Source organism: Providencia sp. UF-224 (assembly GCF_058245955.1).
The window spans coordinates 1-57,671 of the sequence record NZ_JBSICC010000013.1; the positions used below are offsets into that span (position 1 = coordinate 1).

Consider the following 57,671-nt stretch of genomic DNA (forward strand, 5'->3'; position numbering starts at 1 on the left):
AGTTCGTTTAGTGATTGGTTTCATTGCACTCTCCAATTTTAAATTGAAAAAGTGTCAACCTTATTCAGGACGGGTCATTAAACTGATTAAAAGCGCTCAATAAATAATTGGGCGCTTTTTTATCCACTAAGATTATCTGCAAACAAAGCAGCCATTAACCCACCTGTAACTCCCTAAACTTTCTTATAAAAATATCTTTCATCATTTTGTCACTCACCTATGCCATACTAAAATCTAATGATATAAAGGCAATATTCCCTTATTTCACCTTAATTTTTGGTGATAAGTGCCTTTTATGTTGTTTAATTATGATTTTGATTGAAATTCACGCTGAAGGTTTTATATTTTTTAGAGAGTTATCTGAAACTGGATTTGAGCTTTATTTATAGCAACAATAACGCTAATACACTGTCTGCCATGCAGTGGTGGTCAATATTCCTGTTTTGCTGTACCGCGAATACGTCACAAATAAAGTTCTCTGAATCCCACTTTGCTAAAAATTGGAGATCAGATGAGTACTGAACATGCTGTTAATCAAAAAACCTCTGTCGACTCTTGGAAGCGCATTGTTAGCGAGCTATTAAGCGAGGCTGGCATTGAAATTAATGGCTCCCAACCTTTTGATATTCACGTCCATAATGACCAATTTTATAAACGAGTCTTGCAACAGGGCTCCATTGGGCTTGGCGAAAGCTATATGGACGGTTGGTGGGATTGCGAGCGTTTAGATATCTTTTTCCACCACGCACTCCGTCATGGGCTCGATAAAAAACTGCCACATAATTTCAGCGATACACTGAAAATTGCCATTGCACGCATTCGTAATTTACAAACACCAAAACGTGCGCGCATGGTTGGTGAAGAACATTACGACCTTGGCAACGACTTATTTTCACGGATGCTTGACCCTTATATGCAATATTCCTGCGGTTATTGGAAAGAGTTAGAAAATACTCCCGAAAACTTACCTTTGGCGCAAGAACAAAAATTAAAACTGATTTGCGAAAAACTGCAATTAAAACCGGGAATGCGCTTACTTGATATCGGTTGCGGTTGGGGAGGCCTTGCGGCTTTTGCTGCAAAACATTATTCAGTGTCAGTAATGGGTGTAACGATTTCCGCTGAGCAGCAAAAGTACGCACAAGCACGATGTGCTGAACTGAACGTACAAATTCGATTAGACGATTACCGTAATCTTAATGACCAATTCGATCGCATTGTTTCCGTTGGCATGTTTGAGCATGTCGGCCCAAAAAACTATGCAACCTATTTTGATGTAGTAAAACGCAATTTAAAACCAAATGGGCTATTTTTATTGCACACCATAGGTTCCAACCGAAATAAGGTCAATGTCGATGCATGGATCAATAAATATATATTTCCAAATGGTTGCCTACCTTCACTGCAAAATATTGGTGAAAGCAGTGAAAATAAATTAGTGATGGAAGATTGGCATAACTTTGGCGCTGACTACGATAAAACGCTGATGGCGTGGCATTCACGTTTCCAAGCCGCTTGGCCTGAACTAGAAGCAAACTATACACCGCGTTTTAAACGAATGTTTTCTTATTACTTAAATGCCTGTGCAGGTGCTTTTCGAGCCCGAGACATCCAGTTATGGCAAATTTTATGGAGCCCGCAAGGTGTCGAAGGTGGCCTACGAGTTGCAAGGTAAATCTTGGTGCAGTGAAGTGACGATGAGATCAAGCCGATTGATTATCTAACCATCGCTCAATCACCTGCACCCCATTTTCGATTTCTTTTCGTAACTCTGTGGGTTGTAAAGGGTCCTTCTCTAAAATAGCACATATCGTCGCTGCTGTTTGCATCCCTAAGCTGGCACAGCTGCTTTTTAACTGGTGTGCCAACCGTTTAATACGCTCGGCATCTTGTTGTTGATAAGCACCCTCAATATCGGCCAATAATGGGAAAGAATGCTGCTTAAAGATAGTTATCCACTCTTGAATTTTAGGATACCCCATCAATTGTGCATCATTTTCCAGTTGAGATAAATTGACCTGTTGTGGACTCTCTGAAGTGGTAGGAGAAAGGTATTCACCACCTGAAATATATTTAGTAATTAATTGATTGAGCGTATCCCGTGGAACGGGTTTTTGAATGATCCCGCGGAAAATTTTATTGGTACGCTGTCGCAACGTTTCATCAATCACATGGGCACTAAAACCTATTAGGATCAACAGCGGATATTGCTCTGATAACTGTTTTGCCAGTGTAATACCATCAATATCAGGCAAGCCAAAATCCACCAGCGCAGCGGTAAAGGAAGGTTGTTGTGAGAGTATCGCTAACGCTTCTGCGGCAGAGCCCGCAATCGTCACCTTCGCCCCGCTCGAAATGAGCATTTCACTGCTAATCTTTTGTGTCAGCGGGTTATCTTCTATCAGCAATAAATTCACGCCGTTCATGTTAACTGGTAAGCCAGAGGGCTTATCAATCGGTTTAGACGCAAGACAAAGGGGCAAGGTTAAGCGAAAACAGCTTCCCATACCCAACTCGCTATTGACCGTAAGCTCCCCGCCCATCGCCTCAGCCAAACTGGCACTAATGGTTAGCCCAAGGCCGGTTCCACCGCGCTGGCTATCGACTTGCACAAACGGTTTAAAAATATCCGCCAAACGCGAGCTTTCTATGCCACACCCTGTGTCTTCAACTTCAATAAACCAATATTTACCAAAACGGCAACTGCGCAGAGTAATTTGCCCTCTCTGTGTAAAGCGCAGCGCATTGCTCAATAAGTTAGTAATAATCTGCCGAATGCGTAACGGGTCACCCTGTAGTGTCGCAGGTAAGTCATCTGCAATATCTGCTATCATCTTGATAGTGCGGTTTTTATTACTCGCATTCATTAAATATAATGTGCTTTCTAATAACGGTTTAGGTTCAAAAGGTTCATCGCTAATAGAAACATTCTGCCCACCCGCTTCGATAGCTGAGTAATCTAAAATATCATTTAAAATAGCCAGTAAAGACTCACCTGAATCTGTTATTGCATGTAAATCTTCACGATATTGCTTGAGTGGTGGCTTTTCTAATAACAACTGAGCTGTCCCTAAAATGCCATATAATGGCGTACGAATTTCATGGCTCATCGCAGCCAAAAAGGCAGATTTGGCTTGGTTGGCTTTCTCCGCTTCCGCGCGTGCTTTTCGGTGTTCTACCACCAATACCCGTAATTCCGCCGTCCGTGCTTTGACTTGGTCGGCGAGTTGTTCACGCTGACTATTCAGCGCATGAACACTTGAGCGAAATGCATCCATTAAACGCCCGATGGTGTCCAATTCCTTCACCCCTGCGGTTTCAGGAAATGCGGAATCAATATCCCCCTCCAGTAGCCGTTGAAGTGCTTGAGTTTGTTGTTCTAACGGTTTAGTCACTAGTCGATAAACCACACGCCATAAAATCAAAACAAATGAAAAAAGTGACGCAATACTGAGTAACAATAACCAGTTTTGCCCCCGCTCACTGGCTTGCTTGAGTTGCGCAAGCGCAGTTTTGTTACGTTGTTCAATGGTATCAACCAGTTGGGTAACTTCACTGCTAAAACGGGCGAATTGGTCAATATTATTTTGCGATAAAATCTGTAAACGCGTGGTGATATCGTTTTCTTGGCGATACAGCGCAATCAGCTCCACATAACGGCTAACAACCTCCAACGCACTCGCCACTTGGTTACGCACAGCGGGATCTTCAATATATTTTTGCCGACGTTGGAGGATTTTCACTGCCTGATTGAGTTGGTTATCTAATTCCGCTGCATTGGGATTTAATGGCAAGGTACTTAAATTTAATACCATCTGCTGAACACGCATTGCACTAAGGCGTAACTCATTCATTTGGCTAACATATTCAAGGTCGATATCAATCAAACGGTCAAGTGCGGCCTGGGCTTGTGAAGTACGTTTCCCTTCAATCAAATCATATAAACTGACTTGCGTTGCCCCCGCAGAGGTCGCGGCATTGTTTGCCTGCCCATGGGCTAGCTGTGCAATTTCCCCTGCCGCTGAAATGATACGCTGCCGCAGTTGTCGTTGTGTATTTCGCAGAGTAAGCCGTTGACCAACTAACTCCCCTTGTTGGCTTAACGATTGAGCGATTTCTTTTTCTTGTTGCTCGATAGCGGAGGTGTCAAAGCCTTGTTGGCGAAGAGTTTTCAATAGGTTAGTAATTTTTAAGCTTTGTGCGGTTAACATTCGCCCTTGCGCAAGCCAGCTGTTTTCATTATCGGCATTGGTCAGGTTTTGCGCAGAAAAAAGCTCCCATGCGCTGGCTTCACTTAATTGACGCGCCATATTCATGGTTGGGATCAAGGCTTGAGTATTATCTTGCTCAACCTGACTCACAAAGCGGAGATTATACCAACCCACAAGGGTACTTATGAACGTCAATGCCGCCATTAAGGCAAAGCCCATCCATAATCGTCGAGTCAGTGATAAGTTCACGGTTTACGTACCTAGCGGTTAATAAAGGTTGAGTTCGTCTTACGAAAGCATTTAGGATAAAGGTTTATGACCAGTGAGGCTATCATGCGCGCATTTATTTTACTGTTCGTCACGTTTTACGCAGTGCTGGGTTATGCTGCGGATAAAGATAAAGCGCTATTACGTTGGCAAGATAACTTATCTTTTGGTCATCAAAAGCACCAAACTTCCCATGCTACTAAGGTCTGGAAGTTATGTGCCCTTTATCCAAGTTTAAAAGATTCCTATTGGTTATCCATCAATTACGGTATGCAAAAAGCGGCTCAAACTTATGGCGTCGATTTAAAAGTTTTAGAAGCTGGCGGCTATAATCAACTCGCCACTCAGCAAAAACAAATCACCCAATGCCAACAATGGGGGGCCGATGCATTGTTGCTCGGGAGCAGCACGACATCATTTCCTAACTTACGCCAACAAGTAGGTGATTTACCTGTGATTGAAGTGGTTAATGCCACGCACGATAACATGGTCAAAACTCGCGTTGGTGTGCCATGGTTCCAAATGGGTTATCAACCTGGTCGTTACCTTGTTCAATGGAGCAAAGGCAACACATTGAAAGTTTTGTTAATGCCCGGCCCGCGTGATGCAGGCGGCAGCCAAGAAATGGAAGATGGTTTTCAACAAGCCATAGCTGGGAGTAATGTGACTATTGTTGATATTGCTCATGGTGATAACGACCTTGAAATCCAACGTAATTTATTGCATGAAATGTTAGAGCGCCACCCAGATATCGATGTCGTGGTCGGCACGGCCATTGCAGCGGAGGCAGCAATGGGAGAAAAACGTAACCTTGCAAAACCACTCAATATTGTGTCTTTTTATTTATCTCACCAAGTCTACCGTGGCTTAAAACGTGGCCGAATTATCATGGCAGCCAGTGACCAAATGGTTTGGCAAGGGGAACTTGTTATTGAGCAAGCGATTAATGTACTCGAAGGTCATGGCGTACCGGATAACATCAGCCCACCGATTTTAGTTTTAACCCAGCAAAATGCGGATAGTGAGCACTTACGTTGTTCACTTTCTCCGGGGGGATTTCGCCCTGTTTATCAATATACATCCGCCGCTAAAAAGTAACCTTCCCCGTGCTGAGTGACCAGTAAATCCGCCTTTAATTTGTGGCGCAAACGGCGGATTAGCACATCGACGGTACGCAAATCGGGGTTATCCACACGGCGGGCTGATAACATGCGTAATAACCGCTCACGACTTAGAATTTCCCTTGGGTTCGTCACAAAGGCGACTAGCATTTCATATTCAGCACGCGTTAATTTAATAGTTTCTTGGTTAAATTCTAATGTGTGCATGGAAACATTGAGGCAATAACCAGCAAATTGGTAGCAATTATCTTGGGAAATAGGTTGCGGGTGTGCTTGGTTTGCTAAGTCGATGCGCCATAACAGGTTTTTCACACGCACGACGAGCTCACGCAATTCCAGCGGTTTCGTCACATAATCATCCGCGCCCATTTCTAAGCCAACAATGCGGTCAATTTGGTCGCTCCGCCCTGTGACTAAAATAATCCCGACAGTAAAACGCTCTCGCAGCGCCCTTGTGAGCATTAAACCGTTTTCATCGGGTAAGTTAATATCCAATAAAATCAAGTCAACAGGCTGAAGCTCCATAATTTCACGTAACCCCGCACCACTACCCGTGACAGAGACACGATACCCTTCTTGCTCAAAATAGGCTTGTAGTCTTGCTTGAGTAACGGGCTCGTCTTCAACAACCACAATGTGATGCGATGTCATCGATTTCGTCTCTTCTGTTCATATCTGTTCATATTTGTTCATATCTTGCCGTAAGTTGTTCATCCTGACCAGTACCGCTATTCATATTTACTGAATAAGATCCTCTGTATTAAACCATATTATTTTAGGGGATATTATGCGGAAACTCTGGAGAGCGTTATTAAGGCCAAGTGCGCGTTGGTCAATGCTCACACTACTTATCGCCGGTATTGTTGTCGGCGTTGCACTCATCGTTGTTCCTCATGTGGGGATGAAAGTCACCAGCACAACGGAATTCTGTGTTAGCTGTCACAGCATGGAAACCGTTTACGAAGAATATAAACAATCTGTTCATTTCCAAAACGCTTCCGGTGTTCGCGCTGAGTGCCACGACTGCCACATACCTAACGATCTCCCCGGCATGATTAAACGTAAACTCGAAGCGAGCAATGATATTTATCAAACATTTATCGCTCACTCGATCGACACCCCAGAAAAATTTGAAGCGAAACGCGCTGAACTTGCAGAACGCGAGTGGGCTCGCATGAAAGAAAATAACTCCGCGACATGCCGCTCCTGCCATGATTACGATTCGATGGATCACGCAAAACAAAACCCAGAAGCCGCGCGCCAAATGCAAATTGCAGCGAAAGACAACCAATCTTGTATCGATTGCCACAAAGGCATTGCCCACCAATTACCGGATATGAGTAGTGGTTTCCGTAAGCAATTTGACGAATTACGTGCCAAAGCAAATGACGATGGCGATACGTTATATTCCCTTGATATCAAACCGCTTTACGCGCAAAAAGGTGATAAAGACCCAGCAGGTTCATTGCTGCCAGCATCTGAAGTGAAAGTGTTAAAGCGCGATGGGGATTGGCTACAAGTGGAAATCACAGGTTGGACAGAAACTGATGGCCGCCGCCGTGTACTTTCTGAATTACCGGGTAAGCGTATTTTCGTTGCCTCTATCCGTGGTGATGTTCAAGAAAACGTAAAAAACCTCGAAAGTACGACCGTCGAGGCAACAGATACCTCATGGAGCAAATTGCAAGCCACTGCGTGGATGCAACAAGGGGATATGGTCAATGATATCAAACCAATTTGGGCTTATGCGGACTCTTTATATAACGGTTCATGCAATCAGTGCCACGGGGCACCTGATATCGCCCACTTCGACGCTAATGGCTGGATAGGCACCTTAAATGGCATGATTGGCTTTACCAGTTTAGATAAACGCGAAGAACGTACCTTATTGAAATACCTGCAAATGAATGCATCTGATACCGGTGGTGCTGCACACGGTGACAACGGAGAAAAATAATGAAAAATAATCCGACATTTCAAGCTTCTCGTCGACGTTTTCTTGCCCAACTGGGCGGGCTAACAGTGGCGGGGATGCTAGGCCCCTCATTACTAACCCCACGAAAAGCCAGTGCAGCAACGGCGACAGAGCAAACCGCCGTGGTACAAGAAGGCATTTTAACGGGGTCGCACTGGGGTGCTATTCGAGCCACCGTTGTCGATGGTCGGTTTATCGAGGCGAAAGCCTTTGAACGTGATAAATTCCCATCCAAAATGATCGCAGGTTTACCTGACCACGTACATGGCACTGCGCGCATTCGCTACCCCATGGTACGGGTTGATTGGCTGCGTAAACGCCATTTAAGCGATACCACCCAACGGGGCGATAACCGTTTTGTACGTGTTTCGTGGGATGAAGCCTTAGATTTATTCTATCAAGAGCTTGAACGTATTCAGACAACTTATGGCCCAAGTGGATTATTAACCGCAAGCGGCTGGCAATCAACAGGCATGTTCCATAATGCGTCGGGGATGCTTGCCCGTGCCATCGCCCTGCATGGTAACAGCGTCAGCACGGGGGGTGACTACTCCACAGGGGCTGCGCAGGTTATTTTACCTCGCGTCGTGGGTTCGATGGAGGTCTACGAGCAGCAAACTTCATGGCCACTGGTATTGGAGAACAGTAAAACCATCGTGTTGTGGGGCTCTGACCTAATTAAAAACCAGCAAGCTAACTGGTGGTGCCCAGACCACGATGTGTACGCCTATTACGAGCAGCTCAAAGAAAAAGCGGCGAGCGGCGAAATAAACGTGATCAGTATTGACCCCATCATCACCTCCACCCATGATTACCTTGGGCGTGATAATGTTCAGCATATTGCGATTAACCCGCAAGCTGACGTGCCATTGCAACTTGCTTTAGCCCACACGCTGTATACGGAAGGATTACACGATAAAAACTTCCTCAAAGATTACTGTGTTGGTTTTGACCTGTTTGTGCCTTATTTACTCGGGGAAAAAGATGGGCAACCCAAAGATGCACAATGGGCAGCCAAAATTTGTGGGATTGATGCCGAAACCATCCGCACGCTTGCACGCCAAATGGCGGCCAACCGCACGCAAATTATTGCGGGCTGGTGCGTACAGCGCATGCAACATGGCGAGCAATGGTCGTGGATGATTGTCGTCTTAGCGGCAATGCTAGGGCAAATTGGTTTGCCGGGAGGCGGGTTTGGCTTCGGTTGGCACTATAACGGCGCAGGCACACCTAGCCGCCAAGGAATTATTTTAAGTGGTTTTTCTGGTTCAACCAAAGTCCCTCCAATTCACGACAGCAATGATTACAAGGGCTATAGCAGTACCATTCCAATCGCGCGTTTTATCGATGCGATTTTAGAACCGGGTAAAACCATTAATTGGAACGGTAAATCCGTCAAACTACCGCCATTAAAAATGTGCGTGTTTGCAGGGACTAACCCGTTCCATCGCCACCAGCAAATTAACCGTATTATTGAGGGGTGGCGTAAGCTTGAAACGGTGGTTTCGATTGATAATCAATGGACATCTACCTGCCGTTTTGCCGATATTGTCTTGCCTGCCACAACGCAATTTGAGCGTAATGACCTCGACCAATATGGTAACCACTCTAATCGCGGCATTATTGCGATGAAACAGTTAGTTGAGCCACAGTTTGAATCGCGCAACGATTTTGATATTTTCCGTGACTTATGCCGTCGTTTTGGACGTGAAGACGCATTCACCGAAGGCTTAGACCAAATGGGCTGGCTCAAACGGATTTGGCAAGAAGGCAGCCAGCAAGGAAAAGGCCGCGGGATCCATTTACCTGCTTTTGATGCATTTTGGGAAAAAGACGGTTATGTGGAATTTGAACATCCGCAAATGTTTGTTCGCCACCAAGCCTTTAGGGAAGATCCTGATTTAGAGCCGCTGGGTACGCCAAGCGGCTTGATTGAGATATACTCAAAAACCATCGCAGATATGCAATATGATGACTGCCAAGGTCACCCGATGTGGTTTGAAAAAGTTGAACGCTCCCACGGTGGTCCAGGTTCAAAGCAATGGCCTCTGCATTTGCAATCTGCCCACCCTGATTTTCGCTTGCACTCGCAATTATGTGAATCGCCTGCGTTACGCCAATATTATTCCGTGAGTGGTAAAGAACCCGTATTCATCAGCCCTCAAGATGCCAAAGCTCGTGGAATTCATAACGGTGATGTTGTTCGAGTCTTTAATGACCGAGGGCAAGTCTTAGCGGGTGCCGTGGTTTCTGACTTGTATACCCAAGGTGTTGCCCGTATTCACGAAGGTGCTTGGTATGACCCCACTAAAGGCGGTGAAATCAATGCGCTGTGTAAATATGGCAACCCTAACGTATTAACGTTAGATATTGGTACATCACAATTAGCCCAAGCCACCAGCGCGCATACGACCTTAGTGGAAATTGAAAAATTCACTGGGCAAATCGATAGCGTCAGTGCATTTGATGGACCAATTGAAATGGTGGCACAATGTGAATATGTGCCTGCATCACAGGTGAACAAATGACCAAGAACAGCAAGTTAACCGCAGAACAGATAGCCTGTATTTATGCATGGCTAGCACAGCTATTCTCACGTGAATTGGCTAGCAGTCAATTGGAACAACTTCAGTCCACCGATATGGTGGGCTGGTTTGCCATTCTTGAGCAAGAACCGTTATTGAGTGCGACAACTCATGAATTAAAAGCAAAAATTGATGCCCTTGCACATCGACCTGATGCCCAATTAGAATTGGCTGCGGATTTTTGCAGCCTATTTTTAATGTCGGACAAACAATCCGCCTTACCTTATGCCTCGGTTTACCCAAGTAATGGGCAAAATAACGCACAAATTACGTGTTTGTTATTAGAAGCAGGAATGGAAACCAGTGATGTATTTAATGAACCATCAGACCATCTTTCCATCTTTTTGGAATTACTCAGTCACCTGCATTTTTCATTAAATGACCCCAGTGTTGATCATGAAAAAGTCAGGCAATTACGCCAGCAAACCTTATCGATTTTATTGTCGTGGCTCCCCACATTTAGCCACAATTGCCAACGTTATGATGAATTCGGTTTTTATGGTGCATTAAGCCAACTGTTGCTTACATTAGTTCAGTTGGATGAGCAAGACAGCTAAACTCAACCAAAAGGCCATTTTATTTGCCTTTCTAAATAAACGGCCTTTTGGTTACTACTAACTACATATCCCGCAAATACCCGCTTAATCGCATTCAAAACTTTATTCAAAATGGCCACCCCTCCTATACTACCTATTCTGTTTTCCGCTTCCCCAAAGGTATTTTATGACTATTCAATACAGGCAATGCCACACTTCACAGCTCACTGATGACGAAAAAGACGCTTTATTCGATATGTTATTTGTCGGGTTTGAAGGGAATTTCACACGAGATGATTTTGAGCACACCTTGGGGGGAATGCACGTGTTTGCCTATGACCAACATCGTATCGTGGGTCACGTAGCGATTATTCAGCGCCATATGGCCATTAATGATAAGCCGATTTCAGTGGGGTATGTCGAAGCGATGGCGGTACTGGAAAGTTATCGCCGTCAAGGTATTGCCCGTGAATTGATGTCTATGACCAATACCATCATCGGCAATTGCTATCAACTTGGCTTACTGTCAGCCTCTGACGAAGGGTTTCACCTGTATCAATCCCTCGGTTGGAAAGTGTGGAAAGGCGGCTTGTTTGAATTACGCCAAGGCGCTTATGTTCGCTCTGAAGGTGAAGAAGGTGGCGTGATGGGCTGGTCTAAAGATAATTCGGTTAAATTTACTGAATCCCTGTACTGCGACTTTCGCGGTGGCGATCAGTGGTAATGGCCTGAATATCAGGCCGTTAACAATAACCTAGACTTATTTACTGATAGTCAGGTCTGGCTGAATAAGGCTAAAAATTTGCTTTTTCAATTCGGGTTGTCTCGCAAGTTGGTAAACCTGCGCAGCAACATCAGCACGCATCACTAACCCATGCGCTTCAATATTTTGCTGCAAAATAGACTTTCCTGTTGCCTTTCCATGAAGTAACCCGCCAGGTCGTACAATGGCAAAATCAAGGGAGCTGGTTTGTAACCATGATTCCGCCAGCGATTTTTCTCTTACGGCTTGGCCGAAAGCGGCTTTTGACCGTAAAGAGAGATACTGCCATGAATCTCCACACCCCAAAGAGGTTACTAATACCATCCGGGAGATCCCCGCTTGCTCTGCACAATCAATAACGGTACGGTTTGCCAAATAGTCTTGCGAGCCCCCCATGGTGGAAATCACTGTAGCACCAGCACCTGCCGCTTCGCACGCCGCAGTCACAACCGCCTCATCGCAAGCATCCCCCACAAATACACGCACACCCTGCAATGACAACTTTTCAACGGCTTCGGTATTGCGTACCACTGCCACCAGTTGCTGCTGATTTGCAATCGCAAGCTGAGCTATCATATTCCCAACCCCTTTCCCACCTGCACCAAAAAGTAGCCACTGAGCCATAAATTCACCTTAGTTATTCACTGAAATTATGCCTCACGCTACCAGACTAATTGAAATATAAAAACCATTCATTGTGGGAATATCTCCAATCCCGTTGAAGTTCGGTAATTTTTATGTAAACAGGAGTACAGCTGGCGCAATAACCACACTTGTTAAAAACAAATAAACATCAGCAACTCTAATGATTAACTCAAACAAATGATTCATTTTAAAATTATTAAAATGTGATCAATTTAACCTTTTCATTAAAAAAACTTTAGCTTAACCATAATAGCCATTAACAAAAGACAATAAAAAACCAACTTAATATCAACAACTAACGCTTCAAATCAAAACACTATCTCATTGATACCCCTAGTTATATTATTGTTAATACGAATAATTATCATTTGCTTTTATATTTTTATTTGATTTAATGATTCGCGAAATGTATAGCCATCATGATGATTTCAAAAACCGTAACATCATTATTTCCTTTAATAAAAATGGAGTATTTAGATGAAAAAGTTAAATGTTATCGCTCTAGCCTTCGTTACCTGCGGAATGTCTTTTGGTGCTTTTGCTGCGCTAGGTTCTGATCAAAGCCAGCCGTTCAAGCCCAATTCGCCTTCCATTAAAGTTGGGCCAACTGAAGGCACCGCAGGTGGTCATGGTGGCGCAGTAGGCGACCCAGGAATCGGTGTCCAATCGGTATACAGTGGAAAAATCATTTCATTCTCAGGCTTGACCAGAATGGCGCCAAAACAACCTGGCAATGAGGCTTATGTTATCTCCATGCCTAACACATCAACCTCACATGACAAAATGGGCGTGTTTAACTTTGCCCAAGTCGCTGATGCTGAAGTCTATTTTGGCGAGTGGTCATCAACGGGCGCAGCAACTGACACAACACATACCACCTATTACTCCGGTAAAGATGTCACCACAAACATGCCAACAGCAGGTACTGCAGAGTATTCGGTTAAAGGAATTAGCCAATATAACGGTGGTGCAATGGCGGCGGGTACCCTTACGGCAAACTTTGGCACCAAATCATTAGCTGGGAATATTGGTGCAACCAACATTGATGCCACAATTAAAAATAATGCCACCTTTGCTGGTGAAGCCACCCTGAATGAAGCGGTAGGTAAAACTCGTGGTCACTTCTTTGGCGATCAGGCCAAACATATTGCGGGTGTGACCGAGTTTAGCGATCACAGTAAAGATATGGCGTTTGGCGGAAGCCGTGGAAATATCGCGCAATAATCCCTAATTCACACTCTGCTATCAACGGCGAAATGGATTTTGCCGTTGATAGCAAACTTTCAACATCGAAACTGACCTATGCGATATTCTTTTTTATTACCGTTCACCCTCGTAACGGCCTCTTTATCTGCATTCTCTGCCAACCTCGATACCGATCGCGAACAATTATTATGGCAAAAAGATAGGCAGAGTTACCGTGATAAAAGCGCAGCGGCCCCCGATGATAGCCAGCCTATGTTACTTGATGGCATGTCCATCAACCTTAATGGGCAAACTTACTCCCTCAAAAATAATGCCCAAGATCTTGGACAAGCCATTTACCTTGCGATAAATCATCGCCAATTTCAGGACGTGCAACGTTTATTACCACGTTATCAAACTTTATCTGATGCGGATCCATTGTTGGTGCTGTTTGCTAAAGCTGAAGTCGCAAAATCACAAAAAAAGTATGCCCAAGCAATTGATTATTACCAGCAAATACTAGAACGTTCCCCACATTTTTTACGTATTAAATTGGAACTGGCTCGCACCTATTATGAAGATAACCAAAACAGTGAGTCTTTGGCTCTATTTACTAACCTAATTAACGACGAAAATTTAGCGTTACCTGCAAGTGTCCAGCAAACAATTCAACAGTTTATTGCTGCCATTGAAAACCGAACTTCATGGACAGGAAGTTTATCCCTTGGTTATAAATACAATAGTAATATCAACCAAGTACCTGATAAAAATAAAGTGTGGGAAACACCAGGAGGCACATGGAAAATGGCCGACCCTATTTCTGCTTCAGGCTTATCCCTTGATGCTAGCTTGAGTAAAATTGTCCCTATCGCAGGCCATCATTCCCTACAAATCAAAGGTACCGCTTATGGAGACCGCTATCCTCATGAGGGGGAATTTAGTGAAAATACAACTTCATTCGCTACCTTATATCGGTTTAATAATGCCAATAGTACCTTTTCTGTAGGCCCACAACTTGAGCTTAAAACCGTGGACGGGAAACGCCGATACCTTGGCACAGGAGGGCGAATCGACGGCGACTACCAATTTACCCCCCAAGTTATTCTCACCGCATCGGCTGATTACCAACAACTTCATTACCAAAAGCCCTATGACAGCGCAGATGGCAGCCGTTCAAGTTTACATCTCACGGGAATTTATGGCGTAACCGCAGAAACCTCCTTGTTTTTAGGCGCTGATGCAACTCGCGTTAGAACAGAAGTTCGTAGCGATGATTATGATCAGTTAGGCGTTCGCGCAGGCTTTTTCAGCATATTAACCCCTGATATCCATTTATTAGGTTTAGCCACCTATCGGGAAAGCCAGTTCCAAGATTTTAACGCCATGTTGAATGTGAAACGCCACGACCGCGAAGCCATGTATTTTGCACGGCTCAACTTCCCTAACTATTCGCTTTTTACATTTACCCCTTATACCAGTTACCGCTTTCGTGATAACCGCAGTTCGGCTGATGGGATCTACTCCTATCACCAGCATGAAATTTCTGTCGGGGTTGAAACCCGATTTTAAGTGTTATGGCATAGAGAAACTAAAATGTATAAATTCCCATTAAACCCAGTGGCAGCAGCAATCATCGCTACACTTACCTTCCCTGCAACCACCTTTGCAGAAAAGCAAGAACACCTTGGTACGATCACCGTCGAAGATGCAGCAAAAACCATCAAAGAACGAGATAGACAAGGCTACGACGACCAATATGATTCCAAAGGATCTAAAGTTTATTTAGGCAAAGATCTTGTCGAACGCTATAAGGGCACCAGTACCGCCGATGTCTTAAATAGCGCCATTGGTGTCTACAGCGGAGATGCCCGTAATAGTGGCGCGTTAGACCCTAATGTTCGCGGAATTCAAGGGCAAGAGCGCGTGCCCGTCACCGTCGATGGTACCGAGCAATCTTTAACTGTCTGGCGAGGTTATAGTGGGGCGAATAACCGTAACTATGTTGACCCCAATTTAATCAGTAGCATTGAGATTGAGAAAAGTGGTTCTTTAACGGGCGATATTAAAACCTCTGTCGGCGGTGGTATTGCTATCCGTACTCTAGGTATTGATGATGTCGTCGCCCCCGATGAAAAATTTGGTGTGAGTTTAAAATTAGAAACCAGCAGCAATTCCACGAGAGAACGTATCTCACACTTTGCTTATGGCGAAGATTACCGCGATCATCCCGAAATTTATAAAAAAAATAACTATGTTTTCTCAGATCCTGCCGTCAATATCATCCCTAAATCCCGTGGTAATGCGCAGTTTTTTAACTTTAAAGATAACGGAGGACGAATTGCCGTTGGAACACGGCAAGAAAAATTTGATGTCATGGCTGCTTATGCATATCGGCGCCAAGGTAATTATTTTGCGGGTAAAAATGGCGCACACCGTTACAAAGAGTCCGTCCAGCTAAATGAACAACAAACCTTACAACAACAACTTGGGCCAGACCCTTACATGCCCTTTGCTGCAAATATCTATCGTCCCGGTAAAGAGGTCACCAATACCTCAAATGAGTTGGAATCGTACTTAATTAAAACCAATTTGTACCTCACTGAAAACCAAACATTGCACGTTGGTTTTCGCCGTAGTGAAAGTACTTACGGTGAAATTATGCCGTCGCGTATTGGTTTTCAAGAACTTGAGGGCAAACACCTTGTTCCTCAATGGCCTTTAGCGCACTTTACTGTGAATGCCTACAATGCAGAATATGCGTGGCAACCTGATGATAACCCTTGGATTGACTTCAATGCTAACCTCTGGATGACTCACTCCGTTGGCGATACCAATACATCAGGTGGCTACCCTAGAGAGCCGAAAGAACGGGATTGGGGATTTGAAGGTGGCTATGGGCCAGGAAAAGACCCTAAAATTGATGGTTCCTTGATCAATACCGCCGCAACGAACTCGGAAAATGACCGTATTGGCTTTAACTTAAACAATACGATGTCATTAACATCGAACCTTGATTTAACCCTACGGGGATCGATGCTAAAGGAAAAATTAGACTCTAATGACGTGGTTCCCTCACAAACTGCCAGCCCATTTATTGCCCTTCCCCGCAAAGGGCACCGTCAAGAAACCAGTGTCGCTTTTAACTTCAACTACCGCCCAACGAGTTGGTTAGAACTGGATGCCGGTGCAAAATACATTGATGGTTGGACTGAGGATGATTACTTAAAAGAGCAAATGCGAAAGCGTGTTAAAGGCTTCCAAAACCCCGATCAACGCCTAGCCCGAAATATCAACTATAAGCGGATATTAACACAAAGTGAGTATGACCAAGCCATTGCAAAGGGTTATAAACCCTTTGCTGGAGGCTATCGTAACGACCTAATTTTAACCTCTGTACTTGGGTTAGATGATGCTAACTATACCGTTTACATTACCAAGAGAGAAAATGGCTCATCACCTGATGAAAATGGCGTTTTAGACGTTAACTTCCAAACAAAATGGAAATCGGATAGCGATGGCCGCTATACCACAAAAACTAATCCTTTCCACAACGGCACATTTGACTCACAAGCTAGGGCAATTGACCCAGCAACAGGCAAAGAAGTGTTTGTCTATAACGATGCCTATGAGCACCCTGCTGATGAAATAACACGGGAACTAACAGAAGAAGAAAAATGGAAATTTACAGGGAAACAAAAAAGCCATGGCTGGGCGCCGGCTTTTGGTGCCAATATCTACCTCACTGATAACGACCGTATTTATGCACGTTATATCGAGACTATCCGCTTACCTAGCATCTTCGAAAATAGCATTGGTTTTGCAGGGGAAAGTGAAGCTAGAAAAGAAAAAATGACCTTTAAGCCTGAGCGCGGCAAAACTATGGAATTTGGTTACTCTCGTAATCTGCAAGATTTACTCGGCGCTGAGCGTTTTGCGGATGTCAAAATTGGCTATTACCATACGGTCATTGAGAATGCCTTTGACCGTGATGGACGTCTAAATTTCATTCAAGTAAAAGAACATAAAACGGCGGGGATTGAACTTCAAGCTCGTTACGATAATGGTAATGCCTTTATGGATGTTGGCGTGGATTATCGCTTAAAAAATGAAGTTTGTGATGATGCCGAACCCGCCAAATTAGATATCGGTAACCAGTACAACGTCTCCCACTGTACCACTGCGGGTTTCCCGGGAGGATTCTTGCGCACGCAACTTCAACCAAAGTATGCCATTAACTCAAACCTTGGCATGCGTTTTATGGATGAAACACTCGAAGTCGGCACTCGCTTACGTTACACCAGCAGTGTACAAAACAAGGACGAAAAGAAATTAATCCAGCGTTATCCGGGCAAGTATTCGATGGCGAATAACAGCCCCATGCATTGGGCACCTAATTTCACCGCGGATGCCTATGCAAGCTATCAGATTGATAAACACGTCAATGTTGAATTTTTAGTGACCAACCTCACCGACCGCTACTATATTGACCCATTAACTCGCAGCATGATGCCAGCCCCAGGAAGAACTTTCCGCCTAGGACTTAATGCACAATTTTAGCTCTTAACCGCAACTAGCCCTACATAACCGCAGGGCTAGTCGCTTTTAATAATATTTTTTCTCTTACGGCTAAACCTAGCACCTCTCATCGAAAATTTATTAAAGTGCTACCCTATTCTTGCTTTCCAATTAACAAATGTTCAATTTTGAGATCTTGATCAAAAACCCCTATCAATGTAGGTATATTTTAAATTATCAAATTTATTTGAGAAAAATAAGCGAAATCACTACCAGTTAATTATCCCAAAAATAACATTCATTTCAGATTTAAATAAAAATTAAAATGCCAAAGGTTTATAATTGGCACTATTTAAAATTCAATTCCCGCCATTATATAAATAATTTATCGATGGTTGTTTTTTCAAAATAAATAGAAAAATAAGAACAAAATCACATTATTCCGTGAATTAACGGTTTTTTACTAAAATTCAGTGAGTATTCAAAAACACTTATGAAACAACATGTTAAAAAATTAAAATAATTTTGTATATTAATGAAAAACAAGAAGATTTCATAAAAAAATAAATTGAGAATGATTCTCTTTATTTCAATTCATTAATGAATATTAATTTATGACTTTTAACCATGCCTTTTAGGCATGGCTGAGACTTTTTCGGAATATTGTCAGGAAAATAGTTTCATGGATAGTATGAATACGCAAATAATGCTTTTTAATTATAAATATATACGAATTACTCTTAAAAACATTTCCAATGAAAGGTAACACTATGGGTATATTAAAAGATAGTAAGTTGCTTTTGGTTAGCTTACTGATCATTCTTCTTTCGGAAGCAATAGGGCAAATTAAAATCAGTCTTGTGATGGTTTTTCCAATGCTTTATTCCATGTTGATGGGTGGTATTGTCAGTTTTCCAAAATTCAAAATTCTTAATGAACAAAACATGGCGCGTGCTAGCTCAATTATGAGTGTCGCGTTAGTTATCTTAATTGCAAAATTAAGCACCTCTGTTGGTGCATCTTGGGAAAAAATTATTCAAGCAGGTGGTGCGCTGATCCTTCAGGAAGTTGGCCACTTTATCGGGACTATTCTGCTCGGTTTACCACTGGCCATCATGTTAGGCATGGGACGTGAAGCCGTCGGGGCAACTTACTCTATTGGTCGTGAACCAAACATCGCCATCATCGAAGCGAAATACGGTTTAAGCTCACCAGAAGGCCGTGGTGTCATGGCAATGTACATCTGCGGTACGTTATACGGTGCTGTTTGGATGGGGATTATTGCCAGCGTTATTGCTGGACTCGATATTATGAGCCCGCTCGCGTTAGCCATGGGTGCTGGTGTTGGTAGTGGTTCGATGTTAGCCGCGTCTGTTGCACCATTACTGGAACTGTACCCACAACATGCTGCGGATATCCAAGCGTTCTCATCATCCGCAAACTTGATGTCTTCCGTTTTAGGTCTGTACATCTACATTTTCTTCTCCTTACCTTTTGCCTCTTTCTTGTACAACAAACTGAAAAGAAAACGTGCAACGGCATCAGCGGATACAGAATAAGGATACGAAATCATGAAAAAGATGGCAGAAATTGCAATAATCATCGTATTAGTTATCATCTTCACCTCACTGGGTGATGCACTAGGCGGTTCAATCTATGGCCGTGGTAGTTTTGGCGCAGTCTTTAGTGACTCGCTGATTGCGATGGCACTGTTAGGCGGTATGTCATTTGCGGCGTACTTAATCGCACAAATTCCACCATTGGGTAAATTACCAGTTATTTTCTGGGTATCCCTAATTGCTGCGGGTCTGTGTTCACCATTATTCCCTTACGATAAAGAAATGATCGCAATGACAGGCAAAATTTCACTTGCCGTCATCAGTACCACAGTGTTGGCATTCGCGGGTCTTTCACTCGGTAAAGATATCGAAAAATTTAAAGCCATCTCTTGGCGGATCATTCCAGTCTCACTGGCGGTATTCACGGGAACGTTCTTATTCGCTGCACTTATTGGTCAAGTGACTCTTTCATGGAGTGGCGTTATCTAAATAGAGGAAATATTAACCATGACAATGACCAAAGACCAATTGAAAGCCAAAGTTTGCGAAGCTATCGCGTCAAACAAAGACGTTATCAAAAAGCTGGCAGATGATATTTGGGCAGAGCCTGAACTGGGTTACAAAGAAACCAAAACGGCAAAAAAAGTTGAAGCTGCGTTTTCAGCGTTAGGTGTCAACTACCGTAATCAACTGGCCTTGACTGGTGTCAAAGCACGATTGAAAGGTGGTAAAGGGAGCAAGCACAGCATTGCTGTGATTGGTGAACTCGATGCCATCATTTGTGCAGAACACCCAGATGCCGATGACCTGACAGGTGCGGCTCACTGCTGCGGTCACAATGCGCAAATTGCCAATATGATGGCAGTGACAATTGGTCTGGTTAAGTCAGGTGCGATGGAATACCTCGCGGGGGACGTGGTTCCCTTCGCGGTTCCCGCAGAGGAGTATGTCGAACTTGCTTACCGTAATAAATTGATTGAGCAAGGAAAAATCAATTATATCGGTGGCAAGCCCGAGCTCATTTCCCTCGGTGAGTTTGATGATGTGGATATGGCAATGCAAATCCACTTAACCAGTGTTAAGCCTGAGCGCGATACTGGTTTTATCGAGATGTCGACAACTACCAACGGGTTTATTGGCAAACTGATTAACTACAAGGGTAAATCTTCCCATGCCGCAGCTGCGCCACATTTGGGTGTGAACGCACTCAATGCTGCCATGATGGGGATTATGGGGGTGAATGCAATTCGCGAAACCTTCCAAGAAAAAGATTATATCCGTTTCCACCCAATCATTACCCAAGGTGGCGATTTGGTGAATGTCACCCCAAGTGATGTGCGTATGGAAAGTTATGTCAGAGCCTCAAATGTCCCAGCGATGATTGATGCTAATGAAAGAATTACTCGTGCGCTAGTTGCAGGGGCAATGTCTGTTGGTGCAGAAGTGGAAGTAAAAGATTTACCGGGTTACTTGCCACTTTATAACAACGACACACTCAATGACTTACTGCAACACAATGCGCATGACTTAATTGGTGAAGACAATGTTTGGGTTGCTGAACATATGACAGGCAGCACAGATACTGGCGATCTTTCTCATATCATGCCAGTGAGCCACCCGTGGATTGGTGCAATACGTGGTGGATTACATGGTAAAGATTACGTGGTATTTGATGATGATATGGCGTATATCCGCCCAGCTCAAATGATGGCGATGACCATTATTGACCTATTGTTTGATGATGCGGCGGGCGCTGATGCCCTTATGGATAATTACAAGCCACTCATGAGCAAAGAGGAATACCTCGCATTTATTAGCTCCTTTAAAAATTAATTCCCTCCCCTAAATATGCTGTTTTTAGCATCGTATTTAGGGGTGTTTCTTATACACATCCACTAGCCTCCCTTTTTATTTATATTTATCACTGCTTATTTTTAAATATATTTAATCTTATTGAAAATTTTATATTTACCAAACCAATTAATTTATTTCAAATAACGCATTAAAATCATAAACCCTTAACACAAATAACTTTAATGAATATAAAAAAATTAATATTCACCTTTCAGCCTAAAAAATTAACACATTGATTTTTAATCATTTTATGAGAATTAAAATTTACTATTTTTATTTCACCCCCTCACCATCCCTATTCTTCATGAGCCATGAAATACTGATATGATATAAATACGATCCCCGTCACGCATACTTTGCGAATATTAACGTTAAAATCTATCCAACCAATAATAATCAACAATAACCACCACAGATATTTTTCTGATAGTCGGCTTATTTTGAAAATAAAATGCAGTTATGTTACGTCAGTGCGATATCGAATCGAACGCGCTTACATCAGGGACCCTTTTAACAGCATGAAAATTGCTTTCTGTATACGGGAAATAATGTAATGACCAATAAGTACAATATTAGCGAAAAGCTCTTTGCGCTTGAGACATTCAGCAAAAAAACGCGCCAAGACTTACATAAAATTCCTGAGTTATCAGGCCAAGAATTCAAAACATCGCAATACTGCCGCGAGCTGATGCAAAGTTTTGGCTACAACATTCGCCTATTTGAAGGTTATACCGGTTTTACCGCAGATCTCATTATTGACCCTTCGAAGCGTTTAATTGCCTATCGTACTGATATCGATGGCCTTGAAATGCCTGATTTAACCTGCAATGAACACAGCTCTGTTCATGAAGGTTGTGCCCATAACTGTGGTCACGATACCCACATGACAATCGCGCTGACCGCGGCAAAATATCTCAGTGAAAACCGTGATGAACTAACCCATAACGTGCGTTTTATCTTCCAAATGGCGGAAGAAGACATGCGTGTACCCGGTGCCAATAAAATGGTTGAAATGGGCTGCATGGACGGCGTTGATGAGGTTTATGGCTTACACAATGATGCGGCATTTGAAACAGGCAATATCAAGTTTAACGCGGGTGTCATGTCCTCTTATGGCTCCGCTTGGACACTGGATGTACACGGTGTTTCTGCGCACGGTTCAACACCGCATAAAGGGTTGGATGCCATTCGCGAAGCCACGCGTATTATCGATTATATGGATTACATCGTTGCGAAAAAAACCGATCCTTTCAGCCCTGCGGTCTTTGGCTGCGGCATGATCAACGGTGGAACCATTCCAAACGCATTAGCTGATCACGTCCAAGCGCGTGGAACCATTCGCTCAATGGATGAAGAAACCGACAAAATCTTAAAAGCGAGCTTTAAAGAGATTGTTGAGCGCAGTGAAGCGGGCGGTTTTAAAACGACACTTGAATGCAGTGGCTACCCTGCGGTTGTTAACCACCCTCAAGCGGCTAAAGTTATTTATGATGCGGCAGCAGCATTCTTACCCGTTGAAAACATTGAGCCAAATGGTAAGCCAATGACAGGAAGTGAAGACTTCAGTTTTATGGTCAATGCCACAAAAGATAAGCTTGGCGCGATGTACTTTTTAGGCAGCGGTAGCCAAGCGAAAGGGATTAATAACTACTTGCATGCAAACCCTTATTTTGTCGACGATGACTGCCTATTAATTGGCGCTCAGATTTTTATTAATATCGCGACACGTTAAAACGAAAATAATACACACAGCAATCTAAAGCCGAATAACCTAAATTATTCGGCTTTTTTTTTAGAGTTCAGGTAGTGAACGATAGAGCTCGTCTCGCTCGTTTTTATCTGTTGGAACCCACTGTGCGGATTGGTGAATATAATTTAAATCAAGGTGGGGAGCATAACTGGAAATAAAGTCATACATATAGTCTTTCAGGTGCATATGTCGACTGATACACACATGGGTATAGCTCGGCTTCACTAAATTACTGATATCAATGCAGCGTAATGTCTCGCTGTCTTCTTCAGGGTCAAAGGCGACTGTCGAAATAATACCTACCCCTGCCCCGCGCTTCACATAGTATTTAATAATTTCTGTATCAACTGCCGTTAATACGACATTTGGCGTTAATTTATTTTGATAGAAAACTTGGTCCAGCTTTGATTGCCCCGTAAACCCAAATACATAAGTAATGAGCGGGTACTGAGCCAGTTCCTCAATGGTTAATTTTTCACACTGGGCAAGTGGGTGGTCATGCGGAACGATAACGCTGCGCGACCATTGATAGCAAGGCAATGCAAGTAGGTCATCATAAAGGTGCATTGATTCCGTCGCGATAGCAAAATCCACATCGCCATTGTTCACCATTTCCGCTAACTGCGCTGGCGCACCTTGATGAAAATGCAGGGAAATATTGGGGTAACGTGCATTAAAACGCTCAATCACTTTGGGTAATTTATAACGAATTTGTGTATGTGTTGTGGCTATATGCAGGTTTTGTTTAATCGTCGTATCTTCGTGGGACACGATATTTTTGATTTTATCAAACTGCGCCAAAATATCGCACGCCACTTGATGAACTTGTTCTCCAATCGGGCTTAATGAAAGTAAGTTATTATTTTTCCGATTAAATAAAGAAACATTCAGCTCATCTTCCAGTAGTTTAAGCTGCTTACTCACTGTAGGTTGCGAGGTATACATTTTTTCAGCGGCATTGGTGATATTAAAATCACTCCTTACCACCTCAACAAAACTTTTTAGCTGACTAATGTTCATTGCTGATTTATCCAGTTTAAATGGATCAAAATAAGAATTAAAAAGAGATAATTTTTATACAACATGCACCCTGTTGCGCGCAATAATTGTATCACAAAAAATAAGCCCACTAAATTAATGGCTATTCATTAGCCCTTTCTAATGATAAAACTCGCTCAACCTTGGCATAGGTTATGCATTTATTTTGCAATTACCTCTATCCATAGCACTATCCAAGGAGCATCTCATGAAAGACAATAATATCTTTGACTTACGTCTCCCGGCGGAAATGGCTAAAGTCGCAGAGCAAGCAGGCCTTTATAAAGTCAGCAAAAAAAAGGATATTAGCTTTTTTTTGGCGATTATGGCCGGTATCTTTATTTCTATCGCATTTACGTTCTATATCACGGTTACAACAGGCGCGGTTCCCGCGAATTCACTCACTAAATTAGCTGGAGGGCTTTGCTTCTCATTAGGGCTGATTTTAGTCGTGGTATGTGGTGCCGACCTTTTTACCTCAACAGTCCTGACCGTCATGGCAAAAGCCAGCAATTTAATTACGTATAAGCAATTGATTGGTAATTGGATATTAGTTTATCTTGGCAATTTTGTTGGAGCAATTTTCTTTGTTGCGCTTATCTGGTTTTCAGGGCAGTTGATGAACAGCAATGGGCTGTGGGGGCTAAATGTTTTACAAACAGCCGACCATAAAATGCACCATACGTTTATTGAGGCAGTTTGCCTTGGCACACTGTGTAACTTGATGGTCTGCCTTGCGGTTTGGTTAAGTTACTCTGGTCACTCTTTGACCGACAAAATTGTCGCTTTGACGCTGCCGATCGGCATGTTTGTCGCCAGTGGCTTTGAGCATAGCATCGCCAATATGTTTCTTATTCCCTTAGCCATTGTCATACGCAACTTTGCCCCTGATACATTTTGGGATGCAATCCACAGTTCCGCTGATAGTTTCCCTGCCCTCACTGTCAGTAATTTTATTACTGACAATCTGATCCCCGTGACCATTGGCAATATTATTGGTGGTGGTGTATTGGTCGGTATAACCTACTGGTGGATTTATTTGAAAAATCAAAAAGGTGAACATTAATAAAACTAAAAATAACATCAACACACATTCACTATTTATGGCCGAATTAATACAGAGAGTTAATTTTATATTATGACCCATTAACTCTCTGTTGATTATGCCGTTAGGCCGCCATCAAGCACCAAGGTTTGCCCTGTCAAATATTGGCTGCCATCACCAATTAGAAACTCTACCATTTTAGCAACTTCTTGTGGCTGACCTAAGCGACGTAACGGAATATTTTTGCACATCGACTTTAATTTCGCTTCAGGCATCGCCCGCGTCATATCACTCTCAATCAAGCCAGGCGCAAGGCAATTTACCCGTAAACCAAATCGCCCAACCTCATGCGCTAAAGAGCGAGCCATTCCCATCATCGCCGCCTTACTTGCCGCATAAGCCGTTTGTCCAACATTCCCTTTTAAGCCAGTAACCGATGACATTAATACAATAGAACCCGAATTTGTCATTAACATCGCAGGTACCAATTTTCGATTCCAATTCACAATGGAAATCAAATTATTGTCTAGAACATCTCGCCAAATATCCGCATTCTGGTGAATATGTAATGCATCCCTAGCAATACCCGCGTTATGTATAATGGCTGCAGGGGCGCCAAACTTATCTAATAAAGATTGGGATAACACCTCGACTTGTTCTTCATCTTTACCATCACATTGAAACCCTTTTATCCATCTATTTGGACGTCCATTTTCGAGTGAAGAAAGTGTACTCGCTATGCTTTCGGTACTACGCCCAGTGAAAATAACATTCCAGTTATGTGATAACTCAGCGACTAATGCCTGACCAATTCCCCGGCTTCCACCAGTGACTAACACCCACTTATGGTTTTCCATTTAGGATTCAGACTCCTTATCTACATGTTCACAGAGTTCTTTAATTGAAAGATTTGGGTGTTGAATGAAAAAATCGGCGTCTAACGTAACATTAAAATCACGTTTCACTAGCACCATTAATTCAACATAATCTAAGCTATCAAACTCTAACTGGACTAATGTCAGATCCTCATTGACCTCTTCACTTTCTAAATCTTTTGCATCACAAATCATTTCGCTAATTTTGTTATAAATTGTTTGATATTGGCTCATTTTTTTATCCTTTCACTGTTATCGATTTTACGCATTCACTTTTAAAGTGATTGAATTACTGATTAATTTATTTTCATAACTACCAACAATATTGATGCTCATTAATAGTCCGCTATCTAAATCCCCCATCACTAGTGCTGGTAAAATTTGAATTTTCATCGGTTTAGGTTTACTCATCGGGGACCATTTTTTCAGAAGATCGCTATCAAAAATCACTTCCTGATGTGTTTGTACGATGGGGTAGCGGGAAAAAATATCTTTTAGGGTTGCGCCTTCTGGCAGCCATTTTGAGATACTTTTTTGTTTTAACAATGAATTATCACCAATCAAATATTGAAATAAAATTGCATCCATAAATTGCCATTCATATATCTCCATTGGATAAAGTGGAAAAGATAACTGTAATTTGGCCATATCCTCCGATGAAATATGTCCCCCCCAGTCTGCTACATCCATATTTAAGCCATCAACTGGAGATAATTGACAAGTTAGGCAATTTTGCTGTTCTTCGGTGGATAAAACGGCGACAGAACCCAGTTTATTACGCGCAACTAAATCATAGGATTTATCATTCCATAATGGGCTTCGTAGCCGTACGGCACATTTAATAAACGCTGATTTTGTTCTTTGTTGAGCGTCTTGTGAGTCGTGAAGAAACCGCTCACTCGCAAATTGTTTCGCATCAAGCAATGCCCGCATTCCATGGACACTTAATTGCTCTCCACCTGCTGCTTGCACCCACTTAAGATCAAAGTGAATCGGGTTATAGTCTCCAGAAAATTTAGCCCACCCTGCTGCATCAGCTAATGTGTAATACAGCGCTCTCATTTCGCGCTCTCCAATATCAGCGCCGCATTTGCACCGCCGAAACCAAAGCTGAGATTCAACGCTCTTTCTACTTTTTTGAAACGGTGGTCATTCGGAATATAATCAAGGTCACATTGTGGATCAGAGTTATGAAGATTTGCGGTTGCTGGCATCACGCCATGTTCCATCGCTTGTAAGCAAATAATGGTTTCAAAGCTCCCCGCTGCCGCAATTAAATGCCCGCTATATGATTTCGTGCTGGAGATTGGAATACCGTAAGCGGCTGCCCCTAAGGCTTTTTTAAGCGATTTTGTTTCATTCAAATCATTTAACGCCGTCGAGGTACCATGGGCGTTGATATAATCTAACGAAGCTGGTGCTAGCCCCGCTTGCTGTAACGCCATTTCTATCGTTTTAATACGGGCTATACAGTCTTCGGCGGGTGAAGTAAAATCAAATGCATCTGAATAATTTGCATACCCAGTAATTTCACCCAATATCACCGCCCCTCGTGCAATTGCACTGTCACGCTCTTCTAAGCATACGACCGCTGCACCTTCAGATAATACAAACCCACTGCGATCCGCACTAAATGGGCAACTAGCACGCGTAGGGTCTGTTTTTTCTCGTGTTAAAGCACCTAATACGTCAATATTCCACACAGCGCAATCTGTACGTAATGATTCGCCCGCCCCCGCTAACATCATAGAAGCCCTGCCATTACGGATCACTTCAAACGCATCCCCAATTGCGATAGTCCCTGTAGCACAAGCCGCTATTGTCGTATTTTGATATCCTCGTAAATTCCAAAATTGGCTACATGCTGCCGTTGTGACATTTGGCATTGCATAAAAACAGTTGAATGGGGATGTCACGCCTGTTGCATCAAACTCACTTACCGACATATAGCTTTCGTCTAAACCTGCCCATCCTGTCCCCATAATTGCGCCGCACATAAGAGGGTCATAAAACTCAGATGGCGAGCGCCCAGAAAACGCCATTTCCATAGCTTCACGAGCTGCCCCTAACGTTAGGCGAGTATGCCTTGGTAACCGACGGCGAATTGCGGCAGGTACACCTTTTAAATTGGGTTCATCATCAATTAACCCCAAAAAATGGCTGTGGATATTTTTATCCGTTTTATCGACGTAACGGTACCCTAATTGTTTATCCATGATTGCTTGCCAACATGCCTGCGCAGTTCCGCCAAGGGGAGTGACAGCACCATATCCTGTCACAACAACGCGTTTTAATTGGGTCTTTTGGTTCATGATTGGTTGTCCTCGTGATGAACGCTACCACCACCTTGTGCTAGCCAAAGTTGCAACGTTGCATAAAGATAATCGTATTGGTTCTGCGCTAATGAGTTTTCGATGGATAACAAATCATCCTGCGCATTAAGTAGTGTTTGATAGTCAACAGCGCCAGCGCGATAACGGTTTCCCGTGAGTTTTAATCTTTGCTGGCTAAGGGATAATGACTGCTGTAACTGAGTCCGTATTTCATCCGCAGTAAAACGCGCCTCCATAGCATTATCGATTTCAGCGAGTGCGCTATAAGCTGTGTTTCGAAATGACACTGCCGCATGTTGTACCTGCAAATCTGACTGTTCAATAGTCAGTTTTACGGTATTCCATTGAATAAAGGGGAGTGAGAGGCTGCTGCCAATAACACGAGTAGGATCACTAAACCATTGAGAAAATAGCTGGCTTCCTGCATTAAGCGCACCTTGAAGGGACAGCGTAGGATAGAAACTCAGCTTCTCGGCGTCTGAATTAGCCAGTGTAGAACGCAAACGTGACTCTGCGGCTTGAATATCTGGCCGTTGAGCTAATACCGCTAAAGGCGTCATTCCCTGAATCTCAACTCGCAGGTCACTATTAAGCGAAGATAATTCACTCACATGCTGCTCTGCTGGGCGATTTAACAATAGTGCTAAGGCATTACGTGAATTCTCACGTTCCTTGGTAAGCCGACGCAATTCATTCTTACGGCTAATTATCGTTTGCTCTGATTGCAATAAATCTAATTGGCTTACTTTTCCGGCTAAGTACCAAGACTGAATGAGTTGCTGACTTTTCTGGGCAATTTCCTGGCTTGCCGTTAGGTTCTTGATTTGTTGATTTAATAGCGCAATATTCCAATATAGCTGTGCCGTTGTGTTGATTATCACAAGTGTCGTTGCATGGTAATCTTGCTCGGTGGCAACGGCCTCCCACGCATTTTTTTCACGAATACGAGCCAGCTTTCCCCATAAATCAATTTCATAACTTAATGTTAAGTCTGCGCTATAACTTTCTTGTGGCGAGGTGCCATGGCGAATTGATTTTGTGTTGCTCGCAGATCCCCCTAATGAGAAATCAGGCGCTATATTGGTATTTGCTAAACCTGCCGTATTGCGAGCCTGCTTTAATTTAATTGCAGCTAATGCTAAGTCATTATTATTTTCTAAAACCTGATTAATCAGTTGGGATAACTTGGGATCATTAAAGTTTTCCCACCAACGTCCTGCGGTATTTTTTTGCTTATCAGATGACATAACATCATTCGCACTCGATGAGTGTTGAATTTTATCATCCCATTGATGAGGTAAAATAAGTTCAGGACGTTGGTACTCGGTGCGGGTAAAGCTCCCACATCCACTGAGTAAACAGATAAAAAGCACCACTGAGCCAAAATAAGGCGATTGTATTTTCATTCCCGTGCTAATGCCTCCGTTGGGTTAAGCTTGGCTGCCCTGCGAGCGGGGAAATAACCAAAAACTAAGCCAATTAACGCAGAGAAACCGCAAGCCAATAACACAGGTAACAGTGTGAATACCATGGTAAATTCAGTCGTGACATACGCAAAAATGCCGCCTGCTAACCACGAGCCTATAATCCCAATGAGCCCCCCTAACGAACAGATCATGACAGCTTCAATTAGAAATTGGTTCATGATGTCCGCAGGTCTCGCTCCCACTGAAAGGCGGATGCCTATTTCATGGGTTCGCTCCGTGACTGAAACTAACATAATATTCATAACACCCACCCCCCCGACTAATAAGGAGATGGCTGCAATCGACGTGATCAGTAATGACATAGAATCAGAGGTTTTTTGTAACGCACTAGCAAGTTGGTCATCAGACTGAATAAAAAAGTCTTTTTTTCCATGTTCACGCAGTAAATGCTTTTCGACCTGTATTTCGACTTGTTTAGTGGCTAACGTTTCAGGAAAACGTAATGTGATATATTCAATGGGCTTATCACCGAGAATTCGCTGCTGAAGAGCCGAGTAAGGTGCCCACCCCATAACATATCCGCTGGACATTTTCGGGCCTGGTTTGCGCGCAATCCCAATGATCCGCCAAGGTGAACTGCCAATTTGAACAATTTGGCCTAAAGGCTCTTCATCGGGTGCAAATAAAATATCCCGACTGGCATCATCCAGCACAATAACAGGCTCACTGTCATTCACATCTAACACACTGAATTGATTTCCAGACAACATCTGAATACCTTGAGCAGCAAAGTATTCATCAGAAACACCATTTAACATGATGGAGTAATCGAGCCCTTTATTGACAGCGACTGTCATGCTGCTGACAACAGGCGAAATAGACTCAATCCATGGGAGCTGTTTTAGGCTTTTAATATCATTTAATGATAATGCCCGTTCCATATCTGGCCGCTTTGCCCCCCATCCTGTGCCCGGACGGATTTCAAGCGTTGTGCTGCCTAACTTACCAATTTCATCCATAATGGCACGTCTCGCGCCTTCTCCCACCGCCATTGATGACACTACAGAAGAAATGCCAATAATAATGCCCAACATAGACAAAAAAGCGCGCATCCGGTGCCCTAATAATGCACGCCAAGCCATACGAATAGACTCATAAATACCGCGCCAAAGTGATGCCCGACCATTATCTTTAACAGAAGGAAGATTATGCTGAGCACGTGCTTGCGCTTGTGAGCGGTTTTGATTATCCGCGATAATTTGCCCATCGCTGATTTCGATAATACGTTGAGTTTGCTCAGCAATATTTCTATCGTGGGTCACAATCACCACGGTATGGCCGTCTTGATGAAGTTGATGCAAAATATTCATTAACGCATGGCCACTCGAGCTATCCAAAGCGCCCGTTGGTTCATCCGCTAAAATGACTTGCGCGCCATTAATTAATGCACGACACACACTGACCCGCTGTTGTTGCCCACCAGATAATTGATATGGCTTATGGTTCAAACGAGCTTGTAAACCGAGCTTATCCGCTAAAAGCTGAATTCTGTGCGCTCGCTCATCTTCAGGCATGGCGGTATACAGCGCTGGAATGGCAATGTTTTCTTCAGCGCTGAGATAGGGCATCAAATGATAGCGCTGGAAAATAAACCCAAGGTATTGGCTTCGCAACTCAGCAAGCTGCTCACTGCTCGCCTCATGAACAGGGATACCATTGATAAAAACTTCGCCACGAGACGGTTTATCTAAACAGCCGATAATATTCATCAACGTTGATTTACCAGAGCCGGAAGCGCCAATAATGGCAACCATTTCCCCTTGGTTTATCGATAGTGATATATCATTCAACACAGGAATAATTTGTGTTCCAGCCGAAAACTCACGATAAACATGATGAAGCTCAATAAGAGGACGAGATGAAGATAACGTTGGTGTTATTATCGTCATGATTAACTCGCTATTTTCTCTTGCTGAACAACAACCTGCTCACCTTCAGCGATACCCTCCAGAATCTCAACAAAATGGCGATCATTAATGCCTACCTTGACGGTTCGAGCTTCTGTAACTTCATTTTTGATAACAATGACTTCATATTGATTAAGGCCCAGAGAACGGCCTAACGCACTGACAGGTAAACGCAACGCGTTTTTAGCTTGGGCAACTCGAATAAAAACCTGTGCCGTCATCGAGGTTTTTAATGCGCGATCAGTGTTATCAACCTCAAATGTTCCATTGTAATAAATCGCGCTATTTTGCTGCCCAGCCGAATTATTATTACGCTCATCAAGGGCTTCAGGCGGGATAGGTTGCACGTAACCCATGGTGCTTTCGTATTGTTTTTCAGGATTTGCAATTACATAGAATGTTAGTGGCTGATCAGGTTGAATTTTTTGAATATCTGCCTCTGAAATGCGGGTCTGCACTTGCATCTTATCTAAATTAGCCAGCACTAATATCGTAGGTGCCGTTTGTGAAGAAACGATAGTTTGCCCCTCATTTGCAACAATGCCCAATACTTCACCACTAATTGGGGCCACAATGCGGGTAAAGTTCAAGTTAGCTTGAGCCGTTTGCACATCCATTTCTGATTGTGTGATTAATGCTTCATTAACGCTAACTTGCTGTAATTGCGCTTCATATTGTGCTTGTGCTTGCTCATATTCACTGCGAATACCCGAACCGTCGCGCTGCATGATTATCTGGCGTTGATAGGCTTTAATGTATTGAATGAGTGTTGCTTCTGCTGCACGCTTTTGTGCTTGTGCGCTCAATAAGCGTGCCGTCGCATTTTTAAGCTCAGACTGCTGAATTGTCGGGTCTATTTCAGCTAATAATTGTCCTTTACTGACCCTATCGCCTTGCTTTACAAATAATTCTCTAATTTGTCCATTAACCTGAGCACCCACATTCACTTGAACAGACGGCTTTAACGTACCAGTCACCATGACCACTTTTTCAATATCACCCCGATCAACCGAAAGAATAACTCGATTTTGTGCGCTTTCTGTCGGTGCTTGCCACACAAGACTCGTCAACACAATGACAAGCAACAACGCGATAAGGCCAATCCAAACACGAGTTCGCAAAAATAAATGTAAAACTGTCGGTTTCACGCGAGGAGACGTCATAATCAAAACTCTCCTGCGCTGGCAAGCAAAGGCGTTGTAGGCTGAGGTGCATCATCACGATTACCACCATCGTTTCTGATTAGTCCTTTTTTATGTAATTCCCCCCCAGCAATTCGATAAGTTGAATCAAATCTTGCCGTGATTTCCTCACTGTGCGTCACAACAATCAGGGTTTTCCCTGTTTTTAGGCAATGTTCCTGAATTGTTTCTATAACGATTTTTGCTGTTTCTTCATCTAAGTTTGCGGTAGGTTCATCCAGTAAAAGAATTGGCCGAGAACTGTAAAGTGAACGAGCTAGCAACAAACGTTGACGTTGCCCAAGAGAAAGTGCGGAGTGGCTTTCCCTAATCAACGCATTTAAACCACCTGGCAACTGACTCACCACTGAGCCTAACGCCAATTTATTGAGTAAGTTTTCGATTGTTTTTCGATCTTTTTCGCGGAAGTTAGGGTCAAACAACGTGATGTTATCTAACACAGTTGCATTGAATAAAATATCCTCTTGGCTTTGTAAGCAAACAAGTTGCGTAAGCTGCTGTACGCTTACAACCTCTTCATTTGACAAACATTTTCCTTGCTGAGCACTAAATAGCCCTGCAATAATTCTTAACAAGGTACTTTTACCTGCCCCAGATTCACCCACAATGGCGACTTGAGCACCTGACGGCAAATCTAGCGAGATATCATTTAATATTGGCTTCGATGGGTCATAGCTAAAATGAATATTTTCGAATCTAAGGTTCGGGGCTCTACCTGCTGGTGATATTTTTTGAGGTGAGACCGTGCTTTCCTCGCTTTTTTGAGGAAATAAAGAGTGAGCGCGTGTATCAATAATATGCAGCTGAGATTTGTGGATAATCGCATAAAAAATTCGAGTAACATAGGTAGTGAAAATTTGACGCAAAAAGCTATAAGCAAAAAAATCGCCTAAGGAAATCAGATCATTAGCAACCATCGGTAGTACAACCAACATAAAAATAACCATTTCGAGGCTACCTGTTAGCTGGTAAATACCATCTTTAATTTGCTGGTACACATTTCGACGCTGCATACAGGTAAATAATTCACGGCTTAGCCACGCAAATTGCGCCTTACGTTGATTCTCTATTCCTGCTGTTTTTATGGTCAGAATGCCTTGTAAGGTTTCCATAAAAAAGTCATTAAGCTCAGCGGCTTTAAGCTGTAATTGCTGAGTGTACCAACGGTCGCGGATTATTGCCCACACGCTAATGAGCCCCATCACTGTCACCCCTGCCGCTGAAATAACGGCAAGGACAGGCGCTATCCAAAACATCACACCCAATGCAATGGCACAAATAATCCAATCGGTTCGAAGCCCATTATCAAGCTCAATTTTCTCAGTTAACGCGCCCTGCCAAGCAACAAAACGACTAAAAATATCCCCTGGTGCGCGTTTTTCAAAAAATCGTAAAGGGTTACTCATTAACCGCGAAAAACCCACACCACTGTTAATTAACACAAAGTGTTTAACAAACCGCTCGCTTATCATGCGAACACCTAGCGCAAGTAGCGTGGCAACAACAAACGCGACAATAAACCAACCATAAGGAAACACGGCATTTTTAGCATCTGAAAAGGCTTGGTTGATGGCATTACTCACCATCGCAGGCATTAAAAATAGTGTCAGCGAAACGAGGAAAACAAAGGTCATTAACCAATAAATGCCTCGCACCTTAGCGGTTTCTTTCAAGCTCATCGCATGAGGTACTTTCTGTGTGGAGGCCTTATTTGTACTGTGTCCGGAGGAAAGTGATTCGACTTTTTCCAATGCCGTATCCGGCTCTAAAATCAGCGCATAACCGCTAATTTCGGCTTTTAGTGCAGAAAATGGCAACCACTGCTGCCCTATCGCAGGGTTCATTACACAAACATTGTTTCCCTTACGATAAGCAAGTACGACAAAATGATTTGCGCCATAATGTAAAATCGCAGGAAGCGGCAAACTATTTAATTCATCATGTTCAAATAAGACAGGTGTAGTTGAGATGCCATAGTTTGCTAAAATTGAGGAAAGATCGATCAATGAAGTTCCATGATCGGATGCAGGGTGAACTTCCCTCAATGCATTAAGAGAAAGTGAAAGGCCTTGAGTTTGAGCCAACATCGCAATGCATGCCAAACCGCATTCATTCGTTTCTTCTTGAGCGACAAAATTTGGAATAGTATTTTTCATTATTATTAGTGACTAATAAAATAAAGTGAATGGCTATGCCATAAAAGCCAGTCATTAGGATATTCGCGAATTGAATTTTCGATAATAACGGGCATTTTTGCTGCAACATCTTTTGCAGCAACAGGTGGATGTACCTTGATTTTTAAGCCGTTCTGATAATACAGATGATAAAAAACGACCTGCGCTGAAATCGCATTAGATAAACGTACAACCCCATTATGTAATTTCGCTGCACGACCAAATAACTGGCACGATAATTTACTCGACATCCCTTCTTCAGTTTGAATGGTGTAATCTGGCGTGATATCTGGAAATACAATCATATTTTTCTGGCCCGTCGCAGTTTCTGCCATTAAAGTCATTAATTGAGTCGCTAATGACTTATTGTCTTGATGAATTGAGCAATACGATAAATTCACCTGGCCTAATTCACGGGCAGAGGCATTGTATTTTTGTTGCTCCGCACTGGATGAAACTACGACCGTAGCGTTGCCTGGAGTAACCCCAGCGCCGACTACCGTAGCCAGAACATCAGAAACCATATGTAATGGCGCCAAAACAATCGGTTTTTTTTGCTGATGCAAAGGTGCGACAACACTATCAAGGGCAAGAATACAAGCTTGTAATTGCGCCATAATTTGGCGATTTTGCCCCCATGTTGCGGCTTCTTCCAAAATAAAGCGCTGTACTGCTATCCATCTCGCATCGACGTTGCCATTCGTCTCCACTAAACTGCGGTAATTTTGCGTTGCAACCTTGTTTTGATTACGGTACTTGCGACCGAATACTCCGATTCGGCAACCTAATTTAGCCATTAGCAAAACAGGGGCAATATAACCGCGACGCAAAAGAAAGCGAAAAGAGGAGATCCCATGGTGGCTGAGATTTTTATATCCTTTTGTAAACGGTATTAAGCAGCTTTTAGCACTGAACACCGTCCAAACAATTAGAAACCGGATCACTGTGACGCCTTATTGCTTTTTTCCATTAATTCCAACATATAAGCTGAAAATTCAGGGAAATCACGATCCTGGTAAACCACATATCGTTTATTAATAATAAATGCGGGGGTACCTGTGATTTGGTAATACTGGGTAATATCAGCCATATATTTAATACGTTCTTTAACTGCGCTGGATTGGCTAACTTCAAAGTATTTAACTGGGTCAATATCGTGCTGCTTTAACCATGCATCTAAAATATCTTTCTTGGTTAAGTCCAATTTCTCATTAATGACTGAGTTATACAGTTCCTGGCGCAATTTAGCTTCTACACCCATTTCGTCAAGAGTCGCAAAAATAGGCGCGTATGCCGCAAGCCCTAAGTTATTATCCATTGCTAAATGAATGGCTTTAAACGTAATACCTTCTGGGAGCGCTGTTTCAAACTTAATCATATTTTCATGGGTTAGTGCACAATAATGGCAACCATAAGAAAATATTTCTATGATGCTATTATCTTGCTTTATTGGGCTTGATAAAACTTGTGCGTTAGTAAACTCAACAAAAGAAGAGTCATCTAAATTATTATTAGAAAATGTATTAAAAATAAAAATATGGTAGAACAAAACCGTCATGAGTGAAGAAATCACAGCAACTAATACTGTGTAAATTGTAATGGTTATTGGTTTAAAGTTCATTTTCATAACAGTTATTCCAATTTAAGGTAATAATATACATGGGGATCCATCCCCATGTATTAATTAAAAATAGCTAAATCAAATATTATGGTTTAACTGTGCCTGAACAGTTAGCTGCATCAACATTTTTTGCTTTGTACGTTTTATTACCATGCTTGTCAGTACAAGTTGTAATTAATTTACAAGAAGATACACCGCCAACAATGATACTTTCATAAGAATCAGTACAAACTTGTTTAGTTCCACCAACTACAGCAGCAGCTTCGATAGCATTTAATGTTTTCATATTATTTCCTTTTAAGATAAATATTAATTAATAAAACACATATCTATTGGTAATAGATTACCAACAAATTCTTTAGAATTTTTTATTTTTAGAAAAAAGAACAATAATAACCAACTAAAAATTCAATTGATTTAATCTTTCATTTTCGCCAAACAAATAACTCGCCTTATATCTAACTTCTCTTGCTTTATCCTTTTCCCCTAGCTCATTTAGAACTAGAATCCAAGAAACATAAATATTAATATCAGGAGATGAACTTGATGTTTTCATTGCCCAATCATTAAATAAATTAAGGTACTTAACATCCTGTGTTTCGTTATAGTGTAATAAATAGCCCATATTCAAATCAAACAGGTAACGGTCATATATCAATAAATAGTTAAAATTATGATAAGCTGGCTTTTCTATTGATAATAACGTTTGCTGCCCAGTTTTTTCTATATAGGTTAAATATTGTTGCGCTTGAAATGTCATGAATAACAAAACGACTGACAAAGCTGAGCAAAATATAACAGTTCCTTTTGAAAAGTAACTCACCATATTATTTAGTTTATATTCTTTATTTGGTGAATCAGCACATCGTAATAATAATATTAAAACTATTCCATGAGGCATTGATAACCACAATGGAAACTCTGTCATCATATGAAATACTATCGGTAAAGCTACTACACAATAAATATAATTTTCATTTTTATTTTTAAATGTAGATAGCAGTAAAACTACACCACCAATAATAACTAAAACTGTCGCAACAAGCCCAACAAAGCCACCCTCTACCATCCAACGTAATATTTCATTATGTGGATGAGACATTATTCTTTCATTAGTTTCTAGTAAACTACCACCAAATCGTTCTAAAAATACTGACTCAAAACTTCCTACGCCCCATCCCAACAATGGTTTTTCACTAAAAAGATATAAACTGTGTTGCCATAAAACCCATCGAATACGAGATGTATTTAATTTACTTTCAGTTGCATCTATTATATTAAGGCCATTTTTTATTCCATAACCAATAATTAAACCAAGAATAACAAATGCAAAAACAAATAAAACATTCTTACGATAATACTTTGCAAATAAATAAAAAACAATAAAAATAAAAAATAAATTTAAATAACCTGTTAATGATTGAGATAAAGGTAAAGTTGCACTCATCAAAACCAAAGCAGCAGTAATAAAGCCTACTAAAGGCCATTTAATATTCTTTATTTTAATCAATAAACCCACTGCACTTGCAATTCCCACACAAGTGAAGCTAGAAAAAACATTAACCTGTTGAAATACTCCATAAGGCCTATCTCCATTTAAAGGGGGATAAGGCAGTCCTATTACTGGCAATAGATTAAAAACTTGAAGCATTGCCAATATACTTTCTATAGTAGCAGCAATAAGTATTCCACAAAGTATAATTTCACGGCCTATGCTTGAAATATTAAACTGAATTAAACCCTGGTAAAATATTAATATCCCTAATATCCAATATGCTGTTAAGTAAGCATTGTAACGATAATTATCAGGCGAAAAAAAGCATAATGCCATTAAGATTATTAATCCTAATGATATAAAATTACTTGCTATCGAATAGGTTATACCCTTTTTTTTTATCTGCAAAAAAGAAGCTAACAGCACAAACAATGCCAGAAAAAAAGCACTAATAATATTTAATGGTAATGAAAACCCAGCACCACCTAAATTAGGAAAATAGACATGAAGTATTATACCAAAAAAAATAACCACACAACCTAACACTACCCATTCGGGCTGCTGATATAAATATTGTTTTTCTCTGTTTTCTGTCACACTCATCGTATTGCTTTTACTTATTATTGATAATTTAATGTGTAATATGCTGTACTGTAAAACTGTCCGTATGTAATAGTTTGATTACTTCGGGCCTCTGGTTCAGCTTCAACATAAGCTTTAAATTGAAGTTCTGTATTATTATCATTCAAATTTTGTACCAATGATGGAACATTTAACTCTATCGGTGTTTCATTTAAATTTAATAGCCCAATCCCGATCCCACTCGCTTCACTTTTGTCATTAATCGCTAAATGATCAGGGAGATTGATATTTTCTATTCCATTAAATGTTACTGTTACTGCGTTAAATACAGATGTATTACAGTTTGTTAAATGAATCGAAAATAATAAGGGCTTTGATTTACCTGTTGAATAAAGCTCCTTTACTGAAACCTGTTTAAAATCTACAGGCACCTTTTCGCTGCCTGGTGCTATTTGGCAAGGTGTAACCACCACATTACCCCTAAAGGAATAACTCCCCATATTAGAATGAGTAATATCTGCAATCGCCTGATTTGAACCAAATAAAAAAAGGCAACATACGGATAAATAAATTGTGTTTAATATTTGATTATTATTTTGCATTGTTAACCTCATTGAAATTCAGCGAGGATCGTACCTGTCGCTGTAAATTCACCGTCATCCACTGTGCTACCTGGTGCTGCAATTGGTGCCGCAGTTAAATTCCAAGTACCTTGGTTGTTATAGAATTTAGGCATAGTGTAGGCTTGATTAGGTTTAATTAATGCTCCCGTCAGGTTCTCTTTAACAACAATGCCAAGGTTTGTTCGCTTCACACCATTTTTTAATGTTCCATAATAATCCGTATTAAAATCGGCTTGGCCTGAAGCCCCTGGAAGTAAAGACAGCTTGATGTTCAAATCCCCCGTAGTAAAGCTTCCGCCTCTACATTTCACTGGAATATCAAAAGATTCTGCATAATTAATTCCATTTAATTGTTCACTCGTGTTTGCAACATCTTTAAAGTTAATATTAATTGGATTTCCATCATTTATCGTACATTCATCAGCAACAGTGATAATCCCAGCCGCCAGTACAACACGTGTTGAGGGAATTGGTGGGTAAGATGTTAATCCGTTAGTTGCGGTTCCTTTTTTTGCAAATACTTGAACGAGTTCAGCTTGATTGATGGTGATCCCATTAATAATCGGTTTCTTTAACCTAAATGTTATTGTTCCGCTAGAGCCTGTTCGAAGCGTTGTTGCATATGGGCGGCTATTTGTAACCGTCGGACGACACTCCATGGGGTCAGAGCCACCATTCCATAAGTTCGGTGCAGGAACAGCGACTTTTCTAGGCTGTGTTCCACCGAGTTGGATTTCAACTTTTACATCGAAATACTCATTTAAAGTCAGATAACCCGGATTTTGCATTGATTTGGGTATGGTTGACATTAAATCAAAGGTCATCCCAGAATCGGGATTGTTATTACCGGGCCCGCCAGGCTGCATGTAAGTTTGGCAATAAATATTAAAATAAGGCCAATCTGTAACATTAAAATCAAATACTGTCTCCGCGTCTTTCTCATTTATCAGAAGTTGGTTATTCATTCGTGCCTCAAATGTATAGGTTCCACCATCGGGTATTACAGACCCATGTGGATATGCCAATACAGATTGAGGTAACAATGCCGCAGTTATTAAACCACTCGCAATCGCTATATCTTTTAATCTTTTATTGTTGGATATAGACATTGTTATAAATACTCCAGTTTTAACCTAACTAATCCGCTAAAATTACCTGCTGAAACAACTTGGCTTGTCGCTTCTAAAGATGCGTTTAAGGTTATATTATTGTCCCCGGGTTTAATTACCCATGAACCTTTAGGTTGGTTAAGCATTAAATTCTCATGGTCTTGGCTAAAGATGCGCAAACCAGCGCCCTTAGCTCCACCACTAATTCGTACTAAATCTGGGTTATAAAAATCCGAGTCTCCCGCAATGCTCAACGAAACCGCACTCTCACCTGTTAGGTAATAACGCTGACCATTTTGCGTTGCTTCCCCTGCCGAATTTACAAAAGATTTAGATGCACCACGCTGGCAATCCTTAAGTCTTACGCTAAAAGTCACGGGTGTACTTCTATCGCCAATGCGATGAAATGACCGTGCACTTACTTCGCCTAAATCAACATATTGTTCCTGTGTATTTAATTCGAGAACACAAGGTGATGCATATACACTCCCTTGAAAATGCACAGTACTGTGTACATCCAGTAAGGTTTGGCGCGAAGTTTTATCATCAGCCATTTCTGCAAATACAGAAAAACTTCCTAACCCAAGTAACATAAACCCTAAGTATTTAATTTTCATGCGAATACTCCTAGCGTGGTTGTTGCTCCGGTGGTAGTGCTTTACAGATATTTCCATTACAACTGTATTTCAGTTCTGGATGGCCGCCGTAATCATTCACATACATCATGGTAAAACTGTCGCCTGCGCCATTGACCTTAATATCTAAGTGAGATTTAGGCGCAACCATTACCCCTGGAAAATCTGTCAGTTTCTTTCCGCCCTCAGTAACCAATTTATTATTCAAGCTAATAATGGTGACAAAATAAGGTGTTGGATTTTCAGCACGCCAGTTATTTCCTTGCTTATGAAATGTCACTTGATCTTGCCAAACTGCACTTTTTGATGTGGGAATAATTGCCGTTGGTCGATAAAATAATTTGATACGCGATTGCATCGCCAATTGTAAGACATTTGGTTTATCTGGCTTTGGTGGTACTTCTCTCACATTTAAATAAAATAAACTTTCGCGATCTTGAGGAAGTTTATCTATTTCTGCTGTTTTTGAGACTCGGGCGACACCTTTTTGTCCACCATTAATTCTCTGTAATGGAGGCAATACAACTAATGGAGATGTAATTTTCTTCCCATTTGCATCTTCAACCCAAGACTGCGCTAAAAAGGGAATACTTGAACTGGTGTTTGATAAATTAGCACTCGAAGAGGTTTCTGCACCGGTAATAATCAACCGTGTTCTATCTAGTGATATTCCTGCATATGATTGGCTTACTCCAACCATAGCCACCAATAAACCACCCACCCATTTTTTTATACAAATCGCCATTTTTTATACCTTATTTAAAAACTTGTTCTGATTGTCATTTCATTATTGGCAAGGCAGCAAAACTGACATACCTGGATTAATTTTTTCAGGCAATTGAATTTTACATTGCGCTTTTCCACCCCAAGAGACCGTTAATATTTCTTTAGGATTTACAGCCATCAAATATGCCAATCCATCTTCCATCAGCATTGCAACATTAATGCCATCAGCATTAGTCACATCCGCACCAAAAGGTGGCACCGTATTATTAAAGCGAATTGTGGCAATTATTTTTTCACCTTGAGCTACGGCAAATCGTTGATAACCAATCGCTCCTTCCGTCAGTGTTGAAGTTGCAATCGCTTTGTTGGTGTCTACATCGCTATTTAACTTATCCACATCAATACGCGTATCGAAGCTGTAATAACTCACAATATCTGGTACCACTGAAATTCCTGCCCAGTTTGTTCGTGTCTTCTCATGGTTAAATGGCACACCACTGATCCCATTTGTGTCCACCATGATCCGCGCAGTGTCTGTTGTCGCGCTACTGTTGTGTAGTGCAGCACCATAAGCCGTTGCGGTGAACCCTCCCCGCAATGTCCCATTAATGGATGCAGTTTGCCTTTCTTGATAGCTGACATTAGTATTCACCTCAGCAAGCTGAGTGCGTTTTTGGTAATAGCCATCAAACTGTACGCGGTCATCACTACTACGCCCGGCTCTTACTCGCCATAAGTTATTGAAATCTCTATTATCACTATACGACAACATATGACTTGTTTTACTTCCGCTATTTTGTAAGTCGTACCCTGCCCAACGGCTATCACCAACAGGTACTGACACGGAAAGAGACACACTGTCGTCACGCCTTCCCCGATAATCAGAACGATAAGCAGCAATATTTGTTGATACACCGTCTATGCCAAATAACCGAAATGATCGACCGACAGACAAGCCATATCTATCTTGAGAGGTTTGATCCCAGAAAGTTTGATGGGTATAAGTTAAAAAGAGTGTTGTTCGCCAATCAGGCTCATCCGCCCAAAACGTTTTGTTAGCCGTAATGGTATACATCTCTTTTTGGCGTCCAAAGCCTAGATATCGGTTTTCACGCTCATCTAAATACTGTGAGAGGGTACGGAATTTATCTTGAGAAAAGCGATAGCCAGCAAATGTGATCGTACTATTAATTTCATCAAAAGATTTTGAATAACTCAGACGAAATGAAGACCCTGTTTCTGTATTTTCACCAGGAATGCGACTAACCGATTGTGTTACATCCGCAGACAAAGCCCCGAATGCTGACAAGTCACGTCCTAATCCTGCTGAAAGTGCGGTATAATCCCTCCCAGCAAACAAGATCCCACCAATTAGCGACCAGTTATTACTTAGTCCCCAAGAAAAATCCCCTGTCGCAAACATAGGCCCTTCCGGCTTATGGTTGAATCGAGATGGCTTACCAACTGAAGCGTTATATCGGACATAACCTGGGCGAGTTAAATAAGGAATATTGGCTGTATCAACTTGAAAAGTAGATACATCACCATCATCACCTTCAACTCTAACATCCAAGGTTCCTCGAACTGAGCTTTGCAAATCTTGAATACTAAATGGCCCAGCAGGTACTGTCGTTTCATAAACAACACGCCCAGCTTGGGTTACTATGACCTTTGAGTTACTTTTGGCAATACCATTAATTTGTGGCGCATAGCCTCGTAAATTTGGTGGTAACATGCGCTCGTCACTACTCAAATTAAGACCTGTATATCGAATAGTGTCGAAAATTTGGGAGTTTAGATAAATTTCTCCTAGCGTTAATTTAGCCGCCATATGAATTAAAGGGCGATATGCATAAAACTGATTCCAATCGAATTTTCTATCACCACGTTCGTTGTAATTTGCTTGGTAATCAGCTCTAAACCGCCATGCACCTAAATTAAATCCAGTTTGACCATAAGCAGATAAAGAATGTCTATTTGTGTGCCTGACTAAAGAGCGTGAAATCGAACCATTCAGGTTATAATCGAACAATAAACCTGAAACACCTGTATCCCAACGCTCAGGCGGAACCCAGCTTGGATCTGAATACTTCATCCATGCTTGAGGCATTGTGATATCAAGCTTACCTTCGAAGTTATTAATTTTGACACCCGATATAGGTAAAATATTCGAGCATTCTGGTGAAATCACCTGAATTTTCTTTAATGCATCTTCTTTGAGTGCCAGCATCTCAACTTGTGCCGGCGTAAAACACACGAGGGTTTTCTCGCTATCCTGAGGGTCAATAATATAGGTGACTTTTTGCTGCGATAATGACTGTCCATTAATATAAACATCTAACAGGTAGGTGCCAGGAAATACAAAGTTGTCTTTAGAAAAGCGAGTTAAGTCAATATTATTACGATCCCCGACATCCAATACATCAGTATTAAACTCAACAATATCGCTTGCTAGCATATTTGGTGAATAGCAAAGCATTGCAATATATATTGCAAAAATCTTTTTTGTATTTCCGCTAAAAATAATCATTGTAATTTACTCTGTATTCACTAGCCATTCAAAAAACAATCCGATTTCCAATGAAATCGCAAATCCATTTTTTCTTTAAAAATAATCCATTCTAAATCTTAAAACCCCAGTGAACTCACCTGCTTTAATATATTTCTGATAAGCAACTAATGTAGCGGTAAATTCCAAACTACTACGCCCCTCAAGCAAAGTATAATCAGGCAGCTTTGTATTCAACTTTAGAATCTCACCATGAGAATTTTTTAATTGAATACCAAAACCTTCTGAATCACCATTAACTTGAAGTAATTGACCACGATCAACCGTGCTTCCCATCATCGTTATTTGCGCTCTTGATGCACTACCTTTATCTTCGGAAGGAAGCGTACAACCGACTAGCTTTATATTAAAATTTTTACTCAAAAGTAAATTAGCATCAGGCGTAATTTCACGTGCACTCACTTCACCGAAATTAATCCAAAGCTCTCGGCTATCGGGATCGATATTACAAGAAGCCTCAATTAATTCACCTTGCATAACAATATCACCGGGGGTGTTATTTACAACGCCTCCCCAGCTTAATAAGGGCCATAATAAACTAGAGCTTAATACTATTTTTTTAACTCGAATTATCATGGGTAACACCGCTTTAATTATATTTTTAGGTTCAGTATTGCGGAGTATTTAATACTCCGCATACAATCACTAAATTAGTTCCAAATTATTGGTAATCGATTTGGAAGTTAATTGTAGAATCGAAGTTACCTGGAGTAACAGCATTGGATGCGTTATCAGATTTCAGGTATGCAACAAATGGGATTGTTGTTTTACCATTAGTTAAGTTAACCGCTGTAGAAGCTTGACCCCATACAACATCTTGATTTCCATTATCTCTTAAACCAATACCTGCACCGCTTGCAGTTCCTGAAGTAAATGCAGCTAATGCGCTATCATTCGGATTTACTGTAGATGGCGTGTAAGTAACCGTTGCAGTTTGAGCTACTGTAGTATCACAACCTTGCAGAACGATATCTTTTTTAACATTACCTGCACGCTCACCATTTTTTAAATTTGATACAGGAATTTGGTAAAAATTAACTTTAACAGGGCTTGACTCTTCGCTTAAACCACAAGCAGAGTTAACTAGCTCACCTGTAATTTCAATTGTACCGTTAGTTGGGGTACCTGTATAAGCGGCCATAGCTGCAAATGAAGCAAAACCTGATGCTAATACTGCGCCGACTACAAATTTATTCAATTTCATATTAGTTAATCCTATATAATATATTTTTTGCACATAGTTGTTCATAACAACTTTAGATAAAAATAATCATTATTTAATCAAATAATATAATGATTATTCTTAATAAAGTTATCATTTAAAATCTTGGTTTTGTTTTTTAATTTTATCTATTAAAGGCAACCATATCCTTGTTTTAAATTTACGTTTTATTCTTAACGCCACATTTTCTTTGTGTCTTTTTCCAAAATTGAATAATAATTAGATTCATTTCTTATTATGGTTTGCAGGCGTTCATTATCATGCTTATCGATTACATGATTAAAAAAGTCTCGCCATGTCTTATTAAATAATGTTAATATAGTGTCCATCATTTCAAATGTTAGTTTAGTTCTCCCTGTCTCATATCGAGATATTTGTTGTTGACTCACATTTAACTTTTTTGCAAGTTCACGTCCTGTAAGGTTCTGTTCTTTTCTTATCCCTCGCAAATACTGTCCTATTTCTATATTTATTCCATTAGAAAAATAAGTCATTTAATTTAACCTTTTTTTTGAGTAATACATTTTAGGGAGTCTGTTAAATTTCGAATGATTATATGTCTGAATATTTTTTTTGTATAATTGATAGTGCGAATTGATTTTTATTAAAAAAACTCACCACCCTATTAAAATTAAAAACTGTTACAGTGAAATGACGCTTAAATTAAATAACTCTTTATTTACAATGAGATACATTTAAATATGGTAGAAACACTTAGTGTGATATTTACAATTAGATACATTTAAAAATATTAGCATATACTTTTAACTCATCTTATGTTTTTTCAGCTCAAAATTTAATCAAAAAAAACAGTATATAGACATTTAAATACCCGAATTTTGAGTTAAACTTATTTCTTATTTTTTTTTAAGACTTATCTTAGCCTTTAAATAGATAAAACGCTTAGCTAGCTGAAGAGTATTTTTGGGACTATCGTTATGTTTTTAAACATCATAGTGAGCGGGTTGGGCTGCTTGGTAGGAAATAGAAACTCGTAATCAAAAATTACCTTCATTAATAAACGCGTTTCTAGTGAGTTAAGTTTGCTGAGCTATATGCATAGTGCACGCACTGCCCTTCTTCAAAAAATGAAAAGTAAAGGTCAATCCAGTCCTTCCCACAAATATTGTTTAAGTTTTATCTTATCGTTAGAATCGAACACAATCCCTTCACTTACCAATGCTTTTTTATGTCGAACATAGCTCTCCCCTTTCACAGACAGTTTCCCTTGCCCATTAATAATACGATGGCATGGCAAAGTACTCCCTTCTGGGATCGTGCGAATAACTTGGCATACTTGGCGTACATAAGTGGAGTAACCCGCCATTTTAGCGAGAGTACCGTAAGTCACCACTCGACCTTCAGGGATACTACCGATTAAGTGATAAATTATGTCTTGGAAAGAGGGAGCGTTATTCATATAAAGTTATTTATATTCAGTATGTTAATTTGTTTGGCAACGTATTAAGTAGGTCTGTATTTAATATAGAAGGTCCATAATACGTCTAAAGTCAGAGCAGGCAATGGAATATATTATCACTCTAAATCGCCTTCACAACCACCATCCTGTGATTTTTAATTGTTAAACACGCCTAAGTTTCTTTAATATAAAACTAAATTGAGGCCACTATACGAATTTCATGAAGATACTCTTAATCGAAGATCATATAAAAACCCAACATTGGGTTAAAAATGGCTTAGAAGAAGCCGGTTTTCTTGTGGATACCGCCAAAGATGGCCGTGATGGTCTCTATTTTGCCTTAGAGAATAACTACCAGTTAGTTATTCTCGATATTATGCTCCCAGGCATGGATGGCTGGGATATTTTGAAAATTTTAAGGACATCTAAAAATATTCCTGTGATTTGCCTCACCGCTCGCGATGCAGTAGACGACCGAATTAAAGGATTAGAGCTTGGTGCAAATGACTATCTCGTTAAACCATTTTCATTCTCAGAATTACTCGCTCGGGTTAAAAATCTCTTAAAAGTTCATCAAGCCACATCAACAAATATGACGATCGCAGATTTAAAAATAGACCTTACTCGCCATGAGGTAGAGCGAGGAGGCATAAAAATCGCCTTAACCCGTCAAGAATTTTCGCTTTTATTATTTTTTGTGCTGCATTGTGATGAAATCTTACCGAGAACATTAATTGCCAGTGAAGTTTGGGGGATTGATTTTGACAGCGATACCAATGTTATTGATGTCGCCATTCGCCGGCTAAGAAAGAAAATTGATGATAGTTTTGACGTTAAGCTCATTGAAACAATTCGTGGCATGGGATATCGCTTAAATAGGCCAGAAGAATGAAAAAAAAATCGCTGCGCTTTAAGCTTATTTCATTATTTGTTGCTTTGATGGTTGTCAATGCAGGTATGGTAACGTGGGTTTTGTATCACTCACTTAAAAATGAGCTCATTGAACAAGATAACAACTTACTCATTAACCGAGCTCACCAACTCGCCAAGTTAATTTCCAGTGGCATTGATATTAAAACACTTCCCATGTATTTCCAAAGCATGATGGACATGCGCCAAGATATCATCCAAATCTCGGATGAAGCTGGACGCGTATTAGTTTCGACAAATAATGCGCAGCTTGATACCCAACGACAATTTGTCCCTCAAAAACAATTAAGTCTCAATGTTATCAACCATGGGAAAACAGCGCAGGGAGTTCCTATTTCTTCCGTATATTTCGTGACGAGTTCCCCACAAGGGCCATTACACGTTGTCCTCGGCAAAGTTTCGGTCGACCGCAGTGGTATCTTAGCCCAATATTTAACCCAAAGTATGCTGGTTTCAGCCTTTTCAATATTACTCATGGGAATACTCAGTATATGGCTATTGAAAAAAGGACTGTCAGATATTCAATCGCTTAGCCAAATCACGGCAAAGACGGATATTTATACATTAAAGAACCCTATCGATATTGCGCAGTTGCCGCAAGAGCTTAAAGAGCTGGGTAAATCAATGAATACCATGCGACAAAGATTGAAGCATGATTTTGTCAAACTCACCCAATTGGCTGATGATTTAGCCCATGAGTTAAGAACCCCAATTAACGCTATTCGTGTGCAGAATGAGGTTACATTACAACGGCCTCGTCGTGTTGCCGAATATGAAGCGATGATCGTCAGTAATATAGAAGAATTGGATAAACTGGCGAAAATGATCCAAAACACCCTATTTATTGCCCGTGCCGAAAATAAGAACATTACGTTAAATCGCGAAAGTATCGTTTTATTTCAAGTTATTGATGAGGTGTATGAGCTGTTTTTCGCCTACGCACAAGAAAAACAAATCGAGCTATCATGTGTACCATCATCATTAACCCTTTATGCTGACCCTACACTACTCACCCGAGTTTTCGTTAACATTATCTCAAATGCAATTAAATTTTCTCACGCACAAACTCGCGTAATTACTGAAATCACGGCATATCCCAACCACCAAGAAATTAAAGTCACTAACCAAGGCACTCTACTGCAAGATAGTGAGGAAATTTTCACTCGTTTTTGGCGGGGAGATAATGCTCGTTCAACAGAAGGCTCTGGTTTAGGATTGGCAATTGTTAAAGCGATTGTTGAATTGCATGGTGGGTCAGTAAACTTTGAACACTGCTCAGGTACCAGTACAGTTACACTCCGATTCCCTACAATCAAGTAAGATGACAAATTTGTCATCTTACTGTCAGCTTTATTTTTTGCGCGTTTGATATAACAGAGTTAATTAGCCTTATTACTCTGGAGCGCACAATGAAAAAATCACCAAGGATTCCAACGTCTCAAATCACAGATGAGTCGATTTTTTTTATGAAACGCAGGCAACTTCTTAAAGCTTTGGGTATCGGGGCGGCTGGTATAACCCTCGCTTCCACAGCAAATGCAGGTTTATTTTCTTGGTTTGGTGACGATACCCCCGCGATTCCAACCCTGCCTAGAAAATCGCTGACATTTATTCAACCTGAGGAATACCAATCATCGCTTGTTCTGACGCCGGAAGATAAAGTGACTGGGTATAATAACTTTTATGAGTTTGGACTCGGTAAGTCAGATCCCGCCGATAATGCTCATACATTAGTCACTGACGAATGGACTGTCACGATTGAGGGTGAAGTTAGCCATCCAATGACTCTCAATTTAGATGATATCAACACTAAGTTTCCCTTAGAAGAACGTATTTATCGGATGCGCTGCGTAGAAGCGTGGTCGATGGTTATTCCATGGGTTGGCTTCCCACTCGCTAAGCTATTGGCGCTTGTGGAACCGACAAGTAAAGCTAAATACGTCGCCTTTGAAACACGTTACGCCCCCGAACAGATGCCTGGGCAAAAAAGTCGTTACATTGGTGGCGGGTTAACCTACCCCTATGTTGAAGGATTACGCTTAGATGAAGCAATGAACCCACTCACTTTATTGGCCACAGGCGTATATGGAAAAAGTTTACCCAACCAAAATGGCGCACCTATCCGACTAGTCGTTCCTTGGAAATACGGCTTTAAAGGCATTAAGTCTATCGTGAAAATCCGCCTGACTGAGCACATGCCGGAAACAACATGGAACCTTTCTGCACCAAGTGAATATGGTTTTTTTGCCAATGTGAATCCTCACGTAAACCACCCCCGCTGGTCACAAGCAACTGAGCGTTTTATTGGTGCAGGCGGCTTAGGCCAAGTAACTCGACAACCCACGTTGCTCTTTAATGGATATGCCGACCAAGTGGCAAGCTTATACCAAGGTATGGACTTGCGGAGATATTATTAATGTCCCAAGAAAATAAACTAACAGTATGGTTAACCAAGGGGAGTATTCATCTTATTGCTCTGCTTCCTTTACTTTGGTTGTTTTTTTTAATTAATACTCAACAACTTGGCGCAGATCCAGCTAAAGATATACAACATTTTACGGGGATCGCTGCATTACGTTTATTAATTCTGACTGCGTGCATCCCGCTTATTGCTCAGTTATTACGATTTGCCCCATTGTTTCAAGTGCGCAAAGCACTTGGGCTCTGGTGTTTTTTCTGGGCAGCACTACATTTAAGCAGCTATCTGTTACTTGAAATCGGCATCAATAATTTGGGGCTATTTTTTGAAGAAATTTATTCGCGAGCTTATTTAGTTATTGGCGCTATTGCTTGGCTATGTTTATTTCTGATGGCTATCAGTTCATTAAACTGTATTCGTAATTGGTTAGGTATATGGTGGAAAAGAGTCCATATGCTACTTTACCCGACCCTCTTACTTGTACTTTGCCATTACATATTGTCACTCAAAACACTCACGCCTGAACCTTTTATCTATTTAGGATTAGTTGGATTTATATTTTTTTATCGCATAAGAAATCAATGGAAAACATCTATTACATCATAAATAGAAAATATAAATTGAAATAAACAAAATCAACCATTTGTTTTTCTATGTCTTTTTTTGATATATTTAAACATAATTTACTCCCTTTGAAATTACCCTTTTAAAATATATATCAACAAAAATAATTTTATATTCCCGATAAATATACAGAATTATCACACACTAAAACAATGCTTTAATTTACGATATAACTCGACTAAGATAGATGGTGAAAATAACTAAAAAAGGCAAAGTGAGCAGTCAAAATGAAAGATATATTTAAACTTTCCTGTTATGGTTTGTATTTCTTTGAATAACTCTAACGCCTGTGTAGATAATGGCACCATGTGAGGTCGACGCATTTTCATACGTTCTTTTGGTATTTCCCAAATAGCCTTATCGAAATCTATTTCTGGCCATTCAGCGGCTCTTAGTTCAATAGTACGAACGCCTGTTATCATCAATAGCTTGGTCGCAATCTGAGTGATCTTACTTCCACTACATACAGATAGTGCCTGTAAAAAATCAGGTAATTCATTAACGTTTAAATGAGGGAAGTGTTTTGCTTTTGGTGTAGACAGTGCGCCTGCTAATTCTGATGCAGGGTTATACTCTGCACGCCCTGTCACAATTGCATAACGGAATACTTGGTTACATGCCTGTCTTATCTTCTTTAGCTTGTCCAACACACCACGCTTTTTTAATTTTCTAAGCACCTCTAGCATATCTAGCGGCTTAATTTCCGTAATGCTAGCTTTACCTATGTAGGGGAAGATATCTTTCTGGAGGGCTTCTAATAAGTCATCAGCGTAGCCTTGCGACCAATTCGGCTTTTTATAGTCATGCCATTCAAGTGTAATTTTCTCAAAGCTATTATTGACCTGAGACTCTTTTTCTCGCTTTTCGGCTTTCTTTACCAACGATGGATCATCACCTAAGGCTAATATGCGCTTGGCTTCTTCTCTTTTTGCCCTTGCTTGTGCAAGTGATATTGATGGATATACACCTAAAGCCAGCCTTTTCTCTTTACCTGCATATCTATATTTCATACGCCAATACTTAGAACCATTCGGAGCAACTTCTAAATACATGCCCCCACCGTCAGAAAGTTTATAAGCTTTCTCTTTTGGCTTGGAAGTGTCTGCTTGTCTGGCTGTTAGCTTCATCTGGGGGCACCGATTTTCATTGAACGGGGTAATGCCCCCAATTTTGCCCCCACATAGTTGTAGATTTCAATAGACGTAACTAGACCTTGGAATACTAGGAATTCTTGTGATATTTGATTTTATAAGGGTTTTATGGACTGTTGTAGACGTTGAAATACTTGAGAATGGTACCCTACAGGATTCGAACACGAGTAAATTAACATTGTTTTATAATGAAAATATCGTGTTCGATAAATTTTATACCAACAAATATACCAACAATTATTTTTCTATCATAATGCCTAAGCTTTTCTACTTCCCTGAAATCGACATCTTCGCCAACTCAGGATTATTCGCCTCAAAGATCGATAGCGGTAATTCAACCTTACGACCATTTTGATCTTCCACCGCTTTAACCACTTCAAACTCAGCAACATCTTCACACGGAATTTCCAATCCTGCAAACGTGGCACGCGTTGCGCTAGAATCGCCAAAAGGTTCCACTTCCAGTACCGTATCCCCTAATACTTTTCCTTGCCCATCTTTCATTCGCAGCGTTAGTTCAAGCGCACCAAACTCCGCATGGTCTAGAACCATATGGTTACCGCCATTATCGAGGGTAAATGAATAACCACAGTAACCTTGGTTAATAAAATTTGAGCTGGTATGTGTGATGCTCGCATAACGCTGTTGTTCTTCAGCCAAGCTAAATGTACTGACCGCCAATAAACTCATCGCAAAAATGCTCTTTATCTTATTCATTACGTTACCTTTAGTTATCTTGTATCGTCCTCGCTACCGCAAGCGATGGTAGCGAGCATCTAGATTTATTGCTGGTTGGTTTGCAATCCGCCTTTAGTACGGTCTTTTTCTTTCCAACGTGGACGTTTTTTACCTGATAATTCTTTTTGCTGGTTCCAATAACCTATCGGATAGCGTTTAACGATAGTCCCGTTGACACCAATATCAACTGACGAATATTGCCCGTTATTAATGTATCCTTTTTGAACATAAGCGTTAGGGCTACAAGTGCCCGTATCGCGTTGTTGCCAGTTTCCGTCAGTTCTTGCCACGATATAAAAATCACCAAATGCACAACCTGACGCGGATTTATGATTCAGCACAGCAACATAATGCTTGGTTGAGCCTACAATCCTACAGGTGCTGTTTTGGCTTCCACACACTTGCCATAAGGTTTTACCGCCATCGCCTCTATATTCCCAAATGGTATTTTTAGGGGGCTGGCTGGTGGCAGAGGCGGGTGATGCCATCAACCACAGTGAAGCCAATACAGTTACAACTACATATCTTTTCATTATAAATTCCTATCAACATAAATAGAAACGTCAGATTGACGCTTGATGAACACCGTCTAATGGGTGCTTGGTTTTCCCTGATATGGCGTATTCGGTGGTTATCTGGTGAATAAGGCATTCACAACAAAAATTGCTGATCATGTTTAATGTGATGACTGACGGTTTAGTCGCACTAAAACCCAGTAACGAATTCGCCGATAAAGATAAAAGGCGATACCCGTGGCGATAAGCAAATCAATCAGCAATATCGTGGTGGCGATACCTTCAGTAAAACCGTATAGCCAACCGGATGACATGATAATCAGTAGGCTAGAGAGGGCTAATCCGATAATGATGGACGAGATAATGGCAATTAATTTGGGGTTGAAATGGATTTTATAATCAATCCCTTTAAAGGCACTCAAAACCCACAAACCTAATTGCGCTAAGAGTTGTGGGATAACCAAAGCCAAGAGATATAAAACGAAGTACATCAATGTGATCCCATACGGGTTCATGATAAGGGCGATAAGTTGGAAATGTGTTAACAATACGCCAGTGATCCAAAGGCATAACAAGATACTGATAACGATAGCGATGCGTTCTAAACCCAGTTGTAAGTGTGAAAGGGTGTTCATATTTTTAAGCTTCCTTATGTGATGATGAATTCACGTTGTGAGGGTGGTTTTGAATAGGCATGATCCATTCGTGACCGCAATCGCGGCACATCCAGCCCGTACCCCATGCAATGATGTCTTGCTCAGAAGAACAGTGAGGGCAATGTGTGGGATGCGATGCTAGTGGGGTTAATAACATCATGGTAGGCTCCTTTCTTTGTGTGAGGGAAGAGAGGTAAGTAATTGTGATATCAATCTAAAATGCGGTAAGGCTGCGATAAAACTGTTTTGTTGTGACAATTGCATCACTGCGTGTTTCGGTGTGAAGGGGGTATTGAGCGGCTGAACTTGTTGGATATCCTCTAACAGCAAAACATGCACTTGCTGATGATATTCAGCCATTAAATACCACTGGCCTTCACGGTAAATCAGTTGATAAGGTTGTAGTGGATTAAAACGACGCTCAGGCGTAAGTAAGCTAATAGATTGCTTACTGGTAATGGCATACACCAATTGATAGAAATGGTCGGCATGCAAAGCCGAAATCTTATGGGCGTGGTGCCAAATCAAACAGGGTGCATGGGGCTGTTGGGTTAACAGTAACCCGAGTAAGCGGCTGTCTAGCCCCGGAAACAATCGTGTCATTCCAATCTGTTTCACAAAGGTCAGAATATCTTTGTCTCGGTAAGCTTTTAGCGTATTCAAGGGCAAGCGATAACAACCTTGCCGACCTTCTACCCCCAGATAAGCCAAGCGTTCACGAAAATCCCGTTGTAACGTGCGTTCAGAAACATTGAACTCTTGGGCTAAATGCGAGAGCACAAGGCTTTCGCCCGCCATTAAGCGGGCAATCAGCGCAGAGAGTCGCACAGCCATGCGGTCATATTTTCGGTTGGTCTGAAACATAACGTATTGCTCTCAATAACAGACGTTAGGAAATTAAGAAGTGAGGGAGTTTAACTTAGGGGATTGACAGGTTATGTCTGTTGGGAAAAATTCTCATTAGGCATTTTAATGAAAAATAACTATAAGTAATTCATTGATAAATAAGGTTATGCTTTTTATTTAAACGATAAGAAAGCAAGGCGTAGCGACACAACCTGTCAGGGCGGGAAAATTAGTTGGGTTGGCGAGGGGCGAGTTGGTTAAATAAGGTATCTGCCATCACCCAGAGGGCTTTATTGAGTTTGATATCACCATCAATTCCATTCACCGAACGAGTTCGGGCACGTTTACCTTTTGCAGTGCGGCCAGATAATCCTCCTTTAATCAGGTTTTCTTGTAGACGTTGGTACACCGTCCAGAGGTCTTCTTTTTTATCTTCAAAGCGTCGAGGATGTAGAATTTGCTCTCGTGTAACGGGCTGGAACTCCTCACCAAAGCGGTAGGTCAACGCCGCTTCAGCAAAGGCGTGCTGGGCTGGTTGGGGTAACAATAACGACTGCATACTTTCGCGTTTTTCAGCGACCTGCTCAAACGTATCGAGTACTTCATAGGCTCCTTCAATCACTTTGTCCACCACATCCCCTTTATGGGGTACACGCACTTCCCCCAATACATCACCGCACACCAAACCGTTGGAGCATACAGCTCTAAAGAGTCCCGGCAACATCTGGTAGCTACTCGAACCGTCATGGCTATTGAGCAAAATAATTTCAGGCACTTGTACGCCCGTAATTTGGTCATGTCGCCGCAGCCTCAACATGTGCTTGGTGTGCTCTCGACGGCTGACATCACGCACTCGAGTCTGGCAGGCAAAGAACGGGTAAAAGCCTTCTTTTTGTAGGCTGTCTAACAAGGTGATGGTTGGGATGTAGGTATAACGTTCACTGCGTGACCCATGCTTATCTTCGGAGAAAACGCTAGGCACAGTACGAAATAATTCTTCAATGGTGAGTGGACGGTCACGACGAATACTGTTAGCAGAGCCAAAACGCGAAGCTAATAAACTCATGATAGACTCCTGATTAATCAATTAAGTGGAAAATTGCAGAGGATTCGGGATGTTGTGAAGCGTAGTCACGCAGCTGATAAAAGCGGTCACACATCACTTCGCTTTCTGTTTGGAATGACCAAATGCTGTACAGGATCAGACACACCACAATCCCTGCCGCTTCTTGACTCACAGTGGCTTCATTGCCGTTGTGCATGTTGAATAGAGTTAAAGTGTCCACGTTGATATCGAGGTAGATAAAAGCCCCGCCATTATTGAGCGTGGCATACTCCCAGTAACCGCCATGATACTCATCGCAGAATTGGCCCATCGTGGTGAAGATCACCACTTCAAATGTGGCCCAACCTTTTACTGCACCAAAATGGTTGAACCAAAAATCAAGGCGTTGTTCATCAGGGACTAATTCCATTGTGATAGCGGATTCGGTTGAATGATTCATTCGTTGATACTCCATTAAAAAGAAATAAAAAAGCACCAATCCCGTTAAGGACTGGCGCTAGATGTCATCAATGTTGCGTTAATTTAATAAGCTAAAAGAACAGGCTCCACAGGGATTTAGCAACGGATACAATGCTGTTTTTGACTGTACCAATCGTACTTTTCATCAAGGCAGGTAGGGGAAGGATGTCTATCAGCGTATCGACGATATCACTGACGCATTGCCCAAAATCGTTACGTGCTGAAGTTTCTACAGATTGCGTCCGGTAAGTGTTGTTCAGTTGCCTAGCCACACCGCTGCTGGCTTGTGCCGGTAACGCCTGTATTAATTGCTCTGCTAATTCAGTGAGTTGATAGTTTTCGACCGCAGAAACCGTCATCACAGGATGATATGGCTTAAATTCTGTTATCACGGATTGTTGCTTTAATTCTAAGTTAGCCGCCTGCTCTGGGGACGGCTGGTGGCTCAGTTCATTCCACTGGCGGCAGGGTTCTATTTTGTCGGCTTGGTTCAGCACAAATAGAAAGCGACTTGGTTGATAACCACATTGCTCAGTGAGAAAGCGATAGCACTGTTCATCGGAAGACCATGCTCTGTCATCGGCTTTGAGTACCCAAATGATTAAATCCAGTTCTGGCAATAAGTTACGGTAGAGTTGGTGGTACTCTTTATCACGCTCAAGGCTTTCACCCACACCTGGTAAATCAATAAAGGTGAACGTATGGTTGCTCATCGTCATACTGAAGTACTGGGCTTGGCGTGTGCAGCCAGAGACATTACTCACTGGCGATAATGGGGACTGGAATAGGGCATTGATAAGACTGGATTTTCCAGCTCCTGTTTTGCCCATCAAACCGATGGTAGGGGAGTAGTTGATTAGGTGGTTAAGTTGGTTGAAAAACAGATTTTTAAATGAAATAGGAAAGGCGGATATCACCCTTCCTAATTCGGGTTGTAGGTTCATATTACATCCTTGAAAAATCATTGTGGCTATTCAAGTTAATAATATATATCTGTAATTTTTTTAATTTTCCTTTTTAGCTGTCAACATTAAATTTTTTAATGGTTCCTCTGGTAAGTCAATTTGATCAATCATAGCTTCAATAATTTCATTAATATTTTTATTATGATGCTTTGCTATTTTTTTTAATTTTAACTTTGACTCTTTAGATATATAGGTATTCAATACCTCTTTACCTTTAACGCCATCACGGAATTTCTTTTGACTCCATGCTTTTCTTGTTCTGGAAAGAAAATA

Annotated in this window: 52 protein-coding genes and 1 pseudogene (1 of these 53 running past the window's edge); 18 read left to right on the top strand and 35 right to left on the bottom strand. The window is 41.3% G+C overall.

What is annotated here, in order from left to right; translation table 11 throughout:
- Window positions 1-511: 511 nt before the first annotated feature.
- A complete protein-coding gene (gene cfa / locus AC4IFO_RS13550; RefSeq protein ID WP_490735100.1) occupies window positions 512-1,675 on the top strand; it encodes a cyclopropane fatty acyl phospholipid synthase in 1,164 nt (387 codons plus the stop codon).
- 28 nt (window positions 1,676-1,703) lie between these two features.
- On the opposite strand, the gene torS is transcribed toward cfa, so the two are convergent.
- On the bottom strand, window positions 1,704-4,460 hold the full coding sequence (gene torS, locus AC4IFO_RS13555) for a TMAO reductase system sensor histidine kinase/response regulator TorS (protein WP_490735101.1): 2,757 nt from the start codon (window positions 4,458-4,460) through the stop codon (window positions 1,704-1,706).
- 84 nt (window positions 4,461-4,544) lie between these two features.
- Between torS and torT the strand changes: the two genes are divergently transcribed.
- A complete protein-coding gene (gene torT, locus AC4IFO_RS13560) occupies window positions 4,545-5,576 on the top strand; it encodes a TMAO reductase system periplasmic protein TorT (RefSeq protein WP_490735225.1) in 1,032 nt (343 codons plus the stop codon).
- Here torT and torR read toward each other — a convergent pair.
- Entirely contained in the window at window positions 5,549-6,250 is a 702-nt protein-coding gene (gene torR / locus AC4IFO_RS13565) for a two-component system response regulator TorR (RefSeq protein ID WP_490735103.1), read from the bottom strand. The genes torT and torR overlap by 28 nt on opposite strands.
- A gap of 136 nt (window positions 6,251-6,386) precedes the next feature.
- Here torR and torC point away from each other — a divergent pair, with 136 nt between their 5' ends.
- The 4 genes from torC to AC4IFO_RS13585 all read left to right on the top strand — a co-directional run bounded on the left by torC (window position 6,387) and on the right by AC4IFO_RS13585 (window position 11,419).
- Window positions 6,387-7,556, top strand: a complete 1,170-nt coding sequence (gene torC, locus AC4IFO_RS13570; RefSeq protein WP_490735105.1) for a pentaheme c-type cytochrome TorC — start codon at window positions 6,387-6,389, stop codon at window positions 7,554-7,556.
- Window positions 7,556-10,102, top strand: coding sequence for a trimethylamine-N-oxide reductase TorA (torA, locus tag AC4IFO_RS13575; protein WP_490735107.1), 2,547 nt, complete (start codon window positions 7,556-7,558; stop codon window positions 10,100-10,102). The genes torC and torA overlap by 1 nt, the downstream gene beginning before the upstream one ends.
- A complete protein-coding gene (gene torD / locus AC4IFO_RS13580; RefSeq protein ID WP_490735109.1) occupies window positions 10,099-10,716 on the top strand; it encodes a molecular chaperone TorD in 618 nt (205 codons plus the stop codon). Before torA ends, torD begins: the two co-directional genes overlap by 4 nt.
- Window positions 10,717-10,882: 166 nt before the next feature.
- A complete protein-coding gene (locus AC4IFO_RS13585) occupies window positions 10,883-11,419 on the top strand; it encodes a GNAT family N-acetyltransferase (protein ID WP_490735111.1) in 537 nt (178 codons plus the stop codon).
- Window positions 11,420-11,455: 36 nt separating this feature from the next.
- Here the strand turns inward: AC4IFO_RS13585 and AC4IFO_RS13590 are convergent, their stop codons facing one another.
- Window positions 11,456-12,082, bottom strand: coding sequence for an NAD(P)H-binding protein (locus AC4IFO_RS13590; RefSeq protein WP_490735113.1), 627 nt, complete (start codon window positions 12,080-12,082; stop codon window positions 11,456-11,458).
- A gap of 498 nt (window positions 12,083-12,580) precedes the next feature.
- Here AC4IFO_RS13590 and AC4IFO_RS13595 point away from each other — a divergent pair, with 498 nt between their 5' ends.
- From AC4IFO_RS13595 to AC4IFO_RS13625, 7 genes are all read left to right on the top strand, one after another.
- Window positions 12,581-13,327, top strand: a complete 747-nt coding sequence (locus AC4IFO_RS13595) for a Slam-dependent surface lipoprotein (protein ID WP_490735115.1) — start codon at window positions 12,581-12,583, stop codon at window positions 13,325-13,327.
- Window positions 13,328-13,405: 78 nt separating this feature from the next.
- Window positions 13,406-14,857: a surface lipoprotein assembly modifier gene (locus AC4IFO_RS13600; protein WP_490735117.1), complete on the top strand. Its 1,452-nt coding sequence runs from the start codon at window positions 13,406-13,408 to the stop codon at window positions 14,855-14,857.
- Between the two features lie 24 nt (window positions 14,858-14,881).
- Window positions 14,882-17,845 (top strand): TonB-dependent receptor domain-containing protein, encoded by a 2,964-nt coding sequence (locus AC4IFO_RS13605; protein ID WP_490735120.1) that lies wholly within the window; start codon window positions 14,882-14,884, stop codon window positions 17,843-17,845.
- Window positions 17,846-18,573: 728 nt separating this feature from the next.
- Window positions 18,574-19,362, top strand: coding sequence for a DUF3100 domain-containing protein (locus tag AC4IFO_RS13610; RefSeq protein WP_353242116.1), 789 nt, complete (start codon window positions 18,574-18,576; stop codon window positions 19,360-19,362).
- A 12-nt stretch (window positions 19,363-19,374) separates the two neighbouring features.
- Window positions 19,375-19,851, top strand: coding sequence for a hypothetical protein (locus tag AC4IFO_RS13615; RefSeq protein ID WP_353242115.1), 477 nt, complete (start codon window positions 19,375-19,377; stop codon window positions 19,849-19,851).
- Window positions 19,852-19,869: 18 nt separating this feature from the next.
- Complete coding sequence (locus AC4IFO_RS13620) at window positions 19,870-21,195, top strand: amidohydrolase (protein WP_490735123.1); 1,326 nt, start codon at window positions 19,870-19,872, stop codon at window positions 21,193-21,195.
- 574 nt (window positions 21,196-21,769) lie between these two features.
- A complete protein-coding gene (locus AC4IFO_RS13625; RefSeq protein WP_490735125.1) occupies window positions 21,770-22,948 on the top strand; it encodes a M20 metallopeptidase family protein in 1,179 nt (392 codons plus the stop codon).
- Window positions 22,949-23,008: 60 nt separating this feature from the next.
- On the opposite strand, the gene AC4IFO_RS13630 is transcribed toward AC4IFO_RS13625, so the two are convergent.
- Complete coding sequence (locus AC4IFO_RS13630) at window positions 23,009-23,986, bottom strand: LysR substrate-binding domain-containing protein (protein WP_490735127.1); 978 nt, start codon at window positions 23,984-23,986, stop codon at window positions 23,009-23,011.
- Window positions 23,987-24,212: 226 nt separating this feature from the next.
- Here AC4IFO_RS13630 and focA point away from each other — a divergent pair, with 226 nt between their 5' ends.
- Entirely contained in the window at window positions 24,213-25,070 is an 858-nt protein-coding gene (gene focA / locus AC4IFO_RS13635; RefSeq protein WP_490735129.1) for a formate transporter FocA, read from the top strand.
- Between the two features lie 95 nt (window positions 25,071-25,165).
- On the opposite strand, the gene AC4IFO_RS13640 is transcribed toward focA, so the two are convergent.
- The 21 genes from AC4IFO_RS13640 to AC4IFO_RS13740 all read right to left on the bottom strand — a co-directional run bounded on the left by AC4IFO_RS13640 (window position 25,166) and on the right by AC4IFO_RS13740 (window position 47,029).
- Window positions 25,166-25,906, bottom strand: a complete 741-nt coding sequence (locus AC4IFO_RS13640; RefSeq protein WP_490735131.1) for an SDR family oxidoreductase — start codon at window positions 25,904-25,906, stop codon at window positions 25,166-25,168.
- Entirely contained in the window at window positions 25,907-26,158 is a 252-nt protein-coding gene (locus AC4IFO_RS13645) for an acyl carrier protein (RefSeq protein ID WP_353242109.1), read from the bottom strand.
- 27 nt (window positions 26,159-26,185) lie between these two features.
- Entirely contained in the window at window positions 26,186-26,986 is an 801-nt protein-coding gene (locus AC4IFO_RS13650; RefSeq protein WP_490735134.1) for a MaoC family dehydratase, read from the bottom strand.
- Window positions 26,983-28,236 carry a beta-ketoacyl-[acyl-carrier-protein] synthase family protein gene (locus AC4IFO_RS13655; protein ID WP_490735136.1) on the bottom strand — a complete coding sequence of 418 codons (1,254 nt, stop codon included), beginning with the start codon at window positions 28,234-28,236 and terminating at the stop codon, window positions 26,983-26,985. The genes AC4IFO_RS13650 and AC4IFO_RS13655 overlap by 4 nt, the downstream gene beginning before the upstream one ends.
- Window positions 28,233-29,663 carry an efflux transporter outer membrane subunit gene (locus AC4IFO_RS13660; protein ID WP_490735138.1) on the bottom strand — a complete coding sequence of 477 codons (1,431 nt, stop codon included), beginning with the start codon at window positions 29,661-29,663 and terminating at the stop codon, window positions 28,233-28,235. Before AC4IFO_RS13660 ends, AC4IFO_RS13655 begins: the two co-directional genes overlap by 4 nt.
- Complete coding sequence (locus tag AC4IFO_RS13665) at window positions 29,660-31,633, bottom strand: ABC transporter permease (RefSeq protein ID WP_490735140.1); 1,974 nt, start codon at window positions 31,631-31,633, stop codon at window positions 29,660-29,662. Before AC4IFO_RS13665 ends, AC4IFO_RS13660 begins: the two co-directional genes overlap by 4 nt.
- 2 nt (window positions 31,634-31,635) lie before the next feature.
- A complete protein-coding gene (locus AC4IFO_RS13670) occupies window positions 31,636-32,814 on the bottom strand; it encodes an efflux RND transporter periplasmic adaptor subunit (RefSeq protein WP_490735142.1) in 1,179 nt (392 codons plus the stop codon).
- Window positions 32,815-32,816: 2 nt separating this feature from the next.
- A complete protein-coding gene (locus tag AC4IFO_RS13675; RefSeq protein ID WP_490735144.1) occupies window positions 32,817-35,009 on the bottom strand; it encodes a peptidase domain-containing ABC transporter in 2,193 nt (730 codons plus the stop codon).
- A gap of 5 nt (window positions 35,010-35,014) precedes the next feature.
- The gene (locus tag AC4IFO_RS13680) at window positions 35,015-35,971 is read right to left on the bottom strand and encodes a lysophospholipid acyltransferase family protein (protein ID WP_490735146.1); all 957 of its coding nucleotides are present in this window, start codon (window positions 35,969-35,971) and stop codon (window positions 35,015-35,017) included.
- Complete coding sequence (locus AC4IFO_RS13685) at window positions 35,968-36,654, bottom strand: DsbA family protein (RefSeq protein ID WP_490735148.1); 687 nt, start codon at window positions 36,652-36,654, stop codon at window positions 35,968-35,970. The genes AC4IFO_RS13680 and AC4IFO_RS13685 overlap by 4 nt, the downstream gene beginning before the upstream one ends.
- A gap of 79 nt (window positions 36,655-36,733) precedes the next feature.
- Complete coding sequence (locus AC4IFO_RS13690) at window positions 36,734-36,934, bottom strand: DUF4762 family protein (protein ID WP_490735150.1); 201 nt, start codon at window positions 36,932-36,934, stop codon at window positions 36,734-36,736.
- 114 nt (window positions 36,935-37,048) lie between these two features.
- Entirely contained in the window at window positions 37,049-38,746 is a 1,698-nt protein-coding gene (locus tag AC4IFO_RS13695; protein ID WP_490735152.1) for a PglL family O-oligosaccharyltransferase, read from the bottom strand.
- A gap of 17 nt (window positions 38,747-38,763) precedes the next feature.
- On the bottom strand, window positions 38,764-39,327 hold the full coding sequence (locus tag AC4IFO_RS13700) for a fimbrial protein (RefSeq protein ID WP_490735154.1): 564 nt from the start codon (window positions 39,325-39,327) through the stop codon (window positions 38,764-38,766).
- 8 nt (window positions 39,328-39,335) lie between these two features.
- Window positions 39,336-40,457 carry a fimbrial protein gene (locus AC4IFO_RS13705; protein WP_490735156.1) on the bottom strand — a complete coding sequence of 374 codons (1,122 nt, stop codon included), beginning with the start codon at window positions 40,455-40,457 and terminating at the stop codon, window positions 39,336-39,338.
- A 2-nt stretch (window positions 40,458-40,459) separates the two neighbouring features.
- Window positions 40,460-41,074 carry a fimbrial protein gene (locus AC4IFO_RS13710; protein WP_490735158.1) on the bottom strand — a complete coding sequence of 205 codons (615 nt, stop codon included), beginning with the start codon at window positions 41,072-41,074 and terminating at the stop codon, window positions 40,460-40,462.
- Between the two features lie 10 nt (window positions 41,075-41,084).
- Window positions 41,085-41,792, bottom strand: a complete 708-nt coding sequence (locus AC4IFO_RS13715; RefSeq protein WP_490735227.1) for a fimbrial biogenesis chaperone — start codon at window positions 41,790-41,792, stop codon at window positions 41,085-41,087.
- Between the two features lie 87 nt (window positions 41,793-41,879).
- On the bottom strand, window positions 41,880-44,348 hold the full coding sequence (locus AC4IFO_RS13720; RefSeq protein WP_490735160.1) for a fimbria/pilus outer membrane usher protein: 2,469 nt from the start codon (window positions 44,346-44,348) through the stop codon (window positions 41,880-41,882).
- Window positions 44,349-44,423: 75 nt separating this feature from the next.
- Complete coding sequence (locus AC4IFO_RS13725) at window positions 44,424-44,963, bottom strand: fimbrial protein (protein ID WP_490735162.1); 540 nt, start codon at window positions 44,961-44,963, stop codon at window positions 44,424-44,426.
- Between the two features lie 85 nt (window positions 44,964-45,048).
- Entirely contained in the window at window positions 45,049-45,591 is a 543-nt protein-coding gene (locus tag AC4IFO_RS13730; protein ID WP_206082842.1) for a fimbrial protein, read from the bottom strand.
- Between the two features lie 191 nt (window positions 45,592-45,782).
- Window positions 45,783-46,103 carry a helix-turn-helix domain-containing protein gene (locus AC4IFO_RS13735; RefSeq protein ID WP_490735165.1) on the bottom strand — a complete coding sequence of 107 codons (321 nt, stop codon included), beginning with the start codon at window positions 46,101-46,103 and terminating at the stop codon, window positions 45,783-45,785.
- 608 nt (window positions 46,104-46,711) lie between these two features.
- The gene (locus AC4IFO_RS13740; RefSeq protein ID WP_490735167.1) at window positions 46,712-47,029 is read right to left on the bottom strand and encodes an MGMT family protein; all 318 of its coding nucleotides are present in this window, start codon (window positions 47,027-47,029) and stop codon (window positions 46,712-46,714) included.
- A gap of 220 nt (window positions 47,030-47,249) precedes the next feature.
- On the opposite strand from AC4IFO_RS13740, the gene hprR reads away from it, so the two are divergent.
- The 4 genes from hprR to msrQ all read left to right on the top strand — a co-directional run bounded on the left by hprR (window position 47,250) and on the right by msrQ (window position 50,984).
- Window positions 47,250-47,921 (top strand): response regulator transcription factor HprR, encoded by a 672-nt coding sequence (gene hprR / locus AC4IFO_RS13745; RefSeq protein WP_490735169.1) that lies wholly within the window; start codon window positions 47,250-47,252, stop codon window positions 47,919-47,921.
- On the top strand, window positions 47,918-49,279 hold the full coding sequence (locus tag AC4IFO_RS13750; RefSeq protein ID WP_490735171.1) for a heavy metal sensor histidine kinase: 1,362 nt from the start codon (window positions 47,918-47,920) through the stop codon (window positions 49,277-49,279). The genes hprR and AC4IFO_RS13750 overlap by 4 nt, the downstream gene beginning before the upstream one ends.
- A gap of 89 nt (window positions 49,280-49,368) precedes the next feature.
- Window positions 49,369-50,376, top strand: a complete 1,008-nt coding sequence (gene msrP / locus AC4IFO_RS13755) for a protein-methionine-sulfoxide reductase catalytic subunit MsrP (protein WP_490735173.1) — start codon at window positions 49,369-49,371, stop codon at window positions 50,374-50,376.
- A complete protein-coding gene (gene msrQ / locus AC4IFO_RS13760) occupies window positions 50,376-50,984 on the top strand; it encodes a protein-methionine-sulfoxide reductase heme-binding subunit MsrQ (protein WP_490735175.1) in 609 nt (202 codons plus the stop codon). The genes msrP and msrQ overlap by 1 nt, the downstream gene beginning before the upstream one ends.
- Before the next feature lie 248 nt (window positions 50,985-51,232).
- Here the strand turns inward: msrQ and AC4IFO_RS13765 are convergent.
- The 10 genes and pseudogenes from AC4IFO_RS13765 to AC4IFO_RS13810 form a co-directional block, all read right to left on the bottom strand.
- A pseudogene (locus tag AC4IFO_RS13765) lies at window positions 51,233-52,129 on the bottom strand (tyrosine-type recombinase/integrase); the annotation flags it as partial.
- Window positions 52,130-52,420: 291 nt separating this feature from the next.
- The gene (locus tag AC4IFO_RS13770; protein ID WP_036406383.1) at window positions 52,421-52,870 is read right to left on the bottom strand and encodes an IrmA family protein; all 450 of its coding nucleotides are present in this window, start codon (window positions 52,868-52,870) and stop codon (window positions 52,421-52,423) included.
- Between the two features lie 65 nt (window positions 52,871-52,935).
- Entirely contained in the window at window positions 52,936-53,424 is a 489-nt protein-coding gene (locus AC4IFO_RS13775) for a hypothetical protein (protein ID WP_072015077.1), read from the bottom strand.
- Between the two features lie 143 nt (window positions 53,425-53,567).
- Window positions 53,568-54,041, bottom strand: coding sequence for a hypothetical protein (locus AC4IFO_RS13780; RefSeq protein ID WP_036406386.1), 474 nt, complete (start codon window positions 54,039-54,041; stop codon window positions 53,568-53,570).
- Between the two features lie 4 nt (window positions 54,042-54,045).
- The gene (locus AC4IFO_RS13785) at window positions 54,046-54,222 is read right to left on the bottom strand and encodes a hypothetical protein (protein WP_430232445.1); all 177 of its coding nucleotides are present in this window, start codon (window positions 54,220-54,222) and stop codon (window positions 54,046-54,048) included.
- Window positions 54,219-54,926: a helix-turn-helix transcriptional regulator gene (locus tag AC4IFO_RS13790; RefSeq protein ID WP_036406389.1), complete on the bottom strand. Its 708-nt coding sequence runs from the start codon at window positions 54,924-54,926 to the stop codon at window positions 54,219-54,221. The genes AC4IFO_RS13785 and AC4IFO_RS13790 overlap by 4 nt, the downstream gene beginning before the upstream one ends.
- Window positions 54,927-55,137: 211 nt before the next feature.
- Window positions 55,138-55,974 carry a DUF932 domain-containing protein gene (locus AC4IFO_RS13795; protein WP_319863899.1) on the bottom strand — a complete coding sequence of 279 codons (837 nt, stop codon included), beginning with the start codon at window positions 55,972-55,974 and terminating at the stop codon, window positions 55,138-55,140.
- A gap of 13 nt (window positions 55,975-55,987) precedes the next feature.
- On the bottom strand, window positions 55,988-56,413 hold the full coding sequence (locus AC4IFO_RS13800) for an antirestriction protein (protein WP_036406595.1): 426 nt from the start codon (window positions 56,411-56,413) through the stop codon (window positions 55,988-55,990).
- A gap of 91 nt (window positions 56,414-56,504) precedes the next feature.
- On the bottom strand, window positions 56,505-57,377 hold the full coding sequence (locus AC4IFO_RS13805) for a GTPase family protein (RefSeq protein ID WP_036406394.1): 873 nt from the start codon (window positions 57,375-57,377) through the stop codon (window positions 56,505-56,507).
- 60 nt (window positions 57,378-57,437) lie between these two features.
- On the bottom strand, window positions 57,438-57,671 hold the 3' end of the coding sequence (locus tag AC4IFO_RS13810) for a hypothetical protein (protein WP_196542566.1). 705 nt of this gene lie beyond the right edge of the window; 234 of the gene's 939 nt are visible here — the last part of the coding sequence; its start codon lies beyond the right edge, outside the window; its stop codon occupies window positions 57,438-57,440.

What these genes read in the sequence shown, in the direction of transcription:
- cfa (WP_490735100.1), top strand. Translation starts at nt 512, where the DNA reads ATGAGTACTGAACATGCTGTTAATCAAAAAACCTCTGTCGACTCTTGG.
- torT (WP_490735225.1), top strand. Translation starts at nt 4,545, where the DNA reads ATGCGCGCATTTATTTTACTGTTCGTCACGTTTTACGCAGTGCTGGGT.
- torR (WP_490735103.1), bottom strand. Translation starts at nt 6,250, where the DNA reads ATGACATCGCATCACATTGTGGTTGTTGAAGACGAGCCCGTTACTCAA.
- torC (WP_490735105.1), top strand. Translation starts at nt 6,387, where the DNA reads ATGCGGAAACTCTGGAGAGCGTTATTAAGGCCAAGTGCGCGTTGGTCA.
- torA (WP_490735107.1), top strand. Translation starts at nt 7,556, where the DNA reads ATGAAAAATAATCCGACATTTCAAGCTTCTCGTCGACGTTTTCTTGCC.
- torD (WP_490735109.1), top strand. Translation starts at nt 10,099, where the DNA reads ATGACCAAGAACAGCAAGTTAACCGCAGAACAGATAGCCTGTATTTAT.
- AC4IFO_RS13585 (WP_490735111.1), top strand. Translation starts at nt 10,883, where the DNA reads ATGACTATTCAATACAGGCAATGCCACACTTCACAGCTCACTGATGAC.
- AC4IFO_RS13590 (WP_490735113.1), bottom strand. Translation starts at nt 12,082, where the DNA reads ATGGCTCAGTGGCTACTTTTTGGTGCAGGTGGGAAAGGGGTTGGGAAT.
- AC4IFO_RS13595 (WP_490735115.1), top strand. Translation starts at nt 12,581, where the DNA reads ATGAAAAAGTTAAATGTTATCGCTCTAGCCTTCGTTACCTGCGGAATG.
- AC4IFO_RS13600 (WP_490735117.1), top strand. Translation starts at nt 13,406, where the DNA reads ATGCGATATTCTTTTTTATTACCGTTCACCCTCGTAACGGCCTCTTTA.
- AC4IFO_RS13605 (WP_490735120.1), top strand. Translation starts at nt 14,882, where the DNA reads ATGTATAAATTCCCATTAAACCCAGTGGCAGCAGCAATCATCGCTACA.
- AC4IFO_RS13610 (WP_353242116.1), top strand. Translation starts at nt 18,574, where the DNA reads ATGGGTATATTAAAAGATAGTAAGTTGCTTTTGGTTAGCTTACTGATC.
- AC4IFO_RS13615 (WP_353242115.1), top strand. Translation starts at nt 19,375, where the DNA reads ATGAAAAAGATGGCAGAAATTGCAATAATCATCGTATTAGTTATCATC.
- AC4IFO_RS13620 (WP_490735123.1), top strand. Translation starts at nt 19,870, where the DNA reads ATGACAATGACCAAAGACCAATTGAAAGCCAAAGTTTGCGAAGCTATC.
- AC4IFO_RS13625 (WP_490735125.1), top strand. Translation starts at nt 21,770, where the DNA reads ATGACCAATAAGTACAATATTAGCGAAAAGCTCTTTGCGCTTGAGACA.
- AC4IFO_RS13630 (WP_490735127.1), bottom strand. Translation starts at nt 23,986, where the DNA reads ATGAACATTAGTCAGCTAAAAAGTTTTGTTGAGGTGGTAAGGAGTGAT.
- focA (WP_490735129.1), top strand. Translation starts at nt 24,213, where the DNA reads ATGAAAGACAATAATATCTTTGACTTACGTCTCCCGGCGGAAATGGCT.
- AC4IFO_RS13640 (WP_490735131.1), bottom strand. Translation starts at nt 25,906, where the DNA reads ATGGAAAACCATAAGTGGGTGTTAGTCACTGGTGGAAGCCGGGGAATT.
- AC4IFO_RS13645 (WP_353242109.1), bottom strand. Translation starts at nt 26,158, where the DNA reads ATGAGCCAATATCAAACAATTTATAACAAAATTAGCGAAATGATTTGT.
- AC4IFO_RS13650 (WP_490735134.1), bottom strand. Translation starts at nt 26,986, where the DNA reads ATGAGAGCGCTGTATTACACATTAGCTGATGCAGCAGGGTGGGCTAAA.
- AC4IFO_RS13655 (WP_490735136.1), bottom strand. Translation starts at nt 28,236, where the DNA reads ATGAACCAAAAGACCCAATTAAAACGCGTTGTTGTGACAGGATATGGT.
- AC4IFO_RS13660 (WP_490735138.1), bottom strand. Translation starts at nt 29,663, where the DNA reads ATGAAAATACAATCGCCTTATTTTGGCTCAGTGGTGCTTTTTATCTGT.
- AC4IFO_RS13665 (WP_490735140.1), bottom strand. Translation starts at nt 31,633, where the DNA reads ATGACGATAATAACACCAACGTTATCTTCATCTCGTCCTCTTATTGAG.
- AC4IFO_RS13670 (WP_490735142.1), bottom strand. Translation starts at nt 32,814, where the DNA reads ATGACGTCTCCTCGCGTGAAACCGACAGTTTTACATTTATTTTTGCGA.
- AC4IFO_RS13675 (WP_490735144.1), bottom strand. Translation starts at nt 35,009, where the DNA reads ATGAAAAATACTATTCCAAATTTTGTCGCTCAAGAAGAAACGAATGAA.
- AC4IFO_RS13685 (WP_490735148.1), bottom strand. Translation starts at nt 36,654, where the DNA reads ATGAAAATGAACTTTAAACCAATAACCATTACAATTTACACAGTATTA.
- AC4IFO_RS13690 (WP_490735150.1), bottom strand. Translation starts at nt 36,934, where the DNA reads ATGAAAACATTAAATGCTATCGAAGCTGCTGCTGTAGTTGGTGGAACT.
- AC4IFO_RS13695 (WP_490735152.1), bottom strand. Translation starts at nt 38,746, where the DNA reads ATGAGTGTGACAGAAAACAGAGAAAAACAATATTTATATCAGCAGCCC.
- AC4IFO_RS13700 (WP_490735154.1), bottom strand. Translation starts at nt 39,327, where the DNA reads ATGCAAAATAATAATCAAATATTAAACACAATTTATTTATCCGTATGT.
- AC4IFO_RS13705 (WP_490735156.1), bottom strand. Translation starts at nt 40,457, where the DNA reads ATGTCTATATCCAACAATAAAAGATTAAAAGATATAGCGATTGCGAGT.
- AC4IFO_RS13710 (WP_490735158.1), bottom strand. Translation starts at nt 41,074, where the DNA reads ATGAAAATTAAATACTTAGGGTTTATGTTACTTGGGTTAGGAAGTTTT.
- AC4IFO_RS13715 (WP_490735227.1), bottom strand. Translation starts at nt 41,792, where the DNA reads ATGGTTGGAGTAAGCCAATCATATGCAGGAATATCACTAGATAGAACA.
- AC4IFO_RS13720 (WP_490735160.1), bottom strand. Translation starts at nt 44,348, where the DNA reads ATGATTATTTTTAGCGGAAATACAAAAAAGATTTTTGCAATATATATT.
- AC4IFO_RS13725 (WP_490735162.1), bottom strand. Translation starts at nt 44,963, where the DNA reads ATGATAATTCGAGTTAAAAAAATAGTATTAAGCTCTAGTTTATTATGG.
- AC4IFO_RS13730 (WP_206082842.1), bottom strand. Translation starts at nt 45,591, where the DNA reads ATGAAATTGAATAAATTTGTAGTCGGCGCAGTATTAGCATCAGGTTTT.
- AC4IFO_RS13735 (WP_490735165.1), bottom strand. Translation starts at nt 46,103, where the DNA reads ATGACTTATTTTTCTAATGGAATAAATATAGAAATAGGACAGTATTTG.
- AC4IFO_RS13740 (WP_490735167.1), bottom strand. Translation starts at nt 47,029, where the DNA reads ATGAATAACGCTCCCTCTTTCCAAGACATAATTTATCACTTAATCGGT.
- hprR (WP_490735169.1), top strand. Translation starts at nt 47,250, where the DNA reads ATGAAGATACTCTTAATCGAAGATCATATAAAAACCCAACATTGGGTT.
- AC4IFO_RS13750 (WP_490735171.1), top strand. Translation starts at nt 47,918, where the DNA reads ATGAAAAAAAAATCGCTGCGCTTTAAGCTTATTTCATTATTTGTTGCT.
- msrP (WP_490735173.1), top strand. Translation starts at nt 49,369, where the DNA reads ATGAAAAAATCACCAAGGATTCCAACGTCTCAAATCACAGATGAGTCG.
- msrQ (WP_490735175.1), top strand. Translation starts at nt 50,376, where the DNA reads ATGTCCCAAGAAAATAAACTAACAGTATGGTTAACCAAGGGGAGTATT.
- AC4IFO_RS13770 (WP_036406383.1), bottom strand. Translation starts at nt 52,870, where the DNA reads ATGAATAAGATAAAGAGCATTTTTGCGATGAGTTTATTGGCGGTCAGT.
- AC4IFO_RS13775 (WP_072015077.1), bottom strand. Translation starts at nt 53,424, where the DNA reads ATGAAAAGATATGTAGTTGTAACTGTATTGGCTTCACTGTGGTTGATG.
- AC4IFO_RS13780 (WP_036406386.1), bottom strand. Translation starts at nt 54,041, where the DNA reads ATGAACACCCTTTCACACTTACAACTGGGTTTAGAACGCATCGCTATC.
- AC4IFO_RS13785 (WP_430232445.1), bottom strand. Translation starts at nt 54,222, where the DNA reads ATGATGTTATTAACCCCACTAGCATCGCATCCCACACATTGCCCTCAC.
- AC4IFO_RS13790 (WP_036406389.1), bottom strand. Translation starts at nt 54,926, where the DNA reads ATGTTTCAGACCAACCGAAAATATGACCGCATGGCTGTGCGACTCTCT.
- AC4IFO_RS13795 (WP_319863899.1), bottom strand. Translation starts at nt 55,974, where the DNA reads ATGAGTTTATTAGCTTCGCGTTTTGGCTCTGCTAACAGTATTCGTCGT.
- AC4IFO_RS13800 (WP_036406595.1), bottom strand. Translation starts at nt 56,413, where the DNA reads ATGAATCATTCAACCGAATCCGCTATCACAATGGAATTAGTCCCTGAT.
- AC4IFO_RS13805 (WP_036406394.1), bottom strand. Translation starts at nt 57,377, where the DNA reads ATGAACCTACAACCCGAATTAGGAAGGGTGATATCCGCCTTTCCTATT.